This window comes from Ruegeria sp. CL3 (assembly GCF_056536505.1).
This window is the reverse complement of the sequence record NZ_JBQFPT010000007.1, coordinates 110,377-168,047: the sequence shown is the minus strand read 5'-3', so window position 1 is coordinate 168,047 and position 57,671 is coordinate 110,377. Positions and strand designations below refer to the sequence as shown.

General features: G+C 59.4%; 52 protein-coding genes (1 of these 52 running past the window's edge). 20 read left to right on the top strand and 32 right to left on the bottom strand.

The annotated features are described in order from the left end of the window. Positions 1-106: 106 nt before the first annotated feature. The 5 genes from ACR0NO_RS12420 to yajC are packed head-to-tail and all read right to left on the bottom strand — an operon-like array spanning position 107 to position 4,162. Positions 107-460, bottom strand: coding sequence for an Mth938-like domain-containing protein (locus tag ACR0NO_RS12420; protein ID WP_480724156.1), 354 nt, complete (start codon positions 458-460; stop codon positions 107-109). A 9-nt stretch (positions 461-469) separates the two neighbouring features. Next, positions 470-1,216, bottom strand: a complete 747-nt coding sequence (locus ACR0NO_RS12415) for a TSUP family transporter (protein WP_170688885.1) — start codon at positions 1,214-1,216, stop codon at positions 470-472. After that, positions 1,209-2,177 (bottom strand): protein translocase subunit SecF, encoded by a 969-nt coding sequence (gene secF / locus ACR0NO_RS12410; RefSeq protein ID WP_480724155.1) that lies wholly within the window; start codon positions 2,175-2,177, stop codon positions 1,209-1,211. Before secF ends, ACR0NO_RS12415 begins: the two co-directional genes overlap by 8 nt. Before the next feature lie 2 nt (positions 2,178-2,179). Continuing rightward, positions 2,180-3,841 carry a protein translocase subunit SecD gene (gene secD / locus ACR0NO_RS12405; RefSeq protein WP_480724154.1) on the bottom strand — a complete coding sequence of 554 codons (1,662 nt, stop codon included), beginning with the start codon at positions 3,839-3,841 and terminating at the stop codon, positions 2,180-2,182. Between the two features lie 33 nt (positions 3,842-3,874). Continuing rightward, positions 3,875-4,162 carry a preprotein translocase subunit YajC gene (gene yajC, locus ACR0NO_RS12400; RefSeq protein ID WP_155151194.1) on the bottom strand — a complete coding sequence of 96 codons (288 nt, stop codon included), beginning with the start codon at positions 4,160-4,162 and terminating at the stop codon, positions 3,875-3,877. 345 nt (positions 4,163-4,507) lie between these two features. On the opposite strand from yajC, the gene ACR0NO_RS12395 reads away from it, so the two are divergent. After that, complete coding sequence (locus ACR0NO_RS12395) at positions 4,508-6,022, top strand: mechanosensitive ion channel family protein (protein WP_480724153.1); 1,515 nt, start codon at positions 4,508-4,510, stop codon at positions 6,020-6,022. 88 nt (positions 6,023-6,110) lie between these two features. Further along, positions 6,111-7,403: a serine--tRNA ligase gene (gene serS, locus ACR0NO_RS12390; protein ID WP_480724152.1), complete on the top strand. Its 1,293-nt coding sequence runs from the start codon at positions 6,111-6,113 to the stop codon at positions 7,401-7,403. Positions 7,404-7,463: 60 nt separating this feature from the next. On the opposite strand, the gene ACR0NO_RS12385 is transcribed toward serS, so the two are convergent. From ACR0NO_RS12385 to ACR0NO_RS12365, 5 genes are all read right to left on the bottom strand, one after another. Next, on the bottom strand, positions 7,464-8,090 hold the full coding sequence (locus ACR0NO_RS12385; protein WP_480724151.1) for a helix-hairpin-helix domain-containing protein: 627 nt from the start codon (positions 8,088-8,090) through the stop codon (positions 7,464-7,466). A 72-nt stretch (positions 8,091-8,162) separates the two neighbouring features. Beyond that, entirely contained in the window at positions 8,163-9,152 is a 990-nt protein-coding gene (locus ACR0NO_RS12380; protein WP_480724150.1) for a fatty acid desaturase, read from the bottom strand. Between the two features lie 162 nt (positions 9,153-9,314). Further along, the gene (gene der / locus ACR0NO_RS12375; protein WP_480724149.1) at positions 9,315-10,778 is read right to left on the bottom strand and encodes a ribosome biogenesis GTPase Der; all 1,464 of its coding nucleotides are present in this window, start codon (positions 10,776-10,778) and stop codon (positions 9,315-9,317) included. Between the two features lie 48 nt (positions 10,779-10,826). Next, a complete protein-coding gene (locus tag ACR0NO_RS12370) occupies positions 10,827-12,149 on the bottom strand; it encodes a PQQ-like beta-propeller repeat protein (RefSeq protein WP_480724148.1) in 1,323 nt (440 codons plus the stop codon). Between the two features lie 42 nt (positions 12,150-12,191). After that, positions 12,192-12,863, bottom strand: a complete 672-nt coding sequence (locus ACR0NO_RS12365; protein WP_480724147.1) for a hypothetical protein — start codon at positions 12,861-12,863, stop codon at positions 12,192-12,194. Between the two features lie 225 nt (positions 12,864-13,088). Here ACR0NO_RS12365 and ACR0NO_RS12360 point away from each other — a divergent pair, with 225 nt between their 5' ends. Continuing rightward, entirely contained in the window at positions 13,089-14,321 is a 1,233-nt protein-coding gene (locus ACR0NO_RS12360; RefSeq protein WP_480724146.1) for an efflux RND transporter periplasmic adaptor subunit, read from the top strand. Then, positions 14,318-18,109 carry an efflux RND transporter permease subunit gene (locus ACR0NO_RS12355; protein ID WP_480724145.1) on the top strand — a complete coding sequence of 1,264 codons (3,792 nt, stop codon included), beginning with the start codon at positions 14,318-14,320 and terminating at the stop codon, positions 18,107-18,109. Before ACR0NO_RS12360 ends, ACR0NO_RS12355 begins: the two co-directional genes overlap by 4 nt. Positions 18,110-18,164: 55 nt before the next feature. Here ACR0NO_RS12355 and ACR0NO_RS12350 read toward each other — a convergent pair whose 3' ends face one another. The 3 genes from ACR0NO_RS12350 to ACR0NO_RS12340 form a co-directional block, all read right to left on the bottom strand. Beyond that, positions 18,165-18,488, bottom strand: coding sequence for a hypothetical protein (locus ACR0NO_RS12350; protein ID WP_170374086.1), 324 nt, complete (start codon positions 18,486-18,488; stop codon positions 18,165-18,167). Positions 18,489-18,586: 98 nt separating this feature from the next. Continuing rightward, complete coding sequence (locus ACR0NO_RS12345; protein WP_480724144.1) at positions 18,587-20,392, bottom strand: ABCB family ABC transporter ATP-binding protein/permease; 1,806 nt, start codon at positions 20,390-20,392, stop codon at positions 18,587-18,589. 77 nt (positions 20,393-20,469) lie between these two features. Further along, complete coding sequence (locus ACR0NO_RS12340) at positions 20,470-21,912, bottom strand: LysM peptidoglycan-binding domain-containing protein (protein ID WP_480724143.1); 1,443 nt, start codon at positions 21,910-21,912, stop codon at positions 20,470-20,472. A gap of 126 nt (positions 21,913-22,038) precedes the next feature. On the opposite strand from ACR0NO_RS12340, the gene ACR0NO_RS12335 reads away from it, so the two are divergent. After that, positions 22,039-22,578 carry a TIGR00730 family Rossman fold protein gene (locus ACR0NO_RS12335; protein WP_170526780.1) on the top strand — a complete coding sequence of 180 codons (540 nt, stop codon included), beginning with the start codon at positions 22,039-22,041 and terminating at the stop codon, positions 22,576-22,578. 36 nt (positions 22,579-22,614) lie between these two features. Here the strand turns inward: ACR0NO_RS12335 and ACR0NO_RS12330 are convergent, their stop codons facing one another. The 3 genes from ACR0NO_RS12330 to ACR0NO_RS12320 form a co-directional block, all read right to left on the bottom strand. Beyond that, positions 22,615-23,073, bottom strand: a complete 459-nt coding sequence (locus ACR0NO_RS12330) for a host attachment family protein (protein WP_170482702.1) — start codon at positions 23,071-23,073, stop codon at positions 22,615-22,617. A 235-nt stretch (positions 23,074-23,308) separates the two neighbouring features. Continuing rightward, positions 23,309-24,094, bottom strand: a complete 786-nt coding sequence (locus ACR0NO_RS12325) for an ABC transporter permease subunit (protein WP_480724142.1) — start codon at positions 24,092-24,094, stop codon at positions 23,309-23,311. A gap of 185 nt (positions 24,095-24,279) precedes the next feature. Then, positions 24,280-24,879 carry a superoxide dismutase gene (locus ACR0NO_RS12320; protein ID WP_170666430.1) on the bottom strand — a complete coding sequence of 200 codons (600 nt, stop codon included), beginning with the start codon at positions 24,877-24,879 and terminating at the stop codon, positions 24,280-24,282. Positions 24,880-24,979: 100 nt separating this feature from the next. On the opposite strand from ACR0NO_RS12320, the gene ACR0NO_RS12315 reads away from it, so the two are divergent. Continuing rightward, the gene (locus ACR0NO_RS12315; protein WP_480724141.1) at positions 24,980-25,741 is read left to right on the top strand and encodes an FkbM family methyltransferase; all 762 of its coding nucleotides are present in this window, start codon (positions 24,980-24,982) and stop codon (positions 25,739-25,741) included. Between the two features lie 110 nt (positions 25,742-25,851). On the opposite strand, the gene ACR0NO_RS12310 is transcribed toward ACR0NO_RS12315, so the two are convergent. From ACR0NO_RS12310 to ACR0NO_RS12295, 4 genes are all read right to left on the bottom strand, one after another. Continuing rightward, complete coding sequence (locus ACR0NO_RS12310; RefSeq protein WP_170766973.1) at positions 25,852-26,418, bottom strand: sarcosine oxidase subunit gamma family protein; 567 nt, start codon at positions 26,416-26,418, stop codon at positions 25,852-25,854. Beyond that, complete coding sequence (locus ACR0NO_RS12305; protein WP_480724140.1) at positions 26,411-29,440, bottom strand: sarcosine oxidase subunit alpha family protein; 3,030 nt, start codon at positions 29,438-29,440, stop codon at positions 26,411-26,413. Before ACR0NO_RS12305 ends, ACR0NO_RS12310 begins: the two co-directional genes overlap by 8 nt. 43 nt (positions 29,441-29,483) lie before the next feature. Beyond that, the gene (locus ACR0NO_RS12300) at positions 29,484-29,813 is read right to left on the bottom strand and encodes a sarcosine oxidase subunit delta (protein WP_170721715.1); all 330 of its coding nucleotides are present in this window, start codon (positions 29,811-29,813) and stop codon (positions 29,484-29,486) included. A 76-nt stretch (positions 29,814-29,889) separates the two neighbouring features. Next, a complete protein-coding gene (locus tag ACR0NO_RS12295; protein WP_480724139.1) occupies positions 29,890-31,134 on the bottom strand; it encodes a sarcosine oxidase subunit beta family protein in 1,245 nt (414 codons plus the stop codon). 175 nt (positions 31,135-31,309) lie between these two features. Between ACR0NO_RS12295 and ccmI the strand changes: the two genes are divergently transcribed. Genes ccmI through ACR0NO_RS12280 form a run of 3 tightly spaced genes read left to right on the top strand, consistent with a single transcriptional unit; the run spans position 31,310 to position 33,245 of the window. Beyond that, positions 31,310-32,536 (top strand): c-type cytochrome biogenesis protein CcmI, encoded by a 1,227-nt coding sequence (gene ccmI, locus ACR0NO_RS12290; RefSeq protein ID WP_480724138.1) that lies wholly within the window; start codon positions 31,310-31,312, stop codon positions 32,534-32,536. Then, positions 32,533-32,997 (top strand): Holliday junction resolvase RuvX, encoded by a 465-nt coding sequence (gene ruvX, locus ACR0NO_RS12285; RefSeq protein WP_480724137.1) that lies wholly within the window; start codon positions 32,533-32,535, stop codon positions 32,995-32,997. Before ccmI ends, ruvX begins: the two co-directional genes overlap by 4 nt. A 17-nt stretch (positions 32,998-33,014) precedes the next feature. Continuing rightward, positions 33,015-33,245 carry a DUF1289 domain-containing protein gene (locus ACR0NO_RS12280; RefSeq protein WP_170374099.1) on the top strand — a complete coding sequence of 77 codons (231 nt, stop codon included), beginning with the start codon at positions 33,015-33,017 and terminating at the stop codon, positions 33,243-33,245. A gap of 521 nt (positions 33,246-33,766) precedes the next feature. Here ACR0NO_RS12280 and ACR0NO_RS12275 read toward each other — a convergent pair. The 3 genes from ACR0NO_RS12275 to dusA are packed head-to-tail and all read right to left on the bottom strand — an operon-like array spanning position 33,767 to position 36,416. After that, on the bottom strand, positions 33,767-34,552 hold the full coding sequence (locus ACR0NO_RS12275; RefSeq protein WP_480724136.1) for a hypothetical protein: 786 nt from the start codon (positions 34,550-34,552) through the stop codon (positions 33,767-33,769). Beyond that, positions 34,546-35,370: a sulfite exporter TauE/SafE family protein gene (locus ACR0NO_RS12270; protein ID WP_480724135.1), complete on the bottom strand. Its 825-nt coding sequence runs from the start codon at positions 35,368-35,370 to the stop codon at positions 34,546-34,548. The genes ACR0NO_RS12275 and ACR0NO_RS12270 overlap by 7 nt, the downstream gene beginning before the upstream one ends. Positions 35,371-35,408: 38 nt before the next feature. Then, positions 35,409-36,416: a tRNA dihydrouridine(20/20a) synthase DusA gene (dusA, locus tag ACR0NO_RS12265; protein WP_480724134.1), complete on the bottom strand. Its 1,008-nt coding sequence runs from the start codon at positions 36,414-36,416 to the stop codon at positions 35,409-35,411. Positions 36,417-36,561: 145 nt separating this feature from the next. Between dusA and ACR0NO_RS12260 the strand changes: the two genes are divergently transcribed. Beyond that, positions 36,562-38,619, top strand: a complete 2,058-nt coding sequence (locus ACR0NO_RS12260; protein ID WP_480724133.1) for a CocE/NonD family hydrolase — start codon at positions 36,562-36,564, stop codon at positions 38,617-38,619. 17 nt (positions 38,620-38,636) lie between these two features. Here ACR0NO_RS12260 and ACR0NO_RS12255 read toward each other — a convergent pair whose 3' ends face one another. Then, on the bottom strand, positions 38,637-39,263 hold the full coding sequence (locus ACR0NO_RS12255) for a TetR/AcrR family transcriptional regulator (RefSeq protein ID WP_480724132.1): 627 nt from the start codon (positions 39,261-39,263) through the stop codon (positions 38,637-38,639). Between the two features lie 138 nt (positions 39,264-39,401). On the opposite strand from ACR0NO_RS12255, the gene ACR0NO_RS12250 reads away from it, so the two are divergent. The 7 genes from ACR0NO_RS12250 (at position 39,402) to ACR0NO_RS12220 (ending at position 48,260) form a co-directional block, all read left to right on the top strand. Next, complete coding sequence (locus tag ACR0NO_RS12250) at positions 39,402-39,866, top strand: (2Fe-2S)-binding protein (RefSeq protein ID WP_480724131.1); 465 nt, start codon at positions 39,402-39,404, stop codon at positions 39,864-39,866. Positions 39,867-39,869: 3 nt separating this feature from the next. Beyond that, on the top strand, positions 39,870-42,056 hold the full coding sequence (locus ACR0NO_RS12245) for a xanthine dehydrogenase family protein molybdopterin-binding subunit (RefSeq protein ID WP_480724130.1): 2,187 nt from the start codon (positions 39,870-39,872) through the stop codon (positions 42,054-42,056). 130 nt (positions 42,057-42,186) lie between these two features. Then, positions 42,187-43,506: a glutamine synthetase family protein gene (locus ACR0NO_RS12240; protein ID WP_480724129.1), complete on the top strand. Its 1,320-nt coding sequence runs from the start codon at positions 42,187-42,189 to the stop codon at positions 43,504-43,506. Positions 43,507-43,565: 59 nt separating this feature from the next. Further along, entirely contained in the window at positions 43,566-44,246 is a 681-nt protein-coding gene (locus ACR0NO_RS12235) for a type 1 glutamine amidotransferase (protein WP_480724128.1), read from the top strand. Next, entirely contained in the window at positions 44,246-45,604 is a 1,359-nt protein-coding gene (locus tag ACR0NO_RS12230; protein WP_170374109.1) for a glutamine synthetase family protein, read from the top strand. The genes ACR0NO_RS12235 and ACR0NO_RS12230 overlap by 1 nt, the downstream gene beginning before the upstream one ends. A 20-nt stretch (positions 45,605-45,624) precedes the next feature. Beyond that, on the top strand, positions 45,625-46,929 hold the full coding sequence (locus tag ACR0NO_RS12225; RefSeq protein WP_480724127.1) for an NAD(P)/FAD-dependent oxidoreductase: 1,305 nt from the start codon (positions 45,625-45,627) through the stop codon (positions 46,927-46,929). Between the two features lie 116 nt (positions 46,930-47,045). After that, positions 47,046-48,260, top strand: a complete 1,215-nt coding sequence (locus tag ACR0NO_RS12220; RefSeq protein ID WP_480724126.1) for a DegT/DnrJ/EryC1/StrS family aminotransferase — start codon at positions 47,046-47,048, stop codon at positions 48,258-48,260. Here ACR0NO_RS12220 and ACR0NO_RS12215 read toward each other — a convergent pair. The 4 genes from ACR0NO_RS12215 to ACR0NO_RS12200 all read right to left on the bottom strand — a co-directional run bounded on the left by ACR0NO_RS12215 (position 48,248) and on the right by ACR0NO_RS12200 (position 52,078). After that, complete coding sequence (locus ACR0NO_RS12215) at positions 48,248-49,003, bottom strand: trypsin-like serine peptidase (RefSeq protein WP_480724125.1); 756 nt, start codon at positions 49,001-49,003, stop codon at positions 48,248-48,250. The genes ACR0NO_RS12220 and ACR0NO_RS12215 overlap by 13 nt on opposite strands. Positions 49,004-49,014: 11 nt before the next feature. Further along, a complete protein-coding gene (phaR, locus tag ACR0NO_RS12210) occupies positions 49,015-49,563 on the bottom strand; it encodes a polyhydroxyalkanoate synthesis repressor PhaR (protein ID WP_170552879.1) in 549 nt (182 codons plus the stop codon). Between the two features lie 134 nt (positions 49,564-49,697). Then, on the bottom strand, positions 49,698-50,144 hold the full coding sequence (locus tag ACR0NO_RS12205; RefSeq protein WP_170374114.1) for a phasin family protein: 447 nt from the start codon (positions 50,142-50,144) through the stop codon (positions 49,698-49,700). 131 nt (positions 50,145-50,275) lie between these two features. Next, positions 50,276-52,078 carry a PHA/PHB synthase family protein gene (locus tag ACR0NO_RS12200; RefSeq protein WP_480724124.1) on the bottom strand — a complete coding sequence of 601 codons (1,803 nt, stop codon included), beginning with the start codon at positions 52,076-52,078 and terminating at the stop codon, positions 50,276-50,278. A 111-nt stretch (positions 52,079-52,189) separates the two neighbouring features. Here ACR0NO_RS12200 and phaZ point away from each other — a divergent pair, with 111 nt between their 5' ends. Beyond that, on the top strand, positions 52,190-53,461 hold the full coding sequence (phaZ, locus tag ACR0NO_RS12195) for a polyhydroxyalkanoate depolymerase (RefSeq protein WP_170374116.1): 1,272 nt from the start codon (positions 52,190-52,192) through the stop codon (positions 53,459-53,461). 5 nt (positions 53,462-53,466) lie between these two features. Further along, positions 53,467-54,045, top strand: coding sequence for a DUF6151 family protein (locus ACR0NO_RS12190; protein ID WP_480724122.1), 579 nt, complete (start codon positions 53,467-53,469; stop codon positions 54,043-54,045). Here ACR0NO_RS12190 and ACR0NO_RS12185 read toward each other — a convergent pair. From ACR0NO_RS12185 to ACR0NO_RS12170, 4 genes are all read right to left on the bottom strand, one after another. Then, positions 54,042-54,752, bottom strand: coding sequence for an alpha/beta fold hydrolase (locus tag ACR0NO_RS12185; RefSeq protein ID WP_480724121.1), 711 nt, complete (start codon positions 54,750-54,752; stop codon positions 54,042-54,044). The two genes, ACR0NO_RS12190 and ACR0NO_RS12185, sit on opposite strands and share 4 nt — an antisense overlap. Positions 54,753-54,834: 82 nt before the next feature. Then, entirely contained in the window at positions 54,835-55,449 is a 615-nt protein-coding gene (locus ACR0NO_RS12180; RefSeq protein WP_480724239.1) for a hypothetical protein, read from the bottom strand. Between the two features lie 40 nt (positions 55,450-55,489). Next, positions 55,490-56,482 (bottom strand): alpha/beta hydrolase, encoded by a 993-nt coding sequence (locus ACR0NO_RS12175; protein WP_480724120.1) that lies wholly within the window; start codon positions 56,480-56,482, stop codon positions 55,490-55,492. Continuing rightward, positions 56,482-57,231 (bottom strand): alpha/beta hydrolase, encoded by a 750-nt coding sequence (locus ACR0NO_RS12170; protein WP_480724119.1) that lies wholly within the window; start codon positions 57,229-57,231, stop codon positions 56,482-56,484. Before ACR0NO_RS12170 ends, ACR0NO_RS12175 begins: the two co-directional genes overlap by 1 nt. Positions 57,232-57,447: 216 nt before the next feature. On the opposite strand from ACR0NO_RS12170, the gene thrS reads away from it, so the two are divergent. Further along, a protein-coding gene (gene thrS / locus ACR0NO_RS12165) for a threonine--tRNA ligase (protein ID WP_170676559.1) crosses the window boundary here: on the top strand, positions 57,448-57,671 show its beginning. The gene runs 1,735 nt beyond the window's last position; 224 of the gene's 1,959 nt are visible here — the first part of the coding sequence; its start codon is at positions 57,448-57,450; its stop codon lies beyond the right edge, outside the window.

The window sequence follows — 57,671 nt, the reverse complement described above, 5'->3', positions numbered from 1 at the left end:
GGATTTGACGCAGGGAGCTAGGGCAGTGCGCTTGGATGTGTTCGGATGCGAGGGGCCAGCCCCTCGCGCTCCCCGAGATATTTTTGGCCAGATGAAAGGGATCCCGTCAGACGGGGATAAGAGCGAGCGCGATGCGGCGACCTTCGGATAGCAGGACGTTGTAGGTACGGCAGGCGGCGGGTGAGTTCATGATCTCGACGCCGATCCCGGCGGATTCGAGAGTTTGGCGCAGCTCGGGCGGGATGTTGACCAGCTCTGCTCCGGTTCCGATGAACAGAACGTCGACCACCTCGGACAGTTCGCGAAGTGGGTCGGCGTCTGAGTATCCGCCCCACGCCTGCGTTCCCGTCGGGCCAGTCAGCACTGCGCCTTGATGCACGCGCCCTCCGATCCGGAAAAAACCGGGGCCGTACCCGTCGACGGGTTCAGCATTGGTGTAGTTGATCTCATTCAATCGCATGCGCCGTGTTTACCCCCAAAGCGGCAGGCCGGACAAGGCCGCCAGCGCAATCGCCAGATAGGCGGCCGCGCGATACAAGCGTTCTCGGTCTGGTCGGAAAAGCCACCCGCCCAGCCAATTGCCCAGCAAGTTGGGTAGCGCCAGAAGAAGACCCAGCCCAGCAGCGGCAAGGGTGACCTGCGCCATACCGGTCAGGTAGCCGAGTAGCAGGAAATCGAACCCGAACAGAAACAGCAGGATCGTCGCGCGAATGACGTCCACCGGTAGTGGGCGCGACATGTAGAACAGGATGACGGCCGGACCAGGGAGCCCGGCGACACCGCCAAGAAACCCGGCGGCTCCGCCGATGCCCGTGACCATCACGCGGCTGACATGACCGTGATAGCGCAGGCCGAGGATCAGAATGGCCAGCATCGCAAGGGCCAGACCGCTGACTGCATAGCGGAAAACCTCTGGCGCGACCTGCGTCAACACCCATAGCCCAAGCGGCAGGACCAGTGCGCAGCCGAGCAGGAGGCGTGTCAGATCGCCCTTGTTCACGGCACTCCATGCCCGGCGCAGATTTGGCAGGGGTCCGAAGATATCCATGATCGTCAGGCCGATCAGCGCTCCGAACGGGCCGAGATAAGGGGTCGCGATGGGCAGGAAAACCAAAGCGGTGCCAAACCCCGAGAAGCCGCGAACGACGCCCCCAAGAAAGGCTGCAAATAAAACTACGGCCAGACCCTGTGGGGACTGGCCGAAGAGCTCAGGCATCTACGTTGGCAAACTGGTTGCCCGCGTTATTGGACGGCTTGGACCAGTCACGCTTGACACCCAGCCACAACAGGATGGTCGAGGCCACGAAGACTGACGAATAGGTCCCCACGATCACACCCCAGATCATCGCGAAGACAAAGCCTCGGATCACGTCCCCGCCCAGCACGTAGAGCGAGATCAGCGCCAGCAGGGTCGTGACCGAGGTCATCACCGTCCGGCTGAGGGTTTCGTTGATCGAGATGTTAAGAACCTCTTTGAGGTCTTTCTTCTTGTACTTCCGCAGGTTCTCGCGCACGCGGTCGAACACGACCACGGTGTCGTTTAGTGAGTAGCCCACGATGGTCAGAAGCGCCGCGATGATAGCCAGATCGAAGCGGATTTGAAGCTCTGAGAAGATGCCGATGGTCAGGATCACGTCATGCACAAGTGCCGCGACCGCGCCAAGAGCGAACTGCCATTCGAACCGCAGCCAGATATAGACGAGCACCGCTCCGATGGCCAAAACGATGGCGATCACGGCTGTCTGGATCAACTCGCCCGAGACTTTGGGGCCAACCGACTCCACCGATACGAATTGGATATCGGGGATCACGGCCTGCAACGCGCCCTTAACAGCTGTGATGGTCGAGGCTTCGACAGCTTCGGCATCTGCTTGCGCCTGAATGCGGATCATCGCGACGTTGTCTTCTGGCCCGAAGGTCGGGTCGAAAATCTCGGTGATCGAGACATCGCCCAGTTCCAGCGGAGCAATCGCGTCACGGTAGACACCCACGTCAATCGGCTGGGTGCTTTCGGTACGGATCGTCGTGCCGCCCCGAAAGTCGATGCCGAAATTCAAGCCCTGCAACATGAATGAGGCAAAAGCCACAACCATCATCAGGGCCGAAATGCCAAGCCAGAGCTTCCATCGGCTGAAGAAATCGAACGAGGTGCTTTGGGGTACGAGTTTCAGTCTCATGATCAAACCTCGATCGTTTTCGGACGGCGGCGTTCGAACCACATGACGACCATCAGGCGCGTCACGAAGATCGCGGTGAAGACCGAGGTCAGGATACCCAGGCCCAGAGTGATGGCGAACCCGCGGACCGGGCCGCTGCCCATGGCAAACAGGATTACCGCCGTGATGAAGGTGGTCACGTTGGCATCCGCGATGGCCGAAAGGGCTTTTTCATAGCCCAACTCAATCGCACGCGCGGGGCCTTTGGCGGATTTCAGTTCCTCTCGGATACGTTCGAAAATCAGCACGTTAGCGTCCACGGCCATACCGACAGTCAGAACAATACCCGCGATACCCGGCAGGGTCAGCGTCGCGCCGATCAGCGAAAGTAGACCGAACAAAAGGCCCACGTTGATGATCAAGGCAATATTGGCAAAGAGACCAAACAAACCGTAGCTGAGCGCCATGAACACCAGCACCGCGGCAAAGGCTACCATAGTGGCGACTTTACCAGCGTCGATGCTGTCCTGACCCAATTCAGGGCCGATGGTACGTTCTTCCAGGAACTCCAGCTCGGCAGGCAAGGCGCCTGCCCGTAGCAGGATGGCAAGGTTGGTGCTTTCCTCGACCGTGAAATTGCCGGTGATGATGCCAGAACCACCAGGAATGTGGCTTTGGATCACAGGGGCCGAGATCACTTCGTCGTCTAGTACGATCGCGAATGGCGCGCCAATATTTTCCAGCGTATAGTCACCGAATTTCCGCGCGCCCGACGTGTTGAACCGGAAGCTGACGGCGGGTCGTCCGTTCTGATCGAACGAGGGCTGCGCATCAACCAGTTCCTCCCCAGTCACGACCGGAGAGGATTCAAGCGTGTAGAACACCCCGCTTTCGTCAATCGACGGCACCACTTCTTCACCGATACCTGCAGCGGCATCCGGGTCCGTGCCACGGCCGACAACAGGGTTGAAGGTCAGCTGCGCCGTGGTACCGATGATCTCTTTCAGCTCGCCTGCACTTCCGATCCCGGGAACCTGAATGAGGATGCGGTCTGCACCTTGACGTTGAATGGTGGGTTCACGTGTACCGACCTCATCGATCCGGCGGCGCACGATCTCTAGCGATTGACGCACGGTGCGATCGTCCGAGGCCAGCTTCTCCGCCTCGGAGAGCTGCACAACGATTGTATCGCCATCGGCAAAGGCCTCGATATCGGTCGCACCGACACCAGTCAGCGTCTGAACCTGTCGGGCCAGACCACGAACGGTTTCGAGCGCACGCGCCATCCCCTCGGGCTGGCTGATGCGGACGCGAATCTGATCGGGGTCGGAGTCCTGACGGCGGATCGTACCAACGGTGGAACGCTCATCCCGCAAGGCGTCGCGGATTTCAGGCCACATCGCCTCCATCCGGGATTCGTAGACATTCTCGACCTTGACCTCGGCCAGCAGATGCGCACCGCCCCGCAGATCGAGGCCCAGATTGACCAAGGAGGACGGCAGCCAGTTCGGCCACAGCGCCGCTTCGGCCTGATTTTCGGGCGTATCCGCGCCAAGCTCAATCGCGGCTTTGGCGTCGTTGGATTGTTCGACCCGCGTGTAGAACGCATTCGGCAGAGCCAAGAGCAGGCCGGTCACACAGACCAGCCAGATCAGAACCCGCTTCCAGGTATCAATTTGCAGCATAACCCTGCCTTTTCAAGGAATTGTAAGGCGAAGTTACTTCGCAGGTTCGGTTTTGTTCAGAACCTGCGCGATAGTCGACTTGACCACACGAACCTTAACGCCCTCGGCGATCTCGACCTCGATCTCGTTGTCGCCTTCCTTGACCTTCGACACCTTGCCGATCAGACCACCTTGTGTGACGACCTGATCGCCACGGCGCACGGCTTCGACCATGGCCTGGTGTTCTTTCATCTTCTTTTGCTGCGGACGGATCAGCAGGAAATACATGATCGCGAAGATCAGGATCAGCGGGAGAAACTGGGCGATTGCGCCACCTTCCATGGGATATTCCTTTTTCTTTGACCTGCGGCACCGTTCCGCAAATTTGGCGGGAACCTATGCGCTGATATGCGTGTTTGCAAGCAATGGCGGCAGCGTGACCCACCTGAACGCACACCTGCCACCATAAGAACCGTAAAAACGTTGCAGATATGTCCTAGGAACACTGTCCAAACCGGGTATAGTTCCAAACAAGGGGGACACATGGCACGGCAATTCAAACCCTTCCATTTGCTACGTTATTTGCTGACTGCAATGGCGGCAGCTCTTTGGCTAAGCCAACCTGTCGAGGCACAAGAGTCACCGACCGATGCGCCTGTGCCAGAAGCTGCAGAATCTGAAACTTTCATGGCCCCAGTTATAATAGACGGGGACGTTCTGTTTCAGGTTCGGGGCTCAAGCGCACTACCCGCCCCCGAGCGTGCCGAAGAAGTTCAAGACAAGATCATAGAAATCGCCGAAGCGTCGGACGCGTCCGAGGTCACGATCAGCTTTGAGGAAACCGAGTTCGGCACCTGGGTTCTGGTTGATGGTGAACGGGTTTCGATCGTCACCGAAGCCGATGCAGAATTGGACCAGATGGAACTCAGCGTTGTCAGCGTTCTGCACGGCAATGCAATCAAACAGGCTATCGAGGCCTACCGTTTGAACCGAACTGAACAGGCGCGGGTTTCAGGCGCTATTGAAGCCGCGGCTTGGACCTTGGGCTTCATTGTCTTTGTGGTTGTCATCTTTTGGCTGCACCGCAGAATCCGGCGGCGGACACTGAGATTCGTGAAGCGCTACCTGAAGGACGTGGAAACCGCCACGGCCAAGAGCGTTCAAGCCGAGGCCATTGCAGCCTTAGTGCGTTACGGTCTGAATTTCGTCCTTTTGGTGATTTTCTTCCTGGGTTTCTACTACTACCTGTCTTTCGTCCTGCTGGCCTTTGCCGAAACCCGGTACTTCGCGCAATTGCTGCTGACCTATCTGACCGAGCCGGTCCTCCTGATCTTCAAAGGCATCCTGAGCTATATCCCAAACATGATCATGCTTGGCCTGATCGCCTGGGTAACTTTGTATATTATCAAGGGCATGCGGGTCTTCTTCGACGCGGTCGAAGCGGGATCGTTCGATATGGGCGATTTTGAGAAGCATTGGGTTAACCCGACCTTCAACATTGCCCGAGTGGTCGTGATACTGATCGCGCTGGTCTTTGCCGTGCCCTACATTCCAGGTTCGGATTCGGCGGCATTTCAGGGCCTGACCATTCTGGTCGGCGCAATGCTGTCGTTGGGCGCGAACTCGGTCGTGTCTAACATGCTGGCCGGTCTCTTCGTGATCTATCGCCGCTCGACCTCGATCGGGGACCGTATTCAGATTGGGGATCACATTGGCGACGTGGTGCAGATCAAGCTGATGGAAACCCATCTGAAATCCATCAAGAACGAGCTGATCTCAATCCCCAACGCGCAGCTGATGAATTCGGACGTGGTGAATTTCTCGAAGAAAACGGATGGCAGCGGGCTGTTGCTGCACACAACCGTTGGCATCGGCTATGAAGAGCCCCCCGAAAAGATCGAGGCAATGCTGATCGAGGCCGCCAATCGCACCAAAGGGATCAAGTCCAAGCCTGAACCCTTTGTCCTGTGGACCGCGCTGGCCGACTACGCGATCAACTACCAGATCAACGGATACACGACCCGAGGCAGCATTATTCCCAAGATCCGGTCAGATCTGCATCGCAACATAGTGGCCGTATTCAACGAGAATAACGTGCAGATCATGACCCCCTCCTATATCGCTGATCCGCCCGAACCAAAGATTCCGACCGGGGAATGGGACGGACATCTGGCTCATCACGATGAGGAGCCGGACAGTTAGGCGCAGTTTGGTTAACCAGCGCTACACCCTCCGAGATATATGGTGCATAAGCAGTCGCAGTGATTCACTGCATTCAAGGATCTGAACTATGCACGACATCCGCGCCATTCGCGAAAACCCAGCCGCTTTCGACGCCGCTCTCGCGCGCCGTGGGGACGCGCCGGTGTCGTCAGACCTGCTGCGGCTGGACGAGAGCCGCCGCGCCAAGATTTTGGCTGCTGAAACGGCGCAGGCCGAACAGAACAAGGCCAGTAAAGAGGTCGGCGCGGCCAAAGCCCGCGGTGATGAAGCCGAATTTGAGCGTCTGCGCGCGCTAGTAGCTGAAAAGAAGGCCGAAATCGCCCGGATGCAGACCGAGGCCAAGGATCTGGACGCTCTGCTGACAGACCAACTGATCCGTATTGCCAACCTACCCGCCGACGATGTACCAGAGGGCGCCGACGAGAACGACAATGTCGAGGTGAGCCGTTGGGGCACCCCGCGCGAACTGGATTTCGCGCCGAAAGAGCATTTTGAGATTGAGGCCGTTCAAAACGGCATGGATTTCGAAACCGCTGCAAAACTCTCTGGCTCGCGCTTTGTGCTGTTGTCGGGCGGTGTCGCGCGTATCCACCGTGCGCTGGCGCAGTTCATGCTGGACACGCATATCAACGAAAACGGCCTGACCGAAGTCAACGGCCCGGTTCTGGTTCTGTCCGAGATGATGCAGGGCACCGGCCAGCTGCCGAAATTCGGCGAGGACAGCTATCAAACCCGCGAAGGCTGGTGGTTGATCCCGACCTCCGAGGTTTCTCTGACCAACATCGTCAACGACACGATGATCGAGGAAAGCTACCTGCCTCGCCGTTATACCGCGCATTCGCTCTGCTTCCGGTCCGAGGCCGGTTCGGCGGGCAAAGACACCCGCGGGATGCTTCGTCAGCACCAGTTCGAAAAGGTCGAGATGGTCTCGATCACCCATCCCGAGACCTCGGATGACGAGCAAAAACGCATGGTGCGCTGCGCCGAGGGCATTCTGGAAAAGCTTGGCGTGCCTTACCGCACCGTGATCCTGTGTACCGGAGATATGGGCTTTGGCGCCCGCCGTACCTTTGATATCGAGGCATGGCTTCCCGGTCAGGACACCTATCGCGAGATCAGCTCGGTCTCAACCTGTGGCGATTTTCAGGCCCGCCGCATGAATGCGCGTTTCAGGCCCGAAGGTGGTGGCAAGCCGGAATATGTCCACACGCTGAATGGCTCGGGACTGGCGGTTGGGCGTTGCCTGATCGCCGTGCTAGAAAACGGTCAGAACGCAGACGGCACTGTCACCCTGCCAGACGTTCTTAGCCCCTATCTGGGCGGCAAGCTGTCGCTGCAGCTGGACGGTACGCTGGCATAAGAAAACCGGCATCCGCGTTGCGCGGTGCCGGTTCGAAACACTTGAAAGGGCGAGGAAGGGTTACTTCTTCGCCTTTTTATTATCCTTCTTCTTGTCAGATTTTTTGTCCGACTTCTTGGCATCCTTTTTGCCAGAGTCTTTCTTTTTGTCGGACTTTTTGGACTTGTCGTCCTTCTTGGATTTCTTTCCCTTCTTGGACTTGGCCTTCACCTTGTCCTTGGCCTTGGAGAACGCAGCCTCCATCTCGGCCCGCTTTTTCGCAGCTTTCTCAGCCTTGGCTTTTGCCTTGGCTTTCTTCTTGGCCTTCGCCTCTGCGGCTTCTGCAGCAGCTTTTTCCTCGGCCGCTTTGCGCGCGGCTTCGGCGACGCGTTTCTCGGCAGCGGCGGCGACAACTGTCTTGCGCGCAGCGGGGCGTCGGGCCGCCGGTTTACGCGTAGCGGGTTTGCGGGCAGCAGGTTTCCGGGCGGCTGCGCGACGCGGGGCTGGTTTGGCAGCCGCCGGTTTCGCAGCGGTCGCCTCTTTTGCGGCGGCAATCAGGACCGCTGCGCGCGCCACACCGACGCGGGGGACCTTGACCAGATCTTCCGGTTTCGCTTTCGCAACGGCTTCGGCGGTCTTGAGACCGTTATCGGCCAAACCTTTGGCGAGCTTATCGCCAACGCCTTTTATCTCGGTCAATGCGGTCATTCTGGGTCCTTTCTCTGTCTCCCTGGTCACCTGTATATACACAGGATATACGCTCTTCAAGCGGAGCTGCGCCTATGACGATCCATGGGCCAAGTCAGCAGTCTGCCCTTTTTTCGGAAAAGGCACCAGTCGCTTGGCGTCTTCGTCCCACAGTTTCAGGTTCAACGCGGCCACGGCTTCGGGGAACTTGATCCGACGCGGGGTGTATTCGGGCGGCAGGTTGTAGTGGCACTCACGCAACCGGTAGGACGGGATACGGGCGTTGAAATGGTGAATGTCGTGCAAGGTGATGCAAGCCACCGCGTTATCGAACCACCACCCGAAATCCAGTGCTGACGAGCCCTGAAGAGCCGCGATTTGCGGGTCTAGCTCCGGGCGACGATCCCAATATGTGTCCTCGAAATTGTGCTGTAGGTAGACGAGGAATACGCCCAGCATCCCACCCAGCAAGGAAAACACAAGCCAGACCAGAATACCGGTCGTCCCGGCGATCAGGTAGAGCAGCCCGAGAAAAACGGCGATCGAGAGGTTGTGCAGAACAACGCCCTTCACGCCAAACCGTACAGTGTTTTTGGGCCAACGGTAGCGTATGAAATAGGTGAACAGAGCGCCCACAGGCACGAGAATGAACGGGTTGCGGTACAGGCGATAGACAAGACGTTTGAGCCAGTCCGCCTCGTTCCATTCCCGCAGGGTCATTGTGTGGATTTCACCGGTCTCCCGATGCTCGAGGTTGCCGATCCCCGCATGGTGCAGATTGTGGTTCTGCTTCATCACCTCAAAAGGGGCAAAGGTGAAAGGCGACAACCCGTGCCCTGCCCATTCATTCTGCTGGCGCGTTTCGAACAGGGAATGATGGCCGCAGTCATGTTGCAGCACGTAAAGTCGCACAGCGGAAAACGCAAAAACAATCCCAGCTGGAACCATGACATACCAATGGTCCACATTCACGATCGCCAGGGCCAGCGAGGCAAAATAGACGGCGAAGGTTCCGAAATAGCTCAGGGCTGCAAGCCTGTTGTCCTGAACCGCGTATTGCCGCGTGTAGTCTCTTAGATTCATCAAGCCCTCTCCCACGATGGCCCGGTTAAATGAGAAGCAAAAGGAATTCAGACCCGCCGCAGGACGGGCCGCGCACAGGAAACAAATGCACGCTCCTGAATGCTAGCGTGCAGAAAGAGCGCTGTCACGCCCTTGCACTGAAAATGCTGAAAATTGGCGCAGTTACGCGCGTCCCTTGAGGTGTTTGGCCAAGGCACCGGCGTTTTTCTTGCGCCGTCCTTTGTAAGGGTTCTTGTCACCTTGCCCGCGCAGCGTCAGACGGATCGGCGTACCGGGCATGTCAAAATCCTCTCGCAAGCCGTTGACCAGATAGCGAGTATAGCTGGCCGGCATCTTGTCGGGATGCGAGCACATCACGACAAAGCCCGGCGGGCGCGTTTTTGCCTGGGTCATGTAGCGCAGCTTGATGCGGCGGCCTTGCGGGGCTGGCGGCGGGTGCTGCTCGAGCATGGCGGTCAGCCAGCGGTTCAGCGCGGCTGTGGGCACGCGGCGGTTCCAGATGTCATGGGCACGCAAGATGGCGGCGCGCAGACGTTCCAAACCCCGGCCCGTTTTCGCCGAAACGGTGATCAGCGGCGCGCCTCGCAGTTGCGGCAGAAGCCGGTCGAAGGATTCTTTGAGGTCTCGCAGCTTCTCCTGCTTGTTTTCCTCAACGTCCCATTTATTGACGGCAACCACGACCGCACGGCCTTCCCGCTCGGCCAGATCGGCGATGCGCAGGTCTTGTTGCTCGAACGGAATGGCCGCATCCAGCAGGACAACAACCACTTCGGCGAATTTCACAGCACGCAGACCGTCCGAGACCGAGAGCTTTTCGAGCTTCTCTTGAACTTTCGCCTTTTTGCGCATGCCCGCAGTGTCGAAAATCCGCATCGGCGTGCTTTCGCCATCCGGATCGGCCCAATCGACCCGAAGGCTGATCGCGTCACGGGTAATCCCGGCCTCAGGACCGGTCAGAAGGCGGTCCTCGCCCATGATCTTGTTGATCAGGGTGGATTTGCCTGCGTTCGGTCGGCCGACAACGGCGACCTGCAGAGGCTTCGCTGCGGTGATCAGAGGGGTTTCGCCCTCTCCATCCTCATCCAGCTCGATGTCAACCACTGGGGTATCGTCTTCGGCCTCTTCTTCAGCCGCATCTGCCAGAGGCATCAGCTGGGCGTAAAGGTCGGTCATCCCCTCGCCATGTTCGCCGGAAAGGCGGACAGGTTCGCCGAGGCCAAGGTTATAAGCCTCCAGAACACCAGCATCGGCAGCCGACCCTTCAGCTTTGTTGGCCGCCAAGATCACGTGTTTGGAGCGTTTGCGCAGGATCTCGGCGAACATCTCATCGGTTGGCGTCAGACCGGTACGCGCGTCGATCATGAAGAGGCAGACATCTGCCATATCGACCGCGCGCTCGGTCAGGCGGCGCATGCGGCCCTGAAGGCTGTCGTCGGTCGCGTCCTCAAGACCTGCCGTGTCGATCACGGTGAACCGCAGATCGCCCAGCCGTCCTTCACCTTCGCGCAGGTCGCGCGTCACGCCGGGCTGGTCGTCGACCAAGGCCAGACGTTTGCCCACGAGGCGGTTGAACAATGTGGATTTGCCCACGTTCGGGCGGCCCACGATGGCGAGGGTCAGCGACATGATACTCAACTTTCAAGACTCAGACGCGCCCTTTAGCGCATCTTTTGGTCAACGGAAAGCGTGTAGATCACCTTTGGTCGACACGACATACAGTGTTTGTCCGGCGACGACAGGTGCGGTGGTCGCGCCACCGGGGACTTCGACCTGATGCACAAGCGCCCCGTTCACCGGGTTGAAGAACCGCAGGAACCCGTCATTCGACGCGATCACAATGCGACCTCCGGCCAGGATCGGGCCATAGTGGGCCACGATTGGACCGCGACGGTTAGGCTTGTCTTTGACAAAGCCCGGCAGGTCTTGCGCCCAGATCACCGAACCGTCAGCGCTGTTCAAACGCACCAGCTGGCTGCGGTCGCTGATCAGGAAGATGCTGTTGCCAGCGGGCCAGACAGTATCAACCGCGCCTTCATCTGCAGTCCAGCGGCGCTCACCTGTTCCCGCGTCAAACGCAACGGTACGGCCAGAGTGGTTACCGATGAAGATGGTGTCGCCCACTACCATTGGGCTACCTGTCACGTCGACGATCCGCGCAGTCGCGCGTCCACGGCGTCCCCCCGCCACCGAGGCATTCCAACGGCTGATCCCGCCCCGCTTGAATGTTGCGGCGATATCACCCGAACCAAAGGCAAAGACAGCTAGGTCCGAGGTCACAACTGGCGCAGGTGCGCCCAGAACGTTGCCGACGCTAGGGGTACCCTCAATCTGCCATTGGATGCGGCCATCCTTTGTGTCGACGGTCCAACCGGTCTCATCCCCAGCGACGAGATACAGCAGTCCGTTACTCACCAAAGGCGCGCCACTGCCGGTAGCGTTCAGGCGTTTCTGCCAACGGATCGCGCCTGTCTTGGCATCCAGCGCTGTTAGACGGCCAAAACCCGAGGAGACATAGAGAACGCCGCCGGAATAGGCCATACCACCGCCCGTGGCATCCGCGTCTCCGTCGGTTGCTGGAATCAGATTGGTGCTCCAGGCGACCTGTCCCTGCGGTGTCACCGCCGAAACCGTCGCCCCAGAGTCAAGCGTGTAGACCAGCCCCCCCGCAACAACCGGGTCGGCTGTAATCCGTTGTTTGCGGGAATCGCCATCCCCGATTGAGGCCGACCAAATACGTTGAGGTGTCGCACGCAGCGAAGCATTTGACGTCCGGAAGGCGGGCGTTCCGGGGCTTTGCGGCCAGCTTGCATTTGCGCTCTGCGATGGAAGACTAATTGGCTGCGAGCCGCTTTTGGCAACCGTTTCAAGGTCTGAGGCAGGTCGGATATCCTCGCGCACGCCCGGCAAAATCTGTTCGGGTTCTTCACAAGCGGCCAGAGCGGTCAGGGCCAGTGCCGCAATCGGCAGTCCCACGCGAGAGAAAAGTCTTGTTACCATTTTAATCCGAACTCGCCTGTCATTAACCTGTGTTCCGCCCGATCAGCCCTGCTGAGCGACCAATGGCTCGGGCTCAGCACCCAGTGCAACAATCAATTGCGCCGCGCGTTGCTGCAGATCCACGCTGACCTCTGCGTCCTGACGCAACGCCTGCAACCGCTCTAACGCGGCATCTGTATCACCCTCGGCGATGTCGATCAGCGCCAGTTGCTCTTGCGCCAGAAGGCGCAGCGGGGCGCCGGGTGCGGCCAAAGCCTCGAACTGTTGTCGACGATCTGCAGCGGGCATTGTGTCGGATTGAAGCAGCAGTGCCTTGAAGCTGGCAATGGCGCGGTAAATCTCGGGCAGATCGCCCTGAACGGCCACGGCATTCAGACTGTCGACCGCGTCCTGCCGGGAATCAGCATCGAGCTGTGAGGCGGACAGAAGCATGTTGCGCACAGCCTCACCACCCGGTGTCAGAACGTGCACCTGCTCCAACCCAGCGACACGCGCGGCAGTATCGTTTTCCGCCAGCGCGGCCAGAATGTCATCGCCCAACTTCTGAGCCTGCGACGTGTCCTGCGCCTTGCGGTATTCGTTGAATGCAGCCCCACCGACGATCAGCACGACGGCAACAACACCGACCCAGCCCCAACGCCGCAAAAGCAGATACAGCCGGTCGCGGCGCACCTCTTCCGTGACCTCATCAATGAAACTGTCGGTATCGCTCATACCTGCCCCCGGGCTGTGTATCCTGTCTTGGTGGGCCATGTCATACCCCGGCACCACGGCCAAGCCAAGGGTCGGATTTTGCACAATTCCGCTGACTGCATGCGCCCTTGCGAAAAAAAATAAACCGAACTAATCAGTTTAGCGTAGAAAATACACAAGCCGACGCCCATCTTTCACTATACTAACCCGGTCTAAGCCGGCGAATTTTTTAAGGAGACCAGCATTATGCGTCTGATTTCATTCATCAATGCCGCTTTGGTGATTGTCGCGCTGTATTTCCTTGTTTTTGAGCGTGATGCGCTTTTCGCCTTTGCTGGCCGGGGTGACGTCGAGGAAAGCACTACGTCTGAGACCGAAGAGGCCGTGGTTTCGCCGGCCAATGAAAATGCTGTGCGCGTAGTTGCCCTGCGCTCGGTCGCGCGCGAGATTGACAGCGCCGTCCTGCTGCGCGGCCAAACAAAAGCCAACCGTCAAGTCGAAGTGCTGGCCGAGACGACCTCGACCGTAATCTCAGAACCTATGCGCCGCGGTGCTTTTGTTGAGGCGGGCGATCTGCTGTGTGAGCTCGATCCCGGCACCCGCCCCGCCAGCCTAGCTGAAGCGAAGGCAGGCAAGCTTGAGGCCGAAAGCCGCATCCCCGAGGCCGAGGCGCGTCTGGAAGAAGCACATGCTTTGGTGGCCGAGGCCGATATCAACCTGAAAGCGGCCCGCAAACTGTCCGAGACGGGCTTTGGTTCGGAAACCCGCCGCGTCTCCTCCGAGGCCGCGATGAGCAGCGCCGAGGCAGGCATCAAATCGGCTGAAGCCGGGCTGGAAGCAACCCGCGCTGGAATCGAATCCGCTGCGGCCGAGGTTGAAGCCGCCCAACGTGAAATGGATCGGCTGACGATTGAGGCCCCGTTTCAAGGCCTGCTGGAAAGCGACACCGCCGAATTGGGCAGCTTAATGCAGCCTGGGACGCTCTGCGCCACGATCATCCAGCTGGACCCGATCAAGCTTGTTGGATTCGTGCCCGAGACCGAAGTTAACCGCGTTCAGGTCGGGGCGCTGGCTTCGGCTCAGTTGGTCACCGGTCGTCAGGTCGAAGGCCGCGTGACCTTCCTCAGCCGCTCGGCAGATGAGACGACCCGCACCTTTGAGGTCGAGATCACGGTACCGAACGAAGACCTGACCATTCGCGACGGCCAGACAGCGACGATCCGTATTTCTGCCGAGGGGGCCAAGGCGCATCTGCTGCCGCAATCGGCCCTGACCCTCAGCAATGAAGGGCAGTTGGGCGTGCGCACCGTCGGCGCGGGCGATGTGGTCGATTTCATGCCGGTCCGCGTGTTGCGCGATACGGCAGAGGGCGTTTGGATCGACGGTCTGCCTGAAACCACGGACATCATTGTGGTCGGGCAGGAGTTCGTCGTCAAAGGCGTCACCGTGAACCCGACCTATCAGGAGGTCACACAATGACGGGTATCGTCAGCTGGGCCGCTGACCGGGCCCGCATGGTTCTGGCCTTCATCCTGATCTCGCTGGTCATCGGCGGGTTCGCCTATGTCAACCTGCCGAAAGAGGGCGAGCCGGATATCGAGGTCCCTGCCCTGTTCGTATCGGTCGTTTTCCCCGGCATCTCCGCCGAGGATTCCGAAAACCTGCTGGTCAAACCGATGGAGACCGAGCTGGCAGACTTGGACGGTCTCAAAGAGATGACCGCCACTGCCGCCGAAGGCTATGCAGGCCTGTTCCTTGAGTTCGAATTCGGCTGGGACAAGACCGCGATCACCGCCGATGTCCGCGACGCGATGAACAGCGCGCAGGCCGAGTTCCCGGACGGCGCCGAGCAATATTCGCTGAGCGAGCTGAACTTCTCCGAATTCCCCATCGTCATCGTCAACCTGACCGGAGCGGTGCCAGAGCGCACGATGGCGCGTATCGCCAAGGACTTGCAGGACGACATTGAGGCACTTGATTCCGTGCTAGAGGCCGGGATCGCGGGAAACCGGGATGAACTGCTTGAGGTCATCATCGATCCGCTGCGGCTTGAGGCCTATAACGTTACCGCCAATGAACTGATCACGGTTGTGCAGAACAACAACCAGTTGATTGCGGCAGGCGAAGTGGACAGCGCGCAAGGGGCCTTTTCGGTCAAAATCCCCTCGTCCTTCAAAACCGCGCAGGACGTGTACGGCCTGCCTGTGAAGGTCAACGGAGACCGCGTCGTCACGCTGGGTGAACTGGCCGAAATCAACTACACCTTTGAGGACCGCGAGGGCACGGCCCGGTTCGACAATGTGCCGACCGTTGCTTTGCAGGTGGTCAAGCGCAAAGGCTTCAACCTGATCGACACGGTCGAGCAGGTCAAAGCGACAATCGCCGAAGCGCAAACCAAATGGCCCGCCGAATTGCAGGCTGCGGTGGACGTGGGCACCTCGAACGACCAAAGCCGGATCGTTGGATCCATGGTCAGCCAGTTGGAGGGCTCGGTCCTGACGGCGATCGCACTGGTGATGATCGTCGTCCTTGCCTCGCTTGGGTCTCGGGCAGCGCTGTTGGTGGGTTTTGCGATTCCGACCTCGTTCCTACTGTGCTTTGCGTTTCTTGCGGTCATGGGGGTCAGCATTTCGAACATCGTGATGTTCGGTCTGATCCTTGCCGTCGGTATGCTGGTGGATGGCGCGATCGTTGTGGTCGAGTATGCCGACAAGCGCATCAAAGAGGGCGTCGGCCCGATGCATGCCTATGTCGAGGCGGCGCAGCGCATGTTCTGGCCCATCGTCTCCTCCACGGCGACAACACTCTGTGCCTTCTTGCCGATGCTGTTCTGGCCCGGTATTCCGGGTGAGTTCATGGGCATGCTGCCGGTCACGCTGATCTTTGTTCTCTCCGCGTCGCTGATTGTGGCGCTGATCTACCTGCCTGTAATGGGTGGTGTCTCGGGCCGGTTGAGCCGCATCTTCGACCGCGCCTCTGACTGGTTGCGCGGCCGCACGCCATGGTGGCTACGCGCCGTAATGGTACCCCCTTCCTTCTATCTGGTTTTCCTGGGCGCGATGCAGGTGCTGAACCCCTCCTATCTAGTCGAGGGCGGCGGCTCTCTCCTCGGGGCCGTGTTGATGATCCTTGGAGCTTTCGCCGGATCGGTCACGCTAGGCGCGGCACGGATCGAGCGCAAACCCGATACCAAGGTTCACACGGCCAAGGAACACACGCCCTTCGGCTATGTCATCAAGTTCCTCGTGGGCAATCCGGTGATGCCGATTGTCTCGATCGCTGCCGTTATCATGGCTGTGATGACGGTGATTTCGGTGTTCGGCGAAAACAACCGGGGCGTTGAGTTTTTCGTCGAAAGCGAACCGGAACAGGCTACCGCTTACGTTCGCGCGCGGGGCAACCTTTCGTTGATGGAAAAAGACGCCATGGTGCTGGCCGCCGAACAGGTGATTGCCGCGCACCCGGCCGTGATCAACGTCTTCTCGTTTGCGGGCGAAGGTGGGCTGACACAGAACAATGGCGGCGCGCAAGACCCGGCAGACACGGTTGGACGCGTCCAGTTCGAAATCATCCCATGGGAAGACCGCCCCAACGTCTCGGAGCCCATTCTGGGCGGGCTGTTCGACCGGCATTTCATCGCCCCCGAATATGATGGTGACTATGTTCTGGAAGAACTGAACACCCAACTGGCCGAGCTGCCCGGTTTCGAGGTTGAGATTCTGGCGCTGGAACAAGGCCCCGCCTCGGCCAAGCCCGTGCATCTGCGGATCAAGGGCGACGGGTGGGAGCCGCTGACTGCTGCTACCGTCGCCGCCCGAGAGGTTTTCGACACGACCCCCGGCCTGATCAAGATAGAAGACACCCTGCCCCTACCCGGCATCGACTGGCAGATCGACGTTGACGTCGCCAAAGCAGGCCGATTTGGCGCGGATGTGGCCACTGTCGGGGCCATGGTGCAGCTGGTCACGCGCGGTATCCTTCTGGGCGAAATGCGTCCCGACACCACGGATGAAGAGATCGAGATCCGCGTCCGCCTGCCCGAAGAAGATCGCGTCCTATCAACGCTGGACACGTTGAAGGTACGCACGGCGGACGGCCTCGTACCCCTGTCCAACTTTGTCACCCGTCAGCCGGTCGCCAAACTGGCCGAAATCAACCGTGTTGATCAGGAACGCTATTATGACGTCAAAGCCGATGTCGAAGCTGGCCTGAGTAAAGCAGTGGTCGCTGGACCAGACGGTGGCGAAAAGCGATTGGCCGTTCTGCGCGCGGTTGCGGATGGGGCTGAGCCGTCCTCAGCTGCGATCACAGCGCCCAATGGCAAGCAGTACGATCTGGTGCAACTGACCGAGGCCGAGACGATCGAGGAGCTGCGCACCGCCGTCGAAAATGGTGAGGCAAGCATCGCGCCGATCAATCCCAACGAACGTATCGCCGTCCTGACCGGATGGCTGAACACTAACCCATTCGACCCTTCGATCACGTGGGAATGGACCGGTGATCAAGAGGAACAGGCCGAAAGCCAGGCCTTCCTGTCCAGCGCGTTTCTGGCGGCCCTCGGGCTGATGTTCGTAATCCTGCTGGCGCAGTTCAACAGCTTCTACAACTCGGTTCTGGTTTTGCTTGCGGTTGTACTGTCCACAACCGGTGTTCTGATCGGGATGCTGGTGATGGAGCAACCCTTCTCGATCATCATGACCGGTACCGGCATCGTCGCTCTGGCAGGGATTGTTGTGAACAACAACATCGTTCTGATCGACACCTATCAGGAGTACAGCCGCTACATGCCGCGGATCGACGCGATCGTGCGCACGGCTGAGGCTCGGATTCGCCCCGTTCTGCTGACAACGCTGACCACAATGGCCGGTCTGACGCCGATGATGTTTGGTCTGTCGCTGGACTTCATCAATGGCGGCTACACGATCGACAGCCCCACTGCACTATGGTGGAAACAGCTGGCCACCGCCGTGGTCTTTGGCCTCGGCATCGCCACCGTGCTGACCCTGATCGTGACGCCATCGATGCTGGCCCTGCGGGTCTGGGTGACAACCTATGCCATCTGGCTGGGCAAACTTCTGGCGAGGGTCACAGCAGGCCGGTCCAGCCAGATCGCGAAGGACATGGCTATCGGGCAAAGCGCTCGGGCCGCTCAAGCGACCGAGATCGTCTGGGACGAACAGCCTGCGCCTCGGCCCGAGCAGGCTACAGGGACGGAAGAGGATCACCCGACCATCCCGCCCGGGTCACCGCTAAAAGCAGCTGAATAAACAAAAAAAATGGCGAGCCGATGGCCCGCCATTTTTCGTTTTTTCAAACGTTTATCTATTCCGAGAACGCGTATTCGCCCAAGTCACACAGGTCGAGGTCGAAATCCTCAACCGCGCTGCCGTCATCGAACACGCCGCGAATGTCGTAGACGCAGGTCACAAGCCCATCCGCGATCAACACATCGATCTCATAGTCTGGTGCGAGGTATCCCCCCTGCAAAAGGTTCCCTTCCCAACTGCCGGATGACGCCGGGGAGACATTGAATTCGACCAGATCCGCGCTGGTTTCATTGACCAGCAGAAATTCCAGATCTTCGGCTGATGCGGCAGATGCCGCGAGTGTCAAACCGAGTGTCATGGATGTGACAATTTTCTTCATTCTTTGCTCTTTCTTGTTCGATGGCAAAACCAAACCTGACGCGATACTGCGCTGGTTGGGGTTTCAACCAGCAGACGAGTCGCGTCAAACAGAAAATCTCAGGCAGCCTGTGTGTCGGCCTGCTGGCGGCTCCACAATTGAGCATAACGACCTTCGCGCGCCAATAGCGCATCATGAGTGCCCTGCTCGATGATCTCACCGCTTTCCAGAACCACAATCTGGTCGGCCTCGGCAATCGTGCTCAGGCGGTGCGCGATGGTGATCACGGTCCGCCCTTCGCCCGCACGGGCAAGAGCATCCTTGATCTCCTGCTCAGTATCGGTGTCGAGGGCCGAGGTTGCCTCATCCAGCAGCAGAATGGGCGGGTTCTTGAGCAGCGTCCGAGCGATGCCCACACGCTGCTTTTCTCCGCCTGACAGCTTGAGCCCACGCTCACCCACCTTGGTGTCATATCCTTCGGGCAGAGAGGCGATGAAATCATGGATTTGTGCTGCGCGCGCGGCCTCTTCCACATCGTCCTGCGTTGCGCCGTCACGGCCATAGGCAATGTTGTAGCGGATGGTGTCGTTGAACAGCACCGTGTCCTGCGGCACAACGCCAATGGCCGCATGCAGACTGGTCTGACGCACATCCCGTACGTCCTGACCATCAATTTTCAACGCCCCGCCAGTCACGTCGTAGAACCGGAACAACAAGCGCCCGATGGTGGATTTCCCGGACCCCGTCGCGCCCACAATCGCAACGGTCTGTCCAGCAGGCACCGACAGCGACACCCCTTTGAGGATCTCGCGCTCCGGGTCATAGCCGAAGCGCACATCCTGGAGGGTCACCTCGCCTCCATTGACCTTCAGGTCCGGGGCGTCCGGCTTGTCTTTCACTTCGGCGGGCTGCTCCAGCAGGTCGAACATCTGACCCATATCGACCAGCGCCTGCCGGATCTCGCGATACACGGTGCCCAGGAAGTTCAGCGGCACGGTGATCTGAATCATGTAGGCATTCACCATGACGAAATCACCAACGGTGAGCGTGCCGTTCTGGACCCCGATTGCCGCCAGGACCATCACCCCGATTAGGCCGCAGGTGATCAGGAAGGACTGCCCGAAATTCAGGAAGGCCAGCGAATAAGCGGTTTTCAAGGCCGCCCCTGCATAGGCTTTCATCGACACGTCATAGCGGTTCGCTTCACGCTGTTCGGCGTTGAAATACTTGACGGTTTCGAAATTCAGCAGGCTGTCGATGGCGCGTTGGTTCGCCTCGGTATCCTGATCGTTCATCTCGCGCCGAAGCTTCACGCGCCATTCGGTGACGGCAAAGGTGAACCAGATATAGAGCGCAATGGTGACGGCCACGACGACCAGATACCAGACATCGAACAACCACATCAGAATGATCGCGACAAGCAGCAGCTCCAGAATCAGCGGCCCGATGGAAAACAGCAGGAACCGAAGAAGGAACTCGACGCCCTTGACCCCACGCTCAATGATCCGGCTTAGGCCACCGGTCCGGCGTCCAACGTGATAGCGCATGGACAGTTGGTGGATATGCTGAAAAGTCTCTAACGCGAGCGCACGTAAGGCCCGTTGGCCAACGGGGGCAAAGGCTGCATCGCGCAATTGTTGAAAGCCCACGGTCATCATCCGGGCGACACCATAGGCCACAGTCAACCCAACAGCGCCAAGGGCCAGCGGGGGCACGCCCTCGCCCGCCAGACCGTCCACTGCGCCCTTGTAAAGGATCGGCGTATAGACGGCGATCAGCTTGGCCAACACCAGCATCGCCATGGCAATCACAACGCGACGCTTCACCCATGGCTCATCATCAGGCCACATATAAGGCGCAACCTTGCGGATCGTCCGCCAGCCAGAACGGCGTTCGTCAATTCCGGCCAATTCGTCCGATGTCATGGGGGGCATACGTCGCATTACCTGCCTAGTGTGAAGTGCAATATGGACCCCGGCCCGAGAAAAGCCAGAGCCTGAGCTTATTCAGGAATGGTGAACACCTGCCCCGGGAAAATCAGGTCCGGGTCGCGGATCAGTTCGCGGTTAGCGTCGAACAGGCGGACATACAACACGCCGTCTCCGAAACGCTCACGCGAGATGGCCCACAGGGTGTCGCCCGCCTGAACCGTGACCGACCGTATCGGTGCAGGGGTTTCCTGCGGTTGTTCCGAGGTCTGCGCCTCTGCCGCCTGCAACACCTCGACGGGCTCACGTTTGAAAGGGGTTTCAACCCGGCTGAGGACTGTGCCGTCGGAATGCACCTCGTCCACTCGCAGGGTGTAAACGCCGGGGTCGATCCCCTCGAGGTCACCTCGCCAGTTTCCATTCTGTTGCGGGGTCACATCCGCCACCAGACGGTTGTTGAGGTATATCCGTACAGCCGACCCTTCTTTAAGACGGCCAGTCAGTTGCACATCGCCGGTGTCTGAATAGCCGATTGTGTCCAGCTCAACCTGCTGGGGCGCGGAGTTCTCTTCGGACGGGGATTGCACCAACTCTACCCCATCCTCGCCTGAACGCAGGATGGCAACCTGTTGGCTTTCAGCAGGGGTTTCGGTTGCTTCTTCCGAGGTCGATTCAGCCTCAGTAACGGCCTCTTCTGTATCCGCACCAGTGTTCTGGGTTTCGGAACCGGTATCTGCAATTTCTGTACTGGTGTTCTCGGCTTCCGTACCCGCGTCTGGAGTTTCCGTGCCGGCGTCCTCAGCTTCCGGACCAGCGTCTGCGGTTTCCGTCGACTGATCGGGCTCAACATTTGCCACAGTCGTATCTTCCGCCTCAGGCTCGGGATCTTCAGCAACTTCCGGTTCCGAGGACGTTTCCTCAACCGTTGGCGCTGGCTCCTCGGGGGCGGGTTCTGGCAGGGCTGCGATCAGATAGTCGTCAGATCGAACGGTTTCATCCCCATCGGTCGACTGCAGAACAAGGCCGCGCGGATCATCGCTGAACGGGACCGCAACGAATTCGGCGAACTCGCCCGTTTCATCGACAGAAAACTGATGCACAACCTCACCGTTCAGCACCACGTCAACCTCACTGCCCGGCTCTGCCTCGCCCGACAGTAACGCGCTGCCGTCTGGCGACACGAATATCTGGTCCAACGCCGGAGGTGTCGTGGGAGCGGCCTCAACCGCGACCTCTTCGGGCTGGGCTTCAGGGTCTTCTGCGGCGGGTTCCTCAGCCTCAGCTTCGGCGGTAGCTTCCTCTGGCGCGGGTGCGGGGTCCTGCGGGGCCTCTTCCTCGGATACAACTTCAGGTGCAGGAGACTCCTCTGCAACCTCAACCTGTTCCTGTACGGGTTCGGGGCTGCTTGAAAACACACCCGACAAATACAGACCACCGGCCGCAAGAATTGCCACAAGGCCGACAAGCAGCCCCCAGATGAAGCTACCTGAGCTTCCGCTTCCCGATGTGCCGTTCATTCTTTCCCTTTCATTCCGCCGCGAAACTGATGTGAGTGACTCGTGTTCCGGCGGACAGTTGAGCCAACCTATCAATCTCGCTATCAGGGGTCAAAACGTCTGAAACAAGCCCGGAGCGCCCCTGTCATGTCCCAGAAATCCGTCTGTGTGTATTGCGGGTCACGCAATGGCACCAATCCCGCCTATTCTGACGCCGCCAAGCAGTTGGGAGCAGCGCTGGCGCAGGAAGGCTGGCGACTGGTCTACGGGGCCGGAGATGTGGGCCTGATGGGGGAAGTCGCGCGCGCCACGCAATCTGCCGGGGGAGAGACCTTCGGCGTTATCCCAGTGCATCTGGTCCAGCGCGAGGTCGGCAAAAGCGATCTGACGCATTACGTGATCACCGAAACGATGCACGAGCGCAAGAAAGTCATGATCATGAATGCCGATGCCGTCGTGGTGCTGCCCGGAGGGCCGGGATCACTGGACGAGCTGTTCGAGGCCCTGACATGGCGACAGTTGGGCCTGCATGACAAGCCGATTGTGGTGGTGAATGTGGGGGGCTACTGGGACAAGCTCCGCGCCCTTCTGGAACAGGTGATCGAACAGGGCTTTGCCGACCAATCCCTGTCAAGTTTCGTGACCTGGGTCGAGGATGCCGACGCGGCCATCGCCGCTTTGCGCTAGGCAGATATGTGGGCGGCCGAGGCCGCCCGTTTTCATTCAAGCCAGACGTGGCGCAGGGCGAAGGCGCTGTTTCAGCACCTGTTCGACCTTGTGAAGCGGATGGTTGGTCAGGGTTTTATCCACCTCGGCCACGACTTTGGCCAGCACCTCGCTATGTAGCCTGCGCCGCAGCAGGCCCAGAACATGCGGGCTGGCCACCAGAACAAGCCTGCTGAATTTGCCTTTCAGCCCTTTGCGGTTCAGAAGATTGGCAAGGTCCTGCACGAACAGCGATTTTGCATGGGATTTCCAGTCCGGTTCCTCAACCGCCGATTTCTGGTTCGGCCCCGGATCAGACCGTCGCCCAGCCCTGTCGGTGGGGCGGTCTTGGGCCTCTTGCTCCTCAACCGAAACAACAACCAGATTGGGGTCTTCGGCATCGGTGATGTTCTCGACGAACAGTGCCTTTTCCCCATCCGCAATAACAACCCAGGTTCCCTGTTCAAGTGCAGCCATTATGCTCTCCCGTAGTGGTTTCCATGGCCATCCCTCATGTATCGGGCACAAGTTCTTTGCTTCGCGGCCAGAGCGTTCTGGCGCGGTGTTTGCTTGTGCTTCCAAATGGGTGCGGTTCTCTCCCTCCGCGCTATTTACTTAAGAACTTGCGGACCGGGTACAATCCCGTCTCATACCGAAACTTGACGTATCGGCAAGTTTTCACCTGCGCTTCATGTTCGAGCAGATTCCGGCCCTAGTGGATGCCTGCGGTCAGACCCCGCATCAACCATCGCTGCAGCCCAATCACCACAATAGCCGGTGGCACCAGCGCCAAAAGCGCCAGAACCATACCCGCCGTTCCACCAAAGCCCGAATAGGCCATGCCGCGCACCAAAGTGTCATGGTCCTGACTGGTGGTGGTGATCATGATCGGCCAGACATACTGGTTCCATCCCAGCACAAACAGGATCGCAAACACAGCCGCGATCATCGGTAGAGACAGTGGGATAATGATGTCAACCAGCACACGCAGCGGTCCGGCGCCGTCCATCTGGGCAGCCTCCATCACCTCACTAGGGATCTGGCGCATGTATTGGCGGAACACCAGCACGCCCAGCCCGCTGGCCGTGATCGGCAGGATCATCCCCGCGTAGGAATTGAGCAGCCCAAGATCACTGGCAACGGCGAAGGTCGGCAGGATTCGGGTCTCGATCGGAAAGAACATCGCGATCAGAATCACGCCGTAGATCAACCCGCTGCAGGGCAGTCGAAAGAACACCAGCGCATAGGCGGCCATCATCGACATCACGCTTTTCAAGATGGCAACGCCAAGGGCCAGTACCAGCGAATTCCACATCATCGCCCCTGCCCCAATGCCAGCGCTGCTGAGGCCACCACGCCAGACCCGCTGAACCAAGGCCCAAAGCTCGGGCAGATCAAGGGCCGTGAGCAACTGCCAAAGCAGCAGGCAGACCGGCCCGCACATCAAGGCAACGCCCGACAGAAGAATCGCGTGATCGAGGAGATGGTTTCCACGCAAGCTTGAGGTCCAATCGTCAAAATGGCGGTTTGCCAGTTGGTTACAGCAGGACTGTCACGGTTGAGGCGGTCTCGCAAGGTTTGCTGCGCGGATTAACCAACCGCGCAGCATGAAAACTATACCAATGAAAAAGGCCTGCCAGCGTCTCCGCCAGCAGGCCCCTGTTCCCGAAAGGGACACTCAGATCACATGCGCGATGCGACGTTTTCCCAGTTCACCAGGTTGTCGAGGAAGTTCGACAGGTAAGCCGGACGCTTGTTGCGGAAGTCGATGTAGTAGGAATGCTCCCACACGTCGCAACCCAGCAGAGCGGTCTGACCAAAGCACAGCGGGTTCACGCCGTTTTCGGTTTTGGTCACGGCCAGCGAGCCGTCTGCGTTCTTGACCAGCCATGCCCAGCCCGAGCCGAACTGACCAGCGCCAGCCGCGCTGAACTGCGACTTGAACTCGTCAACCGAGCCGAAGCTTTCGGTCAGCGCATTTTCAAGTTCGCTAGGCATCGCGCTTTCGCCGGGGCCCATCATCTCCCAGAACTGGTTGTGATTCCACAACTGGCTGATGTTGTTGAAGATACCGTTCTGTGCGACGGCGTTTGCGTCGTAGGTACCTACGATGATCTCTTCCAGCGACTTGCCGTCCCACTCGGTGCCTGCGATCAACTTGTTGCCGTTGTCGACATAGGCTTTGTGGTGCAGGTCGTGGTGATATTCCAGCGTTTCGGCGGACATGCCCTTGGCTGCCAGCGCGTCATGTGCATAAGGAAGATCAGGAAGTTCAAAAGCCATGTCGGCCCCCTGTAAAATAAAAGTTGCGGTTCCCAAGGGTTAAATGCTTTGGCAACCGCCGCAGGTCAAGGGGCGAGACAATAAAACCCGGAGGTCCGCGATGCTGACACAGGCGCGCAAGATGTTTTACCGCGCCCGCGGATACTATGCTGGGAACCTGAATGGTCAGGCGTTCCGGCTGGATCCCTACCATTCGAAATTCTGGCGTAAAGCCTCGGCCGGAGATTGGGAGCCTGAGACCTTCGCCGTTCTCGATCAGTTCCTGTCCCCGGAAAACGACTATCTGGATATCGGCGCGTGGATCGGGCCGACGGTCCTTTACGGTGCGCGCAAAGCCCGCCATGTGTTCTGTTTTGAGCCCGACCCGACCGCCTTTCGCCATCTGGCCTGGAACCTGGACCTGAACGATATCCGCAATGTCTCGGCCTTTGGGGTAGCTCTATCGGATCAATTCGGAGTGGCCCGCATGGCCTCAACCCGAGGAGAGCCGGGCGATTCCACCAGTTCCCTCTTGCATGACGCGGCGCATGGAACTGATGCTTTGACAATCGCATGGGATCAGTTCCAGACCACCCAGGATTTAAGCCGGGTCTCGCTGGTGAAAATGGATATTGAAGGGGCGGAGTTCTTTGTCCTGCCCACGCTTTTGGACTGGCTGAAACAGAAACGTCCCGCCCTGTTTCTGTCCTTGCATGCGCCGCTTTTGGAAGAGGCAGACAGGCGTTCCCGTATGGAAGTCCTACTGGAAAGCCTACGGTTCTATAGCAATCTGTGCGACGAAAACGGGCAGCCGGTGACGGTGCAGGCGCTATTGGAACCCACGGCGCTCAATCGCTATCAAACGATCCTATTGCATGATTGAAGCGGGCGCCGTTCGGGCCTCAGACTACTCTAGGCTGGTATTTTCAAAGTCAGAACGCAAAAGGCTCCAGCAGAAACCGGAGCCTTTTTTTGACATCAGTCGTCGAGTCTTTAGTAAACCCCGACCTCACTGCCCGGCTGCGCCGCAACCTTGAGCAGTTTGAAAACATAGTCAGCCGCCGAACGGAAGCAGACAATGCGCAGGGTCTCGGCGTCGTCCATCCAGAAGGCACCAGCCACCTGAGCCAGACGCGAACGGCGAATTTGGCCGGGTTGGAAAGCCGCAGGCGACAGATCGACCGGAGCAACCTTGCCCAGAACTTCGCGCGCGTTGCTGCCCGAGACCGTGAACACCGCACGGGCGTCCGAGACGTTGACGGCCAGTGCATGCGTACCGCCAAGTGCGTTGGTCATCTCGGCCAGTTTGGCCTCGACCTCGGCATAGGGCACAAGCACCAGCAGTTCGTCGGTGGACATCCAGCAAACGCCGGTATCGCCATTGACCAGAGCCTCACGCTGGCCGGGCATTTTCTGCCCGGTTGCATCCTTGACAGCCTTGGCCAGCACCTTGTCAGACAGATCGCCGCGCAGGGTGATCATGCCCTGCAGGCCGACCTCGGCCACCTTGGCGATACCGTCATAGCTGGCGTGGTTCAGTGCGCTGATGGGTTCAGACATTCTGCTTCTCCCCGTCCTTGTCGTAGAAGATCGGCTCGACGATCTTGGCTTTGTAGGTTTTGCCATCGGTTCCCGGGAACTCGACAATCTCGCCCATGCGGTCAGGACCGTGCTTGATCAGACCCATCGCGATGCCTTTGTCCAGATTGGCCGAGTAATAGGTCGAGGTGACACGCCCGATCATGTTGCGCTGACCATTGGCATTCACGCCCTCGCCCACCGCATAGGCACCGTCCGGCAGAACCGATCCATCCACAGTCTCCAGACCGACCAGTTTCCAACGCTCCGGATCGGCCATATGGGTCCGCGAATGGGCGCGTTTCCCGAGGTAGTCCTCTTTCTTTTTGGACAGCGCCCAGTGCAGGCCCAGATCCTGCGGGATCACGGTGCCGTCGGTCTCGTCGCCGATCATGATGAAGCCCTTCTCGGCCCGCAGGATGTGCAGACATTCGGTGCCGTAAGGCATCACGCCGAACTCTTTGCCCGCGTCGAACAGAGCGTCCCAGAACGCCTGGCCCTGGCTTGCAGGGACCGCGATCTCATAGGACAGCTCACCCGAGAACGAGATGCGGTAAGCCCGCGCGTCGAACGCGCCGATCTTGCCGTCACGCCATTCCATGAAGGGCAGCGCCTCTTTCGAAACGTCCATGCCGCCGCCTGCTTGCGCATTCAGCTTCTCCAGCACCTTGCGGGCGTTGGGGCCAACTACGGCGACCTGAGCGTATTGCTCGGTCACGTTGGCGACGTAGACTTTCCAGTCCCACCATTCGGTCTGCAGCCATTCTTCCATGTGACCATGGATACGCTCGGCACCGCCGGTGGTGGTGTGGCACAGCCATGTGTCCTCGTCGATGCGGGCGACAACACCGTCGTCGATCAGGAAGCCGTTTTCCGAGCACATCAGGCCATAGCGGCATTTGCCAACCTTCAGCGTGGACATCATGTTGGTGTACATCATGTCCAGGAACTTGCCGGCATCGGGGCCTTTGACGATCAGTTTACCCAGTGTCGAGGCGTCCAGCAGGCCGAGGTTTTCGCGCGTGTTCTTTACCTCGCGATTCACCGCGTCATGCACCGACTCACCAGGACGGACATAGGCATAGGTCCGGCGCCAATGGCCGACCGGCTCCCAGTCTGCACCATTCTGGTCGTGCCAGTTGTGCATCGGGGTCTGGCGGATCGGTTGGAACACCTCACCGCGTGCTTCACCACCGATCGACGCCAGCGAGATAGGCGTATAGGGCGGGCGGAACGTCGTGGTACCGACCTTCGGAATCTCGGAATCCAGCGCATCAGCAAGGATCGCCAAGCCGTTGATGTTGCTCAACTTACCCTGATCGGTCGCCATACCCAGCGTGGTGTAGCGCTTGGTATGTTCAACGCTTTCATAACCTTCGCGCGCAGCCAGCTGAACGTCCGAGACCTTCACGTCGTTCTGGAAGTCCAGCCACGACTTCATGCGCAACTGAATGTCGGCATTCGCAGGCATCAGCCAGACAGCGGCCATCGGAGCCTCGGCCGTGGTTTCGCCCGAAGGAGCCTTGGTGCGTTTTGCCTTGTAACCGGCCGCCTTCGCCGCCGCTTTACCTGCGGCATCCGCGTCGGTCAGAACGTCACCGAGAGCCTGCGGACCGTTAGACGAACCCGCGGCAATCACGAAGCCCTCGCCGTTTGCACCCAGCGGAGGACGCTCGGGGTCGGGGCGGAAGTGGGCGTTTGCTTCATCCCAGATCAGCTTGCCACCGCAATGCGACCACATGTGAACGACCGGAGACCAGCCGCCTGACATGGCGACTGCATCGCATTCGACCTCTTCCCGCGCACCACCGATGCCTTCCTGGTTGCACAGCGCAACTTTCTTGACGCGCTTGCCGCCCTTGACCTTGGCGATCGCCTTGCCGGGATCGACACGGATGCCCAGCTGACGCGCCTCTTCCGCCAAAGGTCCGGCGCTTGCGCGGGCATCGACCACGCGCAGAACATCCACACCGGCTTTCTTTAGGGCAATTGCTGTGCGATAGGCGTCGTCGTTGTTGGTTGCAACAATCACGCGGTCGCCGGGGGTCACGCCCCAATTCACCACATAGTCCCGCATGGCCGAGGCCAGCATCACGCCCGGAACATCGTTACCTGCGAAAGACAGCGGACGCTCAATCGCGCCGGTTGCTGTGACAACCTGTTTGGCACGGATGCGCCACAGGCGGTGACGAGGCCCTTGCACGCCCGGAGTGTGATCCGTCAGGCGCTCATACCCCAGCACGTAACCGTGGTCATAAACCCCTGCCCCCATGCAGCGATTGCGCAGGGTGACGTTGTCCATTGTTTCGAGTTCAGAAACTAATTGTTCCACGAACTTATCCACAGGCTCGCCGTCGATCGTTCCTCCATCAACCGGAGCACGACCACCCCAATGCGCGGTCTGCTCGATCAACATGACCTTGGCACCGGACTGAGCCGCCGTTTTGGCCGCCTGCAGACCAGCGACACCGCCACCGATCACCAGTACATCGGTGAAGTGATAGAAATGCTCATAAGTGTCTGCGTCACGGTTGTCCTTGTCGGGCGCTTTGCCCAGACCGGCAGACTGACGGATGAACGGCTCGTAGACGTGTTTCCAGAACGGCTTCGGATGGATGAACATCTTGTAGTAGAAGCCCGCCGGCAGGAAGCGCGACAGATGGGTGTTGATCGACCCGATATCGAACTCGAGGTTCGGCCAGTGGTTCTGCGACACGGATGTCAGACCGTTAAACAGCTCGGTCGTGGTGGCGCGCTGGTTCGGTTCAAACCGGTTGCCTTCGCCCAAACCGACCAGAGCGTTCGGCTCTTCCGCGCCACTGGCAACGACGCCGCGCGGACGGTGATACTTGAACGACCGGCCCATCATCATCTGGTCATTGGCCAGCAGGGCAGAGGCAAGCGTGTCACCTTCATAGCCCTGCATCGAGGTGCCGTTGAAGGTAAAGGTAACCTGTTTCGACCGGTCAATCAGCCGGCCTTGATTTGCGAGACGGGTGCTCATGTTGCGGACCTTTCGCAGGCGGAATTACGGATGGCTGGGCAGATCATTTAAACTCTCTCCACGTCCAGCCGGGACGCTTGGCTGTGATCGCGTCCTTGATCTCTTGCGGTGGCTCGGTGGTCTGGGCCGGATATGTGCCGAACACCTCAAGCGTGTTGGTGCAGCGCGCCGCGTGGAACCACTTGCCACAGCCATTTGCGTGGCGCCAACGTTCGAAATGAACGCCTTTTGGGTTCTCACGCATGAACAGGTAGTCGTGGAAATCATCATCCGACGAGCCGGGGCCAAAACGCTTCAGATGCGCTTCGCCGCCAGCGGCCAGTTCAGTTTCTTCGGCATCGACGCCGCAATAGGGGCAATTCAGGATCAGCATATGGTCATCCTTTTCTCGGTTGGTCGGCACTCGGGCCGACCAGAATTCTGTGTTGTGGCCACCTCGGGCTGAGCCCTTAGTGCGCCACCCCGGCGGCGACGCTTTCGTCGATGAAGCGGCCCTCTTTGAAGCGGTTCATCGAGAAGGCCTCGGTCAGTGGTGAATGACCTGTCGCCATAAGCTGTGCCATACCCCAGCCCGAGCCCGGAATGGCCTTGAAGCCACCGGTTCCCCAACCTGCGTTGATGAAACAGCCCTGAAGCGGTGTTTTCGACAGGATCGGAGACCGGTCGCCGGTCATATCCACAATCCCGCCCCACTGACGCAGCATTTTCAGGCGCGAGATCATCGGGAAGGTTTCGACCAATGCGCGGACGGTTTCCTCGATGTGATGGAAGCTGCCACGCTGGGTGAAGTTGTTGAACCCGTCAGTACCGCCACCGATCACCATCTCGCCCTTGTCGGACTGCGACATGTAGCCGTGAACAGTGTTGGCCATCACGACCACATCCATGCAGGGTTTGATCGGCTCGGACACCAGCGCTTGCAGCGCAACGGCTTCCAGCGGCAGGCGGAAGCCTGCCATCTCGGCCAGCTGACCGGAATGGCCCGCAACGACGATCCCCAGCTTGTCGCAGTCGATCGCACCTTTGGTGGTATCAACGCCGACCACGCGACCATTGTCCGAGCGCACGCCGGTGACTTCGCATTTCTGAATGATGTCCATACCCATCGCCGAACAGGCGCGTGCATAGCCCCATGCCACCGCATCGTGACGCGCGGTGCCGCCGCGTTCTTGCCAAAGGCCGCCCAGAACCGGATAGCGCGGACCGTCCAGATTGATGATCGGCACCAGCTCTTTCACGCGTTCGGGCCCGATCCACTCAGTCTGAACACCCTGCAGCGCATTGGCATGCGCCGTGCGCTGGTAGCCGCGAATTTCGTGCTGGGTCTGCGCCAGCATGATCACGCCGCGCGGGCTGAACATGATGTTATAGTTCAGGTCCTGACTCAGGTCCTCATAGAGGCCCCGCGCCTTTTCATAGAGCGCCGCCGAAGGATCCTGCAGGTAGTTCGACCGGATGATGGTCGTGTTCCGGCCCGTGTTCCCGCCGCCCAGCCATCCTTTTTCGATGATGGCGACATTCTGGATGCCGTAGTTCTTACCAAGGTAGTAGGCGGTCGCCAGACCATGCCCCCCGGCACCGACGATGATGACGTCGTATTTTTTCTTCGGCTCAGGCGAGCGCCATGCGCGCTCCCATCCGGTGTGATAGCGCAACGCTTCGCGCGCGACAGCAAAGGCTGAATAGTGTTTCATAAGCGAATCCATCCGGTTCGGTGATTGGCGCAGGTATGCCGCGTCGACCGGGTATATCCACGCCGGTCAACGCCGCAATATAGCACTATTGCGACATGTGGCACATTCGCGGCCATTTGTCCCTTTTTTTAGGCGGCCCGCAGGTCTAAGTCAGGGCAGAATTTCAGGAGAGAGCATGACGTTCTGGGTCATTTCATGTCTGATCGCGCTGCTGGTCGCAGGGTTCCTCGGCTACACGCTTTTGCGCGGCCGCCGCGCGGACGAACCAACCGCAGCCTACGATCTGCGCGTCTACCGCGAACAACTGGCCGGTGTTGACCGTGATCTGGCCCGTGGTGTCATTGGCGAAGCCGATGCCGAAAGGGTCCGCACCGAGATCTCACGCCGCATTCTGGCAGCGGACGCCCAGATGCAGGGCGACCGGGTGGCCTCGGGCCCATCGCGCGGGGTTTCCGTTGTCAGCATCGCAATCGTAATGCTGATCGTGATCGGTGGCGCGCTGGCGATGTATAGTCGAACCGGTGCCGTCGGCCTGCCCGACCAACCCCTGACCGCACGGCTGGCACTGGCCGAGGAGGTCCGGTCGAACCGCCCGGCGCAGGAAGCAGCCGAAGCCCTCGCCACCCCGCCGCAACCGCCACAACTCGAAGAAAGCTATGCAACGCTACTCCAGCAATTGCGCGACACAGTGGCGGCCCGGCCGAATGACCTGCAAGGGCATATCCTGCTGACACAGCACGAAGCCAATGCGGGCAACTTCAAGGCCGCTTATGCCGCGCAGCAACGCGTTATTGAGCTTTCGGGTCAGGCTGCAACAGCCGATGATTACTCGGATCTGGCCGAAAAGATGATCCTTTCGGCAGGCGGTTATGTCTCGCCCGAAGCCGAGCAAGTTCTGGCCGCCGCGCTTGAGCGTGATCCCCGACACGGCCCGGCGCGGTATTACTGGGGGCAGATGCTGGCCCAGACCGGACGTCCCGACCTCGCCTATCGTGTCTGGGTCGACACCGCGCAGGATGCGCCGGCAGGCGCACCCTGGGGTGATGCCATTCGCGCGCAGTTGGATGAACTTGCCTTCCGCGCAGGGGTTTTCAACGGCCCCGACCCCAGCTCATTGGGCCAGCCCGGCCCAAGTCAGGACGATATCGCCGCCGCAGCCGAGATGACCCCGGAAGAACGGCAAGAGATGATCCAAGGCATGGTTGACCGTCTGTCTGATCGTCTGGCGACTGAAGGCGGTCCTCCTCAGGACTGGGCGCGCCTGATCGCGGCGCTTGGCGTTTTGGGTCAGGCCCAGCGTGCAATAGATATCCGTGACGAAGCCGAGATCCTCTTTGCCGACAACCCCGAGGCGCTTGAGGTGATCGATGCCGCCGCCCTGCAAGCCGGAATTGCCCAATGATCCACGACGATTTTGAGGGTTTCGCCGCTTCCCTGTCGCCGATGACGGCGCTGATGGGTTTGGATCTGGGCGAAAAGACCATCGGCGTGGCGGTCTCGGACCGGATGCGCGGGGTGGCCAGCCCTCTGGAGACCGTGCGCCGCAAGAAATTCACCGTCGATTCCGCGCGCTTGCTTGAGTTGATCAAGGATCGCGAGATAGGCGGCGTCATCCTCGGGCTACCAAAAAACATGGACGGTTCCGAAGGCCCCCGTTGCCAATCTACCCGTGCCTTTGCCCGCAACTTAACCCGTCTGACCGACTGCCCCGTCGGCTTTTGGGACGAGCGTCTGAGCACAGTTGCGGCAGAAAAGGCACTTTTAGAGGCGGATACGACACGAAAACGTCGCGGACAGGTTATTGATCACGTTGCAGCAGGGTATATCTTGCAGGGAGCGCTGGACAGGCTGCGCTTTTTGTAACGGGTCGGAGACCACGAATGACGAACATGGTTTGGCAGCGCGATGAGGTCGAAAGCCCCTGTGTACGAATCTGTGTTGTCCACCCGACAGAACAGATTTGCACCGGCTGTTACCGCACCCTTGATGAGATCGCGCGCTGGTCCCGTATGGACAGCAGCGAACGCGCCGAAATCATGGAGGCTCTGCCCGCCCGCAAACCACGCCTCGCCAAACGGCGCGGCGGACGTTCGGCCCGCCTGAAAAGCTAACCGCTCAGTCCACCGGGCTGGTTTCATCCTTTGATTTGTCACACCTGCCCTCTTGTCGGGTCTCGAGTTCATCCTTGAACAGGTCTGAGTATTCGGACCGGCTGGTTCTTGGTTGTTTGGCAGACCGTTCCATCGTAGTGTCGACAGTCACGGGTTGCGCGTGATCTCGCAGCTTGGAAAAGCGTCGTAGAAAGCTCTTGAGAAACATTAAGGACCAATCAATTAAGTGTGCCTGCTGCGGGCCGGACGCACGCCTCGAAAAATGCGAGGCGAAAGCCGGTTCCGTGAGTGAGTGGCGACCCGCAGCGGCACGGTCTGGCTAAACAGTTTTCAGCCGGAACGACGAAGAAAACGCCCTCAGTTGTATATTCATTGACTCAGCAATCAATAAACTTATCGCAAAGTGACCCTACGTCATTTTTCGTCACAAGCCGGGTTTTGAAGCCTACAAGTTGCGAAACGGGCAGATGTGGGCGTGGTCTGCTGGGGTAATTCGCGGGAACCGTTTCCCTCACGAGACATCAGCGTGTTTCAATCCATTCCGCGACGCCGTTGGCGCATTCGGGGCGGAAATAGGCAATCATCCGTCCATCCGGCCCGGCGGTCGCCCCATCTGGCCATGGCGCGACTCCGTGAAGGCAATGGCGGTGCAGCAGATAGGCCTCGCCAGGTTTGGCAGGCAATTCGATCCTTGGGCAGTTCTCGAACACCTCGCGGCGGGTCGCTTGATAGATGTCGGTGATGTCGACCTGGCTCAGATCGGTCTGGGACTGATCCGCAAAAGCCGCTCTAAAGGCCTCGCCCATTGGGATATGACTACCTTCCCACAACACCATGGGCGAGGCATCGGGGCTGGCTTCCGACAGGGGAATGCCCAAAATCCACGCATGCGGTTCATCCACGCGACGGCGGCGATCCGGACCCATAGGTCGCAACCCATCCACATGGGCCGCGTCGCGATTGCGCCTGTAGCGCCCGGCGGCCTCGCTTTCACCCTTCCGAGGGCGAGGATAACCCGGATAGATGATCGACACCTGCCCGGGATGCAGCGGCAGGCTGCCCAGGTGCGCACCGATGAAATCCATAGCCATCCCGGACAGCGGATTTGACGCCCCTACTTTGCCCAGTTCATCATTGGGCAAGGCGTCGACACCAACAAACCACGTGCCTTCACAATCTAGCCATTCGGCATGCTCAGGTGCCGTGACCGACTGCTGAGCGGCGGGCAAAACCTGCCCAACCCATTCGGCCAGAGCCGGGTCGAATGGGAATTTGACCCAACCCTTCGCCCAGAAATCCTCTACCATCCCAAAGCCTTCCGCAGCATGTTCAAAGCGACCAGTGTCAGGAACAGTGCAAAGACCCTCTTGAGCGGCTTCGGGTCCATCGCATGAGCGAGTTTAACGCCCCAAGGGGCGGTGATCATCGTCATCGCGACTACTATCCCGAAGGCCACCAGGTTCACGGCCCCGATCGTCAGCGGAGGCCTGTGTTCAGGGGAAATCTCCAGAAAGAGAAAACCCAATACAGATGGCACGGCAATGATCACTCCGAACCCTGCAGCAGTTGCCACGGCGCGATGGATGGGCGTGTTGTATAGGCTCATGAGAGGGACGCCGAAACTGCCGCCTCCGATCCCCATAAGTACCGACAGGAAGCCAACGGATGGGGACAAAACCGCTCGTTTGCTCCCCTTGGGCATCGCATCCCCCAAGCGCCACTCCGAACGGCCAAAACCCAGATACGCACCAATCACCATGCCCAGAACGCCGAACAGCGCCTGCAAGGCTTCAGTCCGCAGGGCCGAGGCGACCAGCACGCCAACAACCGCCCCTACGACGATGCCAGGCCCCCAGCCTCGCAGGATCTGCCAATCGACTGCGCCTTTCTTGTTATGGGCCAGCACCGACCGGATCGAGGTTACGATTATCGTCGCCAGCGAGGTCGCCAGACACAGCTGCATCAACTGCGGCCCACCATATCCAAGCGTTTGGAACGCATAGAAAAACGCGGGCACAAGCACGATGCCTCCGCCAACGCCAAGCAGCCCCGCCAGAACGCCCGCAAGTGCGCCAATTACAAGCAAAAGGCCCAGCATCTGGGCCAGCAACATCGTCTCGGGCATCTTTCCCCCAAACCGGTCATAGACCGGGCTTCATTCGTTCAAACCTCGGCCAGAGGCGCCACGTGATCGAGCGCCTTCAGCATCACTTCGGGCCCTGCCCCATCCCGCACCGCCCCTTCCGACAGCGCGCGCCGCCAGGCCCGTGCGCCGGGGCGACCGGCAAAGAGGCCGAGCATATGCCGCGTGATCTGGTGCAAACGCCCTCCGTTGACAAGGTGCTGCTCGATATAGGGCACCATTTGACGAGCCACGTCGATCGGGCCCCGAGCGCTGCCGCTTTGGTAGATCCGCATATCCGCCTCGGATAAAATATCGGAGGGCTGGTGATATGCCGCACGCCCGATCATCACCCCATCCAGTCCGGCCTCCAAATGCGTCTGCGCCTCGTCCAACGAGGTGATGCCACCATTAATCGAAATATGCAGATCCGCGAAATCGGCCTTCATCTGATGTACGAGATCATAGTCCAGCGGGGGGATATCGCGATTCTCTTTCGGGCTGAGGCCCTGGAGCCAAGCCTTGCGCGCGTGGATCGTCACCCGTCGGCACCCGGCCTGCTGTATCTTGTCCAGAAAGTCCGGCAGCACGTCGCGCGGTTCCTGCTCATCCACCCCAATCCGACATTTGACGGTCACATCGACCGAGACGGCCTCACCCATGGCGGCCACGCAGTTTGCGACCCGCGCGGGGTCTTTCATCAACACAGCCCCAAACGTGCCCGACTGCACCCGGTCCGAGGGGCAGCCGCAATTCAGGTTGATCTCATCATACCCTGCTGCGGCCCCAAGACGTGCAGCCTGCGCTAGTTCCTCGGGGTCAGAGCCGCCAAGCTGCAGCGCAACAGGATGTTCTTGCGGGCTATAGTCCAACAGATGCAGCGCCCCGCCGCGCACCAACGCGGGCGCGGTGACCATCTCGGTGTAAAGCAGCGTCTGCTCACTCAGCAACCGATGCAGAAACCGGCAATGGCGGTCGGTCCAATCCATCATGGGTGCCACGCTTAGGCGCGCAACTCGGTCCAAGTTTTTCACGTTTTTCTCTGTCACCTGACAAATCCCGGTCTGTGCCTGCGCTTGGCTATCACAGCAGAACGGCAAACTTGAGTCACATTTTGCAGCCTGAAGCTCCTATTCCCTTGCACGCTGAACAGGTTGTGCGTTTCATACGACCAAAAGCGGCGACGCGACACAGGTGCTTGAGAGAAACACAAGCCAAAACAACAGGAAGGACCCGGCCATGAATAGCGTAGAGGTGATCGAAACCGTCTGGATTCCGATGCGCGACGGCACGCAATTGGCCGCGCGTTTGTGGTTGCCACCCAATGCGCGCGAGACTCCGGTGCCCTGCCTGTTGGAATACATCCCCTATCGTCGCCGAGATCGCACGCGCCTTCGCGATGAAACCATGCATCCGCGCTTTGCCGAGGCGGGCTATGCCTCAATCCGGGTGGATATTCGCGGCAACGGCGATAGCGGTGGGCTGGCCGAGGATGAATACTCGCACCAGGAAACGCAGGACGGCGTTGATGTCATCGCTTGGCTGGCCGAACAGCCGTGGTGCGACGGCAATGTCGGCATGTTTGGCAAGAGCTGGGGGGCCTACAACTCGTTTCAGGTCGCCGCCAAACGCCCCCCCGCGCTGAAAGCCATCGCGCCCGTCATGGGCTGCGACGACCGTTGGCGCGAAGACATCCATTTCTACGGAGGCGTGCTGGCCGGCGACAATTTCTGGTGGGGCTCGATCATGCAATTGTTGAACGCCTTCCCGCCCGACCCTGAAATCGTGGGCGAGGACAAGTGGCGCGACCTCTGGCGTGAACGGCTTGAGGCGATGGAGTTCTGGCCTGCCATGTGGCTGGAACATCAGACCCATGACGAGATGTGGCGACGTGGCTCGATCTGCGAGGACTATGACGCAATCAATGTGCCCGTCTACTATTTCGGCGGCTGGGCCGACCTGTATCGCGACACGCCGTTCCGTATTTCGGAACACCTGAATGTGCCGGTCAAAGTGATGATGGGCCCGTGGTCGCACCTCTACCCGCATGAGGGCAAGCCCACCCCTCAGGTCGATTTCATCGCCGAGGTGCTCCGGTTCTGGGACTATTGGCTGAAGGGGATCGACACCGGGATCGCGGACGACCCGCCGCTGCACCTGTATTTGATGAACAGCATGCGCCCCGCTGGAACGCAAACGCACCGTCCCGGGCGCTGGGTCGAGGAGCCCAGCTGGCCCTCGCCCAATGTGTCGAACGAGACCTATTGGCTGAACGCGGGGTCTCTGGACGCCCAGGCGCAAAGAGGCGCACCGATGCAGATTACCTCTCCGCAGACGTTCGGCTCGGCCGGTGGGGTCATGTGTTCTTTCGGCATTCCCGGCGATTTGCCTTTGGATTGTCGGATCGACGCCGCCGGGGCGATGGTGTTCCGCAGTGACAAGTTGGAGTCATCGCTGGATATTCTGGGCCAGCCTGAACTCGCGCTGCGGGTCAGTGTCGACCAACCTCAGGCTTTTGTCGCAGCCCTGCTGATTGATGAGGCCCCCGACGGCGCGCAGACCCTGATCTCGCGCGGGTTCTTCAACCTGATGCACCGCGACAGTGACACAGAACCAACCCCGGTCGTGCCAGGAGAAGAGATAGAGATCTCGATCCAGTTGCACGCCATCGGCTACAACGTTCCTGCCGGTCACCGGATCATGGTGCAGCTTGCGACCGCCTATTGGCCCATCTTGTGGCCCGCGCCGAACCCGGTTTGCGCAACAGTAGTGCCCGGTTCCTCGGCCCTGTCATTGCCCGTTCGCTCCTATGCACCAGATGCGCCGGCGCCTCGGGACCTTTCGGTTCCGGCCCCGGGTTCGGTACCTGAGACCTCGACCAGAGGTCAGGGCGGATCCGAGACGACGCTGACTCGAGACACCCACACTGGCAGACTGACGGAACGTGTCTTCATCGGTGGCGGCGTCATGGGGCCGTCGTCAAAGAAGGTGCTGGAAACAGGGACCGAGATTTCCGACACGTCTGAGCGGATTTACTCCATTCTGCCCGATGATCCCCTATCCGCGATCGCGACCATGAGGCAGGAAACCCGCTTTGAGCGTGGCGATTGGGATGCGCGTATCAAGACCTGGTCTCAGCAGACGGCCACGGCAACCGATTTCGTGCTGAACGCCACGGTCGAATGCTGGGACGGAGACACGCTGTTCTTCAAAACGGAATGGAATCACGTGATCCCGCGCAACGGCATGTAGGGGCGGGTTTGACCGCCCTAGTCCGTTGAACTCAACGCGGTGTCGGGGCCGTATCTGCGCATCATCATCTCGACGCTGTTGTTGATTGTGTCCGCCATTTCCTCATGGCTGAGAACCGTGCCTGAGAACAACAGCGGCCAGAACGCCCGCGCCTTGATCAGGCCGATGAATTCACGCCCGGCCTGTTCGGGGTCGTCGATCTTCAATTGCCCGTCCGCGGCGGCCTCGCGCAGCATGTCGATGAACGAGGCCGTCTTGTCCAGCTTGCCCTGCGCTTGTTCGGCCAACGTAGGGTTGCGCAGGATTTCGCTGATCACCATGCGAGACATGGCCATTACATCCGGCAGCATCAGAATCCGCCCCTCGGCCCAGGCCAGCTCGGTCAGTTGTTCGCGAACATCGCGCCCTTTTTCGTACCTGATCTCAAGCACTTCCGCAAAGCGGCTGGACAGTTCCGCGACGATTGAGCGGAACAGATTTTCCTTGCTTTCGAAATACTTATAAAGCGTCCGCTTGGACACCTCGGCCTGGCGCGAAATACGATCCATGCTGGCCGCCGCGAACCCCTTTTCCTGGAATTCGGCCACCGCAGCTTCGATGATCTGTGCATATTTGGACGCATTGGGCGCGCTGATCTCATTCATTCCATTGCTATAGACCCATTGACAGCATCGGGTCAAACACTAGGTAAACGCGGGAGTTTACAGGCGCGACATTCTGTGCCACATGTAAACCCGCCAGTTTACCGACTCAGGTAGCAAGCCAACACGGAGTATCCCCTCATGGCCATCAATCTGAAACTGAACGGCGAGACGCATACTGTCGACGCCGAACCCGGCACGCCCCTGCTCTGGGTAATCCGGGATGAGCTGAAGCTCACCGGAACCAAATTCGGCTGCGGCGTCGCGTCTTGCGGCGCCTGCACCGTGCATCTGAATGGCGAGCCCGTCCGCTCGTGCCAGACCTATATCGAAGACGTCGAAGACGCCGAGATCACCACAATCGAAGCCGTCGGTGAGGACAAGATCGGCGCAGCTGTCCAACAGGCCTGGGTCGAGCTGGACGTGGTTCAGTGCGGCTACTGCCAGTCGGGTCAGGTAATGTCAGCCGTTGGCCTGCTGACCGAGAACCCCAAGCCCAGCGCCGAAGAGATCGACTCGTACATGTACGGCAATGCCTGCCGCTGTGCCACCTATCAACGTATCCGCGCCGGTATCCAGCGCGCATCTGAAATTCTGGAGGCCTGATCCATGACCATCAACACCTCTCGCCGAGGATTTCTGAAAGGCGCAGCTGCTGCTGGTGCCGTCCTGCTGGTTGGCGCACGCCCTGATGGCGCACTGGCGGCGACTTCGTCCGAGACCGCTCAGTTCAACCCCTTCGTGAAGATCGATGCGGATGGCACCGTAACTGCCATCGTCAAACACTTTGAGAAGGGTCAGGGCCCTGCGACCGGTCTGCCCACGCTGATCGCTGAAGAAATCGGCCTGACAATGGAGCAGATCGAATACGAATTCGCGCCCTCTGATCCCAACGTCTACAACAACCTTCTGTTCGGCCCGTTCCAAGGCACAGGCGGGTCGACCGCGATGGCGAATTCGTGGCTGCAATACCGTCAGGCCGGTGCTGCCGCACGCGAGATGCTGATCAACGCGGCGGCCCAAAGCTGGGGCGTCGACGCATCGGGCATCACAATCGAAGAAGGCATTGTCAAATCCGGCGACACGTCCGCTCCGATTGCCGAATTCGTGGCGGCAGCCGCTCAGTTGGACGCTCCGGCCGAGCCACGCCTGAAGGACCCCTCCGAGTTCCGCCTGATCGGCAATGAAGCCGTTCGGCGTAAGGATTCGGCCATCAAAGGTAATGGTCAGGCGATGTATGCCATGGACGTCCACCTGCCCAACCAGATGATCGCCATGATCAAACGCCCCGAATCCAAAGGCGGAATTGCGCTAGGATTTGACGATAGCGCCTCGGAAGAGGTCAAAGGCTACATCAGTGCTGCGGTTCTGCCCAATCAAGCGGGTGTCGCCGTCTACGCGGAAAACACCTGGGCTGCGATCCAGGCGCGTGATGCGCTTGAGGTCGAATGGGATATGTCGAGCGCTGAAACCCGCGACTCGGATCAGATCAAGGCCGAGATCATGGACGCGCTGGATGCCGAGCCGACCTACAACGTCAACAAGGCCGATTTTGCAGCCGTCTCCGCCGCGATTGACGGCGCTGACACTGTGGTTGAGCGGACCTTCTACTTCCCGCTTTTGGCCCATGCTCCAATGGAGCCCCTGAACTGCACAATCGAACAGACTGCAGAGGGCGACATTGTCCTGCATGATGGCGCGCAGATGCCGACCGGCCCACATATGGCATACCAGCAGATCTTCGAGCTTCCGGCCGAAAAGATCCATATCAACACGATGCTGGCAGGCGGGTCCTTTGGCCGCCGCGCAACACCTGATGCGGATTATCAGGTCGAGGCTGCACTGGCCTTCGTGGTCACCGACCGCTCTCGCCCGGTCAAACTGGTCTGGACGCGTGAAGATGACATACGCAGCGGCTACTATCGCCCCGCCTTTGGCCACAAAGTGCGCGTCGGTCTGGACGGTGAAGGAAACATCGTCGGATGGCACCATCAAATCGCCGGTCAGTCGGTCATCAAGGGTACACCATTCGAAGCCGTTCTGGTGCATGACGGTGTCGACCACAGCTCGGTCGAAGGGGTTTCTGACAGCCCCTACGCCATCCCCGGCATGGCCGTGGGTCTGACGGATACACCGAAAGCGACGACTGTATTGTGGTGGCGTTCGGTCGGTCACACCCACACCGGCTATGCGATGGAGGCCATGATGGACCTTGCCGCCGAGGCCGCCGGTCGCGACCCGGTCGAGTTCCGCCTGGCGCATCTGAGCGATGACAGCAACGCAGATCAGGCCCGCAAGGCCGGAGTTCTGAAGCTGGCGATTGAGAAGGCCGGATGGGGCAACGCTCCAGCCGGGCGGGCGCAGGGGATCGCGGTCCACAAGTCCTTTGGCTCTTATGTGGCCGAAGTGGTCGAGGTGTCCGGCGATCTGGACAGCGGTGTTCGTATCGAAAAAGTCACCTGCGCCGTGGATTGTGGTATTGCGGTGAACCCCGATGTGGTCAAAGCGCAGATCGAAGGCGGTGTCGGCTATGGCATCGGTCACGTCATGCGCGACCAGATCACGCTGACCAGCGGTGCCGTGGACCAGTTCAACTTCCCGGATTACGAGCCTCTGCGGATCGGCGACATCCAGGCGATTGACGTTCATATCGTCCCGTCAGCCGAAGCGCCCACGGGCGTCGGCGAGCCGGGCACGCCTCCTTCCGCCCCGGCTCTGGCGAATGCCATCCGCGCACTTTCGGGCGTGAAGGTCACGACCCTGCCAATGGCGGAAAACGGCGTAACCTTCGTCTGATCCTAAGACACAAGGCGTCGGCGCAATTTGTGCCGGCGCCTTTCTACCACCTCGGAAATTTGATCAAATTTCGTGACAAGGCCGTTTGGCTTCGCTACATCTCGGATAACCGAGAGGAGCTACAGCCCCAATGGACCTGAACGCCTTGCATAATTTCCGCGTTGCCGCCTGCGACCTGAACGGTCAGATGCGAGGCAAACGTGTCCCGCCTGCCTATGCCGACAAGCTGAGCAAGGGTGCCGTGCGCATGCCATTCTCGGCCTTGAACGTCGATCTATGGGGCGCGGACATCGACGGAAGCCCCCTCGTATTCGAAACCGGTGACGCCGATGGTATCCTGCTTCCGACCGAGCGCGGGCCTGTGCCAGTGCCATGGCTGGAAACCTCGACGGCCCTGGTTCCCATGAGCCTCTATGACGATGACGGCGTTCCCTTTGCAGGCGATCCGCGCCATGCGCTTGCATCCGTGCTGTCGCGCTACGCGCAGCGCGGCTGGTCAGTCGTTGCGGCGACTGAGTTGGAATTCACCCTTGTCGACGCGTCCGGCCCCCAACCCTTGGCACCGCTCAACCCGATCACTGGGCGCCGCCTGACAGACGAGGCGGTTCTGTCCGTCGCCGAAATGGACGCATTCGAGGCGTTCTTCACCGACCTCTATGACGGGTGCGCTGCAATGGGCATCCCCGCGCAAACCGCAATATCCGAAAGCGGTATCGGTCAATTCGAGATCAACCTCAATCATCAGGACGCCATCCGCTGCGCCGATGATACGTGGCTTTTCAAGGCTTTGACACGCGGTTTGGCCCGCAAACACGGTTTTGCTGCGACCTTCATGTCGAAACCCTATGCTGAGGACGCGGGAAACGGGATGCATGTGCATTTCTCAGTCCTGGACCAAGATGGGCGGAACATCTTCGACGATGGAGGGCCCGAGGGCACCGACCTGCTGCGCTCAGCCGTGGCCGGGTGCCTTGCTGCCATGCCGGCCAGCACGCTGATCTTTGCACCTCACGGGAATTCATACGCGCGGCTTGTGCCCAGCGCTCATGCGCCCACCGGCGCTAGCTGGGCCTACGAAAACAGAACCGCTGCCATCCGTATTCCGGGCGGTGCCCCGGTGGCTCGACGCATCGAACACCGCGTGGCTGGCGGCGACATTAACCCCTACCTGATGCTCAGCGCCGTTCTGGGTGCAGCGCTGGTCGGCATCGAGGACGGCATGGTGCCCCCCGCCCCGATCTCGGGCAATGCCTATGAGATTGACGGCCTGCCTCAGCTGGCTGGCAACTGGGCCGCCGCCATCGACGTGTTCGAGAGTGACCCGATCATAGCCCGGCTTTTCCCGTCGGAATTGATCCGCAATCTGTCGATGACCAAACGGCAGGAAATTGCACGTTTTGCAGACCGCCCCGAAGACGAACACTGGCTAAGCTATCTCGAGGCCGTGTGACCCCCTTGCCCGAAGGCACACTCTCGGGTATTTCTGAATTTGATCAAATTCGGTGACTTATGAAAATCGGCATTCTACAAACTGGCCACACTCCTGATGCGCTCATGCAGGATTTCGGGGACTATGACTCTCTGTTTCCAGCATTGCTGGACGGACATGGGTTTGAATTCAAAACTTTCGCGGTCGTTGATGGGATCTTCCCAGACAGCGCAGAAGACGCAGATGGCTGGCTGATCACAGGCTCTCGCTACGGGGCCTATGAGGATCTGCCATGGATTCCCCCGCTTGAGGATCTGATCCGCCAGATTCATCAAAGCGGCCAGCCGCTGGTAGGCGTGTGCTTTGGCCATCAGATCATCGCGCAGGCGCTGGGCGGCAAGGTCGAAAAATACCAGGGTGGCTGGTCGGTTGGCCGGACCGAATATGACTTCGACGGCGATAACGTCTGGCTGAACGCCTGGCACCAGGATCAGGTCGTGGCCGTGCCGGACGGGGCCGAGGTGATCGGCAGCAACGATTTCTGCCAAAACGCCATGCTGCGCTACGGTGACCAGATCTGGACCGTGCAGGCGCATCCTGAATTTTCCAACGATTTCGTCTCGGGCCTGATGCGCACACGCGGCAAAGGGTTGGTGCCGGATGACCTGATGCAAGCCGCAGCGAACAGACAAAAAGCACCAGACCACAATGCTCGGATCGCACAGATCATGGCAGATTTTCTGAAGAAAGCGAGGGCCTGATGGCCGATTGGACAGACGCAGCACCGCAGGCCGCACAGGACTACATCGCCGGACATCGGCTGGATGAGGTCGAATGCATCATCTCGGACCTGCCGGGCATTGCTCGTGGCAAGGCCGTTCCCGCATCGAAATTCGCGCGGCAATCCTATTTCCACCTGCCTGACAGTATCTTCTACCAGACGATTACGGGCGGTTGGGGTGAAGCCGCCGGTGAGGACGGATTCATTGAACGCGACATGATCCTGAAGCCGGATTTCTCGACCACGTCGGCTGCGCCTTGGACCGGCGACTGGACGTTGCAGGTGATCCATGACGCCTATGACCGCGACGACAACCCGATCCCCTACAGCCCGCGCAACGTGTTGAAACGTGTCGTACAGCTCTATCACGACAAAGGTTGGAAGCCGGTCGTCGCCCCAGAGATGGAGTTTTTTCTGGTCGCCCGCAACGTCGACCCGGCGCAGTCGATTGAGCCGATGATGGGCCGCTCGGGCCGTCCTGCCGCCGCGCGTCAGGCCTATTCCATGACGGCCGTAGACGAATTCGGCCCAGTGATCGACGACATCTATGACTTCGCCGAACATCAGGGGTTTGAGATTGACGGGATCACTCAGGAAGGCGGCGCAGGCCAGCTTGAGATCAACCTGCGCCACGGCAATCCAGTGAAGCTGGCGGACGAGGTTTTCTACTTCAAACGCCTGATCCGCGAGGCCGCGCTGCGTCACAATTGCTTTGCGACCTTCATGGCGAAACCGATCGAGGATGAGCCGGGATCGGCGATGCATATCCACCATTCGATCATCGACATAGAGACCGGCCAGAACATCTTCTCCGGTCCGCAAGGCGGTGAGACGGACGCGTTTTACCACTTCATCGCGGGCCTGCAGACCCACCTGCCCGCCGGTCTTGCCGTGATGGCGCCGTATGTGAACTCGTACCGTCGCTATGTGAAAGACCATGCCGCGCCGATCAATCTGGAATGGGCGCGGGACAACCGCACCACGGGCATCCGGGTGCCTCTGTCGGGGCCTGAGGCGCGGCGCGTGGAAAACCGTATCGCCGGGATGGACTGCAACCCGTATCTCGGGATCGCGCTGTCGCTGGCCTGTGGCTATCTGGGGCTGGTCCAACAGGAACGTCCACGTCGGCAGTTCTACGGTGACGCTTATGAGGGCGAAGGGGATATCCCGCAGGTGATGGGGAATGCTCTGGACTTGTTTGACGGAGCCACTGAGTTGCATGAGATTTTGGGCCCCGAATTCGCCCGCGTCTACGGCATCGTCAAACGGGCCGAGTATGAAGAGTTTTTGCAGGTGATCTCTCCGTGGGAACGGGAACATCTCTTGCTGAACGTCTGAGCCTTTTGGGGTCGCCAGGGATGAACCTTCTCTATTCCAACGATAGCAAAGCCGAGTATCCGGCAAGCTGGTATGCCGCGACAGCCAATCCTCTGGCGCGGTTCCCTGAGTTCAAGGGCGAAACGCGCGCCGATGTGTGCATCGTCGGTGGTGGCTATACTGGTTTGTCCGCTGCGCTGCATCTGGCCGAGGCCGGGATGGACGTTGTCCTGCTTGAGGCGCACCGTGTTGGGTTTGGCGCATCAGGCCGCAATGGCGGCCAGTTGGGCAGCGCCCAGCGCATGGACCAGGAGGATCTGGAGCGGCTCGTCGGGCAGGATGACGCTGTCAAGCTTTGGGAACTGGCCGAGGATGCGAAGATCTTGGTCAAATCTCTGGTTAAAAAACACAAAATTGACTGCGACCTGAAGCCCGGTATCGCCAACCTAGGTCTGTCAGCTTCCGAGCGCAGCGATCTGCACGCCCATGCGGCGCATTTGTCGGACCGTTACGGCTACGATCAGATCGAGCTGCTGGATGAAGAGGCGGGCCACGCCCTCTGCCCCTCACCTGCTTACAAGGGGGGGTATCTGGACATGGGGGCGGCGCATTTGCACCCGTTGAACTATGCGCTCGGTCTGGCCCGTGCTGCTGAGGCCGCGGGTGTGCGTGTCTTTGAGGGCACCGAGGTGACAGGGATCGAACAAGGCGACCCGGCCACGGTTCTAACTGAAGGCGGCAAGGTTCGCGCCCAACACGTCATTCTGGCCTGCAACGGATACCTTGGGACACTGAACCGGCAGGTCGCGGCGCGGGTGATGCCGATCAACAACTTCATCGCCGCGACAGAACCGCTTGGGGCTGAGGCCGCGCGCGTGCTGACGCAGGATGTCGCCGTTGCAGATACAAAATTCGTGGTGAATTACTTCCGCCTCAGCGCTGACGGACGCCTGCTGTTTGGCGGAGGCGAAAGCTATGGCTACCGGTTCCCTTCGGATATCTCCGCTACCGTGCGCAAACCAATGACCGAGATCTTTCCGCATCTGCGGGAGATCAAACTCGACTACGCGTGGGGCGGCACTCTGGCGATTACAATGCGTCGGATGCCTTATCTAACGCGTGTCGCGCCGAATATCCTGTCCGCCTCGGGCTATTCCGGCCATGGCGTCGGCACGGCAACACATGCCGGTCAGCTAATGGCATTGGCCATCCAGGGACAGGCCGAAGGTTTCGATACCATGGCCCGCGTCCCGGCCCTGCCCTTCCCCGGTGGTCCGGCCCTGCGCAACCCTCTACTGGCGCTGGCAATGACATGGTACGCGATGCGGGATCGGCTGGGGATTTAACCCCCCTCTTCAATACGACAATTTGGTGAAATTTTGCCGATCTTGCGATTGGGGGCTTGGCACGGGCGGCACGCTTGATTTAATAAAGTAAAAGTTAGAATTCGGGAAAACCAAATATGACGCTGCCACCCAACGTTCATGACGCCGAACCCATCCCCGCCGCCGCACGAGACGCAATCGACGCCCTGATGCAATCAGGCGACCTGTTTCGCTACACCGCGCCGCAGGACGCTCCGGTCGCTTTGCTGGAATCCGAGTTCGCCGCGCTGCTGGGAACGAAATACGCATTGGCTGTTTCCTCCTGCTCGGCTGCTCTGTTTCTGTCGCTGAAGGCGCTGGGCCTGCCGCGGGATGCGCGGGTTCTGATCCCCGGCTTTACCTTCGCTGCTGTGCCATCGTCGGTCGTGCATGCGGATTGCGTTCCGGTTCTGTGCGAAGTTGGTCCGAACTACCGCATAGACATGGCTGATTTCGAGGCCAAGCTGGACGATGTGCAGGCGGTCATCATCAGCCATATGCGCGGCCATACCTCGGATATGGATGCGATCATGGCGCTGTGCGACGCACGCGATATCCCGGTGATCGAAGATGCCGCGCACTCGCTGGGCACCACTTGGCATGGGCGCAACATTGGAACCATCGGCAAAATTGGCTGCTTCTCGTTCCAATCCTACAAGATGATCAACGCGGGCGAAGGTGGCATTCTGATCACCGACGACGCCGATCTGGTTGCCCGCACCGTGATCATGTCCGGCGCTTATGAGCATAACTGGAAGAAGCACAAAACCCCGCATGGCGACAACTCGCCCGAGTTGGAGCAGGCCTTTGCCCGCTGGCAGAACAAACTGCCGCTTTATAACTTGCGGATGAGCAACCTCAGCGCCGCAGTGATCCGCCCTCAGATCCCGGAACTGGCGCGCCGCGTGCGCGATGGGCTGGCAAACCACGATTATGTAGCGGAACGGCTGAACAGCTCAGACTATATCGACGTCCCTGCCCCGCTTTCGCCCGAACGTCGTGCGCCGGATTCGATTCAGTTCAATCTGGTCGGCATGGATGAGGATGAAATCCGCGCCTTTGCCGCCGCATCCGAGGCGCGCGGCGTCAAAGTTCAGGTCTTTGGCATGAGCGAAGACAATGCCCGCGCCTTCTGGAACTGGCAGTTCCTGCCTGAGCAATTCGAACTGCCGCAAACACGTGCCATGCTGATGACAGCCTGTGACGTGCGCCTGCCCGTGCGCCTGACGCGTGAGGAACTGGACGTGATCGCCGATATCTTGCTGGCCTCGGTCGGTGAGGTGATTGGCCCTGTCCCCGCTTACGGTACCTGAACTCCGAGCACTGAGACGAACAACGCATCGATCCCTTCGGGGGTCGGTGCGATGCGGGACAAGATAGCAGCCACCCGCAGCCCGCCCGAGGAATTCACCAACAGCGGTGCGCCGGAATCCCCCATCATCACCGGGCAGATCCCATGCAGCATTTGGCCTGCATATATACGCATGGGGCAAGTCTCTGTCTGGCTCAGGACATGAGGTCTTAGCCCCGGATAGCCCGCGACGAAACCCGCCTCGACCTCTTGATCTGCCGGTTTCACGAAACCGACCTCGGCCCCGATCGGAGCGTCCAGCACCAGAATGGCCCAGTCTAATTCGGGTTGATCGGAGAAGCTGGCCGATACGTCCTGACCTGCAGGCAAGATATAGTCATCGGCTCGCGCAACCGAGACCGCCTCGCCCCGCTGGTACCCGGCAGCAAATCGAATACTCTCGGGTGGTATCCAGCGTTTGCGTGATCGATTGTAGAGACAATGCGCCGCCGTCAACACATGGTTTTCCGAGATCAGAACGCCCGTACAATGAGATCGTTGGTCCCGCCCTGCGTAGTTGACGCGACCAATCGCGCGCCAAGGGGCCTCGGACGCATCGAGTATCTCACGCGCCCGGATATCCTGACATCCGGCAGAGGTATCTGTCCCCAACCGACAGACTGCCGACCAGTTTTCAGAGAACTGCCCCTCGGCCCAAACGGCTTGCGACCAAAGAATGGCGATACACAGGACCAGCCAGCGCATCGCCTATGCCTCTAGTTCAGTTTCGAAAGCTTCTGCTGCAACTCGGCCAATTGCTTTTTGATGTCGTCCAGGTCCTCTTTTGGTTCGGACTCATCCTCTTTATCCGGGCCTGACCAGTTGCCGGACAACCCGCCGGTCATCGCCTTGAGGAACGCCTGTTGCTGCGCCTGCATCGCCTCGAATCCCGGCATCTGAGACATCGGGTTCATGGCGTTCATGTTCTCCATCATCTTGCTTTGGCTTTCGCGCAGCATGTCGAACGAGCTTTGCAGGAATTGCGGCATCATACCCCCGCCCGGCACCATGTAGCTGCGCACCAGATCGTTCAGGACATTCACCGGCAGGACGTTTTCACCCCGGCTTTCATGTTCGGCAATGATTTGCAAAAGGTACTGGCGGGTCAGGTCATCGCCCGTCTTCAGATCAATGATCTGAACTTCGCGCCCGTCGCGGATGAACCCCGCAATATCTTCGAGCGTCACGTAGTCGCTGGTCTCGGTGTTATACAGCCGGCGGCTGGCATAGCGCTTGATCAACAGCGGTTTTTCTTTGTCCGACACCTTGTACCCTCCCCAAGGATGATGCGTTGCAGCAGAGGTTATGCGACTGCAGCACAAAAAGAAAGGGCAGGTCAATCGACCTGCCCAACGCGATGGCACCTATAGGGAGGATAAGATGCTCGTCGCGTACGTTCTTACTTGGCAGCTGCGGCTTTCTTGGCAGCAGTCGTCACCTCAGAAGTCGCTTTCTTGACAGCTGCGGTTGCTTCTTCAGCAGCGTCTTTGCCAGCGGCCATCAGCAGCTCAACGGTTTCCGACTGAACTTTTTTCGCGATTTCGGCGAAAGCAGCCAGGTTTTCAGCAGCAACTTCGGCCGACGCGCTTGCGAAGTCGGTTGCGGCTTTTGCGTAGTCAGCAGGCTCGGCCTTTGCTTTCGACATCTCGGTCAGTTTGGCCAGGGTGTCCTTGGTCCATTTGTTCGAGATTTCAGCCGATTTCTCAGCAGCGTCCAGAGCAACGCCCGACAGCTTTTCGTTCAGCGCTGCGGTCGATTTGAAGGCACCTTCCATTGCGGTGGTGTCTACCGGAAACGCGCCCATGACGTCTTTCATGATCGCGGTGAAGTCTTGGGTCTTTGCCATTGTCCTAATCCTTTTCACCGAACCGGGCCCACCCCGGTTTCCATCGGCTTGAGGACAATATGATTTCTGCATCGCAGCATTTCAAGTTTTTTCTTGCTGCAATGCAGAAAAAATCAAGTTTCATTTTGAAATCAGCGATTTGCCTTGAGCAAAACATAGCTGCCAGGCGCCGGACACAGGCTCGGATGCTCCGAATCACCCGTTTCGCGCGCCGGAACCTGCTTGCCAGACCGTTTCTTCAGCCAAGCGCCCCACATCGGCCACCAGGATCCTTCGTGAAAGTCAGCGTCTTTCAACCAGGCCTCGGCATCCAATTTCAGATTAGGGTTGGTGTAGTGGCCGTATTTCTTCTTGCTGGGCGGGTTCACGATCCCTGCAATGTGACCGGACTCTGACACAACAAAAGTCTTGGACTTGGACCCCATCTGCTGAACACCGCGATAGCAGTCTTTCCAGCGGGCGATATGGTCCGTCTCGCAGGTGATAGCCATCAGGGGGACGTCCACATCCCTGACATGCAGCTTGTGGCCCAGCATCTCAAAGCCATCGCCCACGAATTCGTTGTGCTGGCACAGGCCGCGCAGATACTGCACCGCCATCTTCCCCGGCAGGTTCGAGCCGTCGCCGTTCCAATACAGCAGGTCAAAAGCCGGAGGGGTCTCTCCCATCATATAGCTGCGGATCGCTGGCGTGTAGATCAGGTCGCGCGAACGCAGGAAGGACATGGTGCGCCCAAGAATCCATGCGCGGAGGAGGCCATCCTTGGCGACCTGATCCTCGATCCCATCCACAAAGTCGTTTTGCAAAAACGGCGTGAATTCTCCTTGATCCCCAAAATCGGTCAGAGCCGTAAAGAAGGTCGCCGACTTGACCGATTTGTCCCCGCGCTGTTTGAGCAGTGACAGGGTCAGGCTGAGCGTCGTGCCCGCAATGCAATACCCAACGGCGTTGACCTGTTTTACTTTGCAGATCTTCTTGACCGTCTCGATCGCAGTCAGGAACCCATCCTGAATATAGTCCTCCATCCCCACATCGGCGTAGGTGGAATCGGGATTTATCCAGCTGACGACAAACAGGGTGTATCCCTGCTCGGTCACCCATTTGATCAGGCTGTTCTGGGTTTTGAGGTCAAGAATGTAGAATTTGTTGATCCACGGCGGGAACAGAACGATGGGCGTTTCGTGCACCGTCTCGGTTGCTGGTTTGTATTGGATCAGCTCCATCATGCGGTTGCGATAAACAACATCGCCGGGGCTGGTCGCAATATTGACCCCAACCTCGAATGCACTGTCATCCGCAAGCTTGACCACAAGCTCACCATCATTGGCCTCTAGGTCCGAGACGAGGTTCTCAAGCCCTTGGATCAGGGATTGCCCCTCGGTTTCGACAGCTTTCTCCAAGGCATCGGGGTTGGTTGCCAGAAAATTGGTGGGGGCCATCAGGTCAATGATCTGCTGCGAGAAATACTGAAGGCGCTGCTTGTCCTTCTCTTCAAGGTCCTCAACCGACGACACCGCCTGCGCGATCGCTTCGGCATTGGTCTGGTACTGCTGGCGGATCAAGCGAAAATAGGGGTTGGTGTCCCAAAGCGGGTTGGAAAAGCGTTTATCCTTGGGTTTGGGTTCGTCTTCATCGACTTCACCTGTGGTCAGGGCCTGCTGAGCCTCGGCAAAGTTCAAAACGGACTTGCCCCAGTATTCGATCTGCTGCTCCAGCAGTTTGGCAGGATTCTGCAAGGCGTCGGCCCAATAGGCCGTTGCCGCACGTGCATAAAGCTCTTGATTCGGGCCGTCCAATGCCGGGACATGAGACTTTTTCGAAGCCATGACTTCGATCAGGCGCTTGGAGAGAGCCTCAACCTTCTCCATATTTTCTTTAATGCGTTCAATATGTTCTTCGGTAACTTGGCCCGTATTGTCTTCACTTGTTGTCATTTTAACAATTCACCCCTACTCTCGCTGCTATGCAGAATAACGTCGCGGACGTTGGTCGACAAAGCGACGAATGGTCCGAACTCTTAGGTTGATACTCCGGAGGATCCTTCGATGCGCTACATGATGACCTACGATCTGATGGAAACCATGCGCAATACGAACCAATGGCTTGGTTCGACGGCAAATGCGATGGCCTCCTACCCGCTGTTTTCGATGGTTCCCAACCCGGCGTTCAGCTGGATGGCCGCTTGGGGTGAAGTGACCGAGCGCACCTTTCAACGCATGGTCGCGAAGCCCGATTGGGGCATCCGGACGTTCACGTGTGAAGATGGCAAAGATCATCTGGTCGAAGTCACCTCGGTTCTGGAGCGTCCCTTTGGGGACCTTCTCCATTTCAAGGTAAACGGGCGCGAAACGCAACCTCGCAAGGTGCTTTTGGTGGCTCCAATGTCCGGTCACTACGCCACATTGCTGCGCTCGACCGTCAAAAGCCTGCTGGTCAATTGCGAAGTTTACATCACCGATTGGCATAACGCGCGCGATATCCCCGTGTCCGCCGGAAAGTTCGATGTCGAGGATTACACCCTCTACCTTGTCGATTTTATGAAGGAACTTGGTCCGGACACCCATGTGGTCGCTGTGTGCCAACCTGCGCCACTGACACTGGCCGCGACCGCCTATCTGGCCGAGGTCGAACCAAAGGCCCAGCCCAGCACCCTGACCCTGATTGGTGGCCCGGTCGATCCCGACGCCACCCCGACTGACGTGACCGACTTTGGCCGTCGCGTGACGATGGGCCAGTTGGAAGAGACCATGATCCAGCGCGTTGGTTTCAAATACAAAGGCGTGGGTCGAATGGTTTATCCCGGCCTGTTGCAGCTGGCTTCGTTCATGTCGATGAATGCCGAACGCCACTCCACAGCCTTCACGGATCAGATTCAGCGTGTGATGCGGGGGGAGGCCTCGGACCATGACGCCCATAATCGCTTCTACGATGAATACCTCGCTGTCATGGATATGCCGGCCGAATTTTATCTCTCCACGGTCGAACGCATTTTCAAAAACCGCGAGATTGGGCGGAACGAATTTGTCGTCGCCGGGCACAAGGTGGATATGGGCAAGATCACCGATGTGGCCGTGAAAACCGTGGAAGGCGCGAATGACGATATCTCGGCCCCCGGACAGTGTATCGCCGCGCTTGATCTGTGTACCGGCCTGCCGGACAGCAAGAAAGCCAGCCATGTCGAACCCGGCGCGGGGCATTACGGCATCTTCGCGGGCCGCAGCTGGCGCGACAATATCCGCCCGCTGGTCATCGACTTCATGAACGAGAACAGCCGCAAACCGCGTCGTCGGGCGGCCAACAGCAACAAAGTCGCGTAAGGGCTTTGGCGTCAGAGTCTGACCTCACCTTTTCCTGCGCCTGTGGGGCACTGACAGGCCGCATCACATCTGATGGTGCGCGTCTGGGTACCCATGCCGAGTGTTTTTGCCACGACTGCCGTGCGGCCCAGCTTTACTTCGGCCAACCCGACCCGGCCCCCGGCCCGGTTGAGGTGTTTCAAATCGCCCCCGACGAGGTTACGATTGACAGCGGCGCCGAACATTTGGCGGCGATGTCTCTAAGCCCGAAGGGCATGCTGCGATGGTATGCCAAATGCTGCAATGTACCCTTGGCAACCACGCCTCGCACCGCCAGGTTTCCCTTTGCGGGGTTCATCGCATTGCGTATCGCCGATCGCGCGCGGCTTGGCCCGATTTCCACTCGTGGGTTCGTGCCTCGGTCCAACGGCAAGCAAAAGCACGAAAATCTGGCTCCGGCGGCAATTGGGTTGCTTAGGCGCGTGATCAAATCAAGGCTATCTGGCGGGTGGAGAAACACACCGTTCTTTGATCCTGAGAGTTTTGAACCCGTCGTGACACCGACGGTGATCAGCAAAGAGGAACGCGCGGCGCTTTACCCCTAGGCCATGCGCAAGGGTTCATCCAGCCACGCCTGCATCAGGTCAATCACCTGCTCGGGCGCTTCCAGAGTTGGCAGATATCCGGCCGCATCAATTGTGTGCATCACCGCATTTGGGATCATGTCCGCCATAAAGGCATGCTTGCGCTCGGGCGTCAGCCGGTCATGCTTTCCACACAAGATCAGGCTGGGCGCTTTGATCCGGCGCAGCGTGCCCTGCTGATCCACGCGCCTCTGTAGCGCACGCATCTGGGTCACAAACACCTCCGGGCCTAAATCCAGCGCCATCGCCAGTAGGTCATTCAACACAGGGATGCGCTGCGTTCCCGGCGCCAGAGTGTCCGAGCCCACAACCTGCCGCATCACCTCCTCAAGCCGCCCGGCCTGCGCGCCGATGATCAGATCCTCCCGCGCGGCCGCGATCTGCGGTGTGTCGGCCTGTGCATCGGTCGAGATCAGGCACAGGCGCGACACCCGATCCGGGGCGCGACGGACAAGCTCCAACGCCACCACACCGCCCAGCCCATGCCCGGCCAGTGCGAACCGGTGGGGCAACTGATCCAGCAAATCCGAGGCGATCTCTTCGATACGCTCCCCCCGGCTGATCGCCGAGACGACCACGGCGCGGCGGCGCGAAAACGCATCAATCTGGGGATGAAACAGCCGAGCATCACACATCAAACCCGGCAACAACACCAGCGGCTCAATCACGTGGGGCCTCCTTCTGCTCGGTTATCCGAGTCGTTCCTTCTCATCAGGATGGAAGGTTTGGATCAGCCCAGCAAGTGAATCTTTACGGATAGGCGATTCCACGGAACGGCGGGAAATCAGCATAGCGTTTCTGACGGGCAGAAAGGTTTTCGGCTGGCTCGCCCCCCGGTCGTAAAAGGCAACCTTTGGGCGCGATATAGCTATCGATCCGACGCTGAGGCGTGGGGCGCCACACCAGATTGAACGCGCTGAGTTTCGGGAAAAACCAGATCTCGGAGTAGTCAAGATGATCATGCATCCACCACGCGAGATCGCGCCAGTCCCGCCCCTGCGCGTAGCGATCAGCAAACCAGGGGATCACGATAGATGCACCAGCGACTCGCGCCTCACCCTGCCCCCAGTCCCAGATATGGCACTCCAGCGGATTGTCATTGCGCGCGCAGTTCAGTCGGTTTTCGTTGCCAAACGCATTCAAGGACGGCGACCGATAGCCCGAACGCACTGCGACCCGGCCAAAGGTCTCCTCCAGCGGGTCTAGCAAGGTTTGGCAAAAGGCGCTGCCGGTTTCGATGGCCAGATCCGGGTTCTCAGGCAGGTTCTGCTTTTGGTGGAAATTCCCGATCTCGGAATACAGGAAATCGCGCATGAAGAAATGCCGGGACAGACGCACACGACCCAGCGTCTCAAGGCTCCACATACTGCCCGGCTTGCGCATCGCTATGCTCTTGAAGGAGGCGTCATTCGATCCCCTGCGTTTTCAACCAAGCCAATATTCCATTCACCGTCGGCTCTGTCTGGTCCGGAGACATCAGGCGACCGGCAATCACATGCGACATCGGATCATCTTCAGGCCCCATCGTTACAAGCTCAACCGTTGCTGGCGCACCCCAGGCCTCGGCCACCTTGTGGGTCTTGTCCGGGCGCACGACCTGATCATCATCCGAGAACCAGAACAGCGCCGGCACCAAAGCTTGCGAGAAATCAAGACCGTAGACCGTTTCGACCAGAACTGTCATCGGCACCACGGCCTCCCACGGGTAAACCGACGTCCAGTACTTGTTCTTTTCCGGATCTGGCCCGGAAACGTCCCGCTCCGGCCCCATCAACAATGGCAACCAATCCCGAGCCCACGGCAAACCGGGTATGAACGCGCCTGCCGCATTCACCCCGAAATTCGGTGACACGAACACCATCGCCGCGACATTCTCGCTGAGGTCCGTGTTCAAAGCGGCCGCCGCTGCCAGCGTGCCCCCGGTCGATGTCGAAATAACCACAACCTTTTCCCCAACGGCTTTGGCCGCCGCCAGCCCCTCGGCCATGTCCTTCATCCAACCCGAGGCGGTCGCATCGCCCATCGCGGCCCCACTGCGCCCATGTCCTTGCAAGCGCGCATATACCAGATTGGCGCCCAGAGTATCAGCGACCATATCTGGTACTGGGCGGATCTCTTCGGAACTGGCCGAAAAGCCATGAACATACAGCACTGAATAGGGCGTCCGCTGTTCTTTGAACCCGTCCTGCCAGATCACACGCTTTTCGACACCGGGAACAATATCGTCAAAGGCGGATTCCGTGCTTTCAAAATAGACCTGAACACCTTCGCCAAACTTGCGGGGGTCGAAATCGGGGTCCAGGTTCACCTCTTCCCGCGGCCCGAACCAAAAGATCAGGCCTCCGATAACGATCAGAACCAATAAAACCCGACCCAGCACCCAACCGAACCAGCGCATCACGCATCCCCCAAAACGTCGAGAACGGCGTTCTCGATCAAGCCAAGGCACGGCCCGTCCGAGAACCGATGATCCGCATCCTTGACCAGCAACAATCGCATATCCGGTCCGGTCGCATGCTCTACTAGGCGTACGGCTGTTTCAGTCGACACCGCCGTATCAGCCGTCCCCTGCAAAAAACGTACGGGAAACGGCAGATCCAACACGTCCCGCAGAACCAGGCGCTTCCGACCATCTTCGATCATACGCTTTGTGATGATGTAAGGCTCCATATAATCCGAGGGCAATTCCACATGCCCAACCTCCTCCATCGCCGCCTTCTGCGCATCTGAGAAGGACGCCCAATAGCCGTCCTCGGTAAAATCCGGGGCTGCCGCGATGGTCACCATGCCAACAATTCGCTCCGGCAACGCCTTTGCCAGCAGCAGCGCCTGCCAACCGCCCATCGAGGACCCCACGACCACCAAAGGCCCCTCAGTCAAAGCACTCACCGCTGCCAGCGTGTCTTCGTGCCAATCGCCAATACAGCCGTCAGTGAACGCCTCAGAGCTTTCTCCATGACCGGAATAGTCAAACCGCAAGAACGCCTGCCCCCGGGCTTGCGCCCAAGCTTCAAGATGAACGGCCTTGGTGCCCTCCATATCCGATTTCAAACCGCCCAGAAAAACAATGGTCGGACCGGCCCCTTCACTTTTGTGAAAAGCCAACCGCCGCCCCTGCGCCGTTTCCAAAAAATCTGTTGCTGCCATAAAGCCCTCTTTGCTTTCCTGACATCATGCACGCCCCCCGCCCAAGTGCAATTCCGTGATCCTCCTTCATCTGGCTAATAATACCTCGGGGAGCGCGAGGGGCTGGCCCCTCGCTCCCACCACTTGACACAAGCACAACCACCTGCCAAAGCAGCCAAACGCAAATAACCCGCAACCGGGCGTTCAGTGGGCGCCAAACCGACGAGGAGAGCCGATATGGCCCTGGATTCAAAATCCGTCTCTCTCACTTTTCCCGATGGCAATGCACGTTCCTATGACGCAGGCGTAACGCCTGCGCAGGTGGCTGCCGACATCTCAACATCGCTGGCGAAAAAGGCCATCTCAGCCACAGTGAACGGTCAGCACTGGGACCTGCAATGGCCCATCGATGCAGATGCCCAAATCGCCATCCACACCATGAAGGATGAAGCGCAGGCCAA

Bases quoted from the DNA above. Each gene is read 5' to 3' on its own strand.
- ACR0NO_RS12420 (WP_480724156.1), bottom strand. From the start codon at position 460: ATGCGATTGAATGAGATCAACTACACCAATGCTGAACCCGTCGACGGG.
- ACR0NO_RS12415 (WP_170688885.1), bottom strand. From the start codon at position 1,216: ATGCCTGAGCTCTTCGGCCAGTCCCCACAGGGTCTGGCCGTAGTTTTA.
- secF (WP_480724155.1), bottom strand. From the start codon at position 2,177: ATGAGACTGAAACTCGTACCCCAAAGCACCTCGTTCGATTTCTTCAGC.
- secD (WP_480724154.1), bottom strand. From the start codon at position 3,841: ATGCTGCAAATTGATACCTGGAAGCGGGTTCTGATCTGGCTGGTCTGT.
- yajC (WP_155151194.1), bottom strand. From the start codon at position 4,162: ATGGAAGGTGGCGCAATCGCCCAGTTTCTCCCGCTGATCCTGATCTTC.
- ACR0NO_RS12395 (WP_480724153.1), top strand. From the start codon at position 4,508: ATGGCCCCAGTTATAATAGACGGGGACGTTCTGTTTCAGGTTCGGGGC.
- serS (WP_480724152.1), top strand. From the start codon at position 6,111: ATGCACGACATCCGCGCCATTCGCGAAAACCCAGCCGCTTTCGACGCC.
- ACR0NO_RS12385 (WP_480724151.1), bottom strand. From the start codon at position 8,090: ATGACCGCATTGACCGAGATAAAAGGCGTTGGCGATAAGCTCGCCAAA.
- ACR0NO_RS12380 (WP_480724150.1), bottom strand. From the start codon at position 9,152: ATGAATCTAAGAGACTACACGCGGCAATACGCGGTTCAGGACAACAGG.
- der (WP_480724149.1), bottom strand. From the start codon at position 10,778: ATGTCGCTGACCCTCGCCATCGTGGGCCGCCCGAACGTGGGCAAATCC.
- ACR0NO_RS12370 (WP_480724148.1), bottom strand. From the start codon at position 12,149: ATGGTAACAAGACTTTTCTCTCGCGTGGGACTGCCGATTGCGGCACTG.
- ACR0NO_RS12365 (WP_480724147.1), bottom strand. From the start codon at position 12,863: ATGAGCGATACCGACAGTTTCATTGATGAGGTCACGGAAGAGGTGCGC.
- ACR0NO_RS12360 (WP_480724146.1), top strand. From the start codon at position 13,089: ATGCGTCTGATTTCATTCATCAATGCCGCTTTGGTGATTGTCGCGCTG.
- ACR0NO_RS12355 (WP_480724145.1), top strand. From the start codon at position 14,318: ATGACGGGTATCGTCAGCTGGGCCGCTGACCGGGCCCGCATGGTTCTG.
- ACR0NO_RS12350 (WP_170374086.1), bottom strand. From the start codon at position 18,488: ATGAAGAAAATTGTCACATCCATGACACTCGGTTTGACACTCGCGGCA.
- ACR0NO_RS12345 (WP_480724144.1), bottom strand. From the start codon at position 20,392: ATGACATCGGACGAATTGGCCGGAATTGACGAACGCCGTTCTGGCTGG.
- ACR0NO_RS12340 (WP_480724143.1), bottom strand. From the start codon at position 21,912: ATGAACGGCACATCGGGAAGCGGAAGCTCAGGTAGCTTCATCTGGGGG.
- ACR0NO_RS12335 (WP_170526780.1), top strand. From the start codon at position 22,039: ATGTCCCAGAAATCCGTCTGTGTGTATTGCGGGTCACGCAATGGCACC.
- ACR0NO_RS12330 (WP_170482702.1), bottom strand. From the start codon at position 23,073: ATGGCTGCACTTGAACAGGGAACCTGGGTTGTTATTGCGGATGGGGAA.
- ACR0NO_RS12320 (WP_170666430.1), bottom strand. From the start codon at position 24,879: ATGGCTTTTGAACTTCCTGATCTTCCTTATGCACATGACGCGCTGGCA.
- ACR0NO_RS12315 (WP_480724141.1), top strand. From the start codon at position 24,980: ATGCTGACACAGGCGCGCAAGATGTTTTACCGCGCCCGCGGATACTAT.
- ACR0NO_RS12310 (WP_170766973.1), bottom strand. From the start codon at position 26,418: ATGTCTGAACCCATCAGCGCACTGAACCACGCCAGCTATGACGGTATC.
- ACR0NO_RS12305 (WP_480724140.1), bottom strand. From the start codon at position 29,440: ATGAGCACCCGTCTCGCAAATCAAGGCCGGCTGATTGACCGGTCGAAA.
- ACR0NO_RS12300 (WP_170721715.1), bottom strand. From the start codon at position 29,813: ATGCTGATCCTGAATTGCCCCTATTGCGGCGTCGATGCCGAAGAAACT.
- ACR0NO_RS12295 (WP_480724139.1), bottom strand. From the start codon at position 31,134: ATGAAACACTATTCAGCCTTTGCTGTCGCGCGCGAAGCGTTGCGCTAT.
- ccmI (WP_480724138.1), top strand. From the start codon at position 31,310: ATGACGTTCTGGGTCATTTCATGTCTGATCGCGCTGCTGGTCGCAGGG.
- ruvX (WP_480724137.1), top strand. From the start codon at position 32,533: ATGATCCACGACGATTTTGAGGGTTTCGCCGCTTCCCTGTCGCCGATG.
- ACR0NO_RS12280 (WP_170374099.1), top strand. From the start codon at position 33,015: ATGACGAACATGGTTTGGCAGCGCGATGAGGTCGAAAGCCCCTGTGTA.
- ACR0NO_RS12275 (WP_480724136.1), bottom strand. From the start codon at position 34,552: ATGGTAGAGGATTTCTGGGCGAAGGGTTGGGTCAAATTCCCATTCGAC.
- ACR0NO_RS12270 (WP_480724135.1), bottom strand. From the start codon at position 35,370: ATGCCCGAGACGATGTTGCTGGCCCAGATGCTGGGCCTTTTGCTTGTA.
- ACR0NO_RS12255 (WP_480724132.1), bottom strand. From the start codon at position 39,263: ATGAATGAGATCAGCGCGCCCAATGCGTCCAAATATGCACAGATCATC.
- ACR0NO_RS12250 (WP_480724131.1), top strand. From the start codon at position 39,402: ATGGCCATCAATCTGAAACTGAACGGCGAGACGCATACTGTCGACGCC.
- ACR0NO_RS12245 (WP_480724130.1), top strand. From the start codon at position 39,870: ATGACCATCAACACCTCTCGCCGAGGATTTCTGAAAGGCGCAGCTGCT.
- ACR0NO_RS12240 (WP_480724129.1), top strand. From the start codon at position 42,187: ATGGACCTGAACGCCTTGCATAATTTCCGCGTTGCCGCCTGCGACCTG.
- ACR0NO_RS12235 (WP_480724128.1), top strand. From the start codon at position 43,566: ATGAAAATCGGCATTCTACAAACTGGCCACACTCCTGATGCGCTCATG.
- ACR0NO_RS12230 (WP_170374109.1), top strand. From the start codon at position 44,246: ATGGCCGATTGGACAGACGCAGCACCGCAGGCCGCACAGGACTACATC.
- ACR0NO_RS12225 (WP_480724127.1), top strand. From the start codon at position 45,625: ATGAACCTTCTCTATTCCAACGATAGCAAAGCCGAGTATCCGGCAAGC.
- ACR0NO_RS12220 (WP_480724126.1), top strand. From the start codon at position 47,046: ATGACGCTGCCACCCAACGTTCATGACGCCGAACCCATCCCCGCCGCC.
- ACR0NO_RS12215 (WP_480724125.1), bottom strand. From the start codon at position 49,003: ATGCGCTGGCTGGTCCTGTGTATCGCCATTCTTTGGTCGCAAGCCGTT.
- ACR0NO_RS12205 (WP_170374114.1), bottom strand. From the start codon at position 50,144: ATGGCAAAGACCCAAGACTTCACCGCGATCATGAAAGACGTCATGGGC.
- ACR0NO_RS12200 (WP_480724124.1), bottom strand. From the start codon at position 52,078: ATGACAACAAGTGAAGACAATACGGGCCAAGTTACCGAAGAACATATT.
- phaZ (WP_170374116.1), top strand. From the start codon at position 52,190: ATGCGCTACATGATGACCTACGATCTGATGGAAACCATGCGCAATACG.
- ACR0NO_RS12180 (WP_480724239.1), bottom strand. From the start codon at position 55,449: ATGTGGAGCCTTGAGACGCTGGGTCGTGTGCGTCTGTCCCGGCATTTC.
- ACR0NO_RS12175 (WP_480724120.1), bottom strand. From the start codon at position 56,482: ATGCGCTGGTTCGGTTGGGTGCTGGGTCGGGTTTTATTGGTTCTGATC.
- ACR0NO_RS12170 (WP_480724119.1), bottom strand. From the start codon at position 57,231: ATGGCAGCAACAGATTTTTTGGAAACGGCGCAGGGGCGGCGGTTGGCT.